Below are 42895 nucleotides of genomic sequence, written 5' to 3' on the forward strand. Positions count from 1 at the left end.
GGCCGCGGTGTTTTCCCACCCCCCCCCCCGCCCGGCCGGGCGCCCCCCGGGGCGGGGCGGCGCGGTCGGAGGGGGCCACCCGGGCCCCCCCGGGTGGGGGGAAGATCACCGCCGCCGCGCGGCGCACCGCGCGGCAATGCGTCACCGTACTCGCCCACCGGCTTCGCCTTTGGTTTCTCCGAGCCGGCGAGGGCGGTCGCCGAGTCCGGTCGCAATGCGGCGGCGAATACCCGCGGCGGGTCCAGGGGGGTCCGGCACATCGCACCGGCCCCTCGCCGCGAGCCCGGCACCTGCCGCGCCCCGGCCGTCCGGCACCCGCGGCGACCCCCGGCCCGGCGACGGACGGCGCCCGGCGGGAGCGTCCGGCCGCCCGCGCCCGCCCGCTGCCGCCGCCCTCCCGGCCGTCCGTCCGGGGGTCGCCGGGCCCGCCGGGGGTTGCCCCGGCCTTTTTGTTGCGCAAATAGCCAAAATCCCAATCACGGCGGGTAATCATGATCGTCGATCCGCAAGTAGGTTTCGATTTCATAGCGCTTCTCACCAGCACCGCTTTCAGGGCTTCCCCCCCTTCTCCACCCGTGCTACAAAACTGGTCTACACCACGTGTGGTGTAGACCAGTTCGCGGTTCGGCCCCTCTGTGCACCTACCCCCCGACCGACCCGCCCTGCCGTTAGGAACCCACCCCCATGAGTCAGTCTGCGCAGGCACCGGCGCCCGCCGCGGCTCCGGCCACGCCAAGCCCCACCAAGAAGTTCGGCCAGAACCTGCTGCAGGGTCTGCAGAAGATCGGCCGCAGCCTCCAGCTGCCCATCGCCGTTCTCCCCGCCGCCGGTCTGCTGCTGCGGCTCGGCCAGGACGACGTGTTCGGCAAGGACGGCCTCGGCTGGGACAAGGTCGCCGCGGTGTTCAACACCGCCGGTGGCGCCGTCTTCGACAACCTGCCGCTGCTGTTCGCGGTGGGCATCGCGATCGGCTTCGCCAAGAAGGCCGACGGCTCCACCGCGCTCGCGGCCCTCGTCGGCTTCCTGGTGTACAAGAACGTGCTGACCGCGTTCCCGGTCACCGAGGCCCAGGTCCTGCCCGGCAAGGACGCGGCCGCCACGTACCAGAACCCGGGCGTGCTCGGCGGCATCGTGATCGGTCTGCTCTCGGCCGTGCTGTGGCAGAAGTACCACCGCACCCGGCTGGTCGACTGGCTCGGCTTCTTCAACGGCCGCCGCCTGGTCCCGATCATCATGGCCTTCGTCGGCACCGCCGTCGGTGTGGTCTTCGCCCTGACCTGGGGCCCGATCGGCGACGCCATCAAGAGCCTGAACGACTCCCTGATCGGTGCCGGCGCGTTCGGTGCCGGTGCGTTCGGCCTGGTCAACCGCGGTCTGCTGCCGGTCGGCATGCACCAGTTCGTGAACTCCTACGCCTGGTTCCAGACCGGTGACTTCACCAAGCCCGACGGCACCGTCGTGCACGGCGACCTGACCCGCTTCTTCGCCGGTGACCCGACCGCCGGACAGTTCATGTCGGGCTTCTTCCCGATCATGATGTTCGCCCTGCCGGCCGCCGCGTTCGCCATCGCCCACACCGCCAAGCCGCACCGCCGCAAGGCCGTCACCGGCATGATGCTCTCGCTGGCGCTGACCTCCTTCGTGACCGGTGTCACCGAGCCGATCGAGTTCTCCTTCGTCTTCATCGCCCCGGTCCTGTACGTGATCCACGCGCTGCTGACCGCCGTCTCGATGGCCGTCACCTGGGCGCTCGGCGTGCACGACGGCTTCACCTTCTCCGGTGGTCTGATCGACTACCTGCTGGCGTGGAACAAGGCCACCGACCCGTGGATGATCATCCCGCTGGGTCTCGTGTTCGGGGCGCTGTACTACTTCCTGTTCCGCTTCGCGATCGTCAAGTTCAACCTCAAGACCCCCGGTCGCGAGGACGACGAGGAGATCGAGGACGTCACCAAGGCCTGACGCCGAGGAACGACCCGCACCACCCCACGGCCCGGCCCGCGGCCACCGCCCGGCCGGTGGGACGACGGTTGACGAACCGGCGACCGCGCTGGTCAACTGAGGCGGTGAACGCGCCGCGCATCCTGGTCAGCCGCTGCCACATCGACTTCGGTCGTGTGTGGTCGGCCGCGTGTTGCGCCTGACCCGTCCGTTCCCCCCGCCGCCGCCCGGCTGACCTCCCGCCGCGCCCCGGCCCCCGCTTCCCCGCCTCTCGTGTCGGCCCGTACCCGGGCCACCGCCACGTACCCAGCTGCGTCCCGTGCGCGAACCGAAGATGAAGCCGCGCACGCACGAGGAAAGTCAAGGCCACGCCATGCCGCGCCAGTTGCACCTGTCCGCCGCCGTCGACAGCCCCGGCCGCTTCGACGCCGGGCACTTCACCGCCCTCGCCCGCCACGCCGAGCGCGCCGCGCTCGACTTCGTCACCCTCGACGACTCCTACGCACCCGAGCCGCACCGGCTCGACGCCCTCGCCACCTTCGCCCGGCTCGCGCCGCTGACCCGGGGGCTCGGCCTGGTCCCGACCGTCACCACCACGCACACCGAGCCGTTCCACACCTCGATATCGGTCAACACCCTGGACTGGGTGAGCGAGGGCCGGGCCGGCTGGCTGATCGGGATCTCCGACACCGAGGCGCAGGCCCGGGCCTTCGGGCGCAAGGGCGTCGCCCCGGCCGACGAGCTCTGGGCGGAGGCGGCCGACGCCGCCGAGGTCGCCGCGCGGCTCTGGGACAGCTGGGAGGACGACGCGGAGATCCGCGACGTGGCCACCGGCCGGTTCATCGACCGGGACAAGCTGCACTACATCGACTTCACGGGCCCGCACTTCTCGGTCCGCGGCCCCTCCATCACCCCTCGGCCGCCCCAGGGCCGACCGGTGATCGCCGTCCCGGTCTCCGCCGCCGACCTCGCCCCGGACGCCCCCGCCGGCGGCCGGGCCCGGGTGGAGACGGCCGCCCGGTACGCGGACGTCGTCCTGCTGGACGCCCCCGGCCCGGCGGCCCGGCTGACCGCCGCCACCGAACTGCGGCTGCGGGCCGGCGAGGGCCTGCGGATCCTCGCCCGGCTCACCGCGGACCTCCCCGACGGCGCCTCGATCAGCGCGCTGATCAGGGAGGTCACCGAGGGCGGCGGCGGCGTCGACGGCTTCCACCTCGTCCCCGCCGACCCGGCCCGGGACCTCGCCGCGGTGGCCGACCACGTCGTCCCGGCCCTGCGCGAGCGCGGCCTGTTCCGCACCGGCTACACCGGCACCACCCTGCGCGACCACCTCGGCCTGGCCCGCCCGGCCAACCGGTACGCCCCCGCCACTCCCGCTCCCGCCGCTCCCACGGCGACCGCCGCCGCCCACGCCGAGGTGACCCGATGACGGACCGACCGCTGAAGCAGATCCACCTCGCCGCGCACTTCCCCGGCGTCAACAACACCACGGTCTGGACCGACCCGGCGTCCCGCAGCCAGGTCGAGTTCGCCTCCTTCCGCCACCTCGCGGAGACCGCCGAGCGCGGCCGGTTCGACTTCTTCTTCCTCGCCGAGGGCCTGCGGCTGCGCGAGGTCAACGGCCTGATCCACGACCTGGACGTGGTCGGCCGGCCCGAGTCGATCACCGTGCTCGGCGCGCTGGCCGCCGTCACCACCCACCTCGGCCTGGCCGCCACCGTCAACGCGACCTTCAACGAGCCGTACGAGCTGGCCCGCCGGTTCGCGTCGCTCGACCACCTCTCCGGCGGCCGGGCGGCCTGGAACGTGGTCACCTCCTCGGACGCCTTCACCGGCGAGAACTTCCGCCGCGGCGGCTTCCTCGACCGCGCCGACCGGTACACCCGAGCCGCCGAGTTCGTCCAGCTGGCACGGGAGTTCTGGGACGGCGGGCTGGTCCGGCACAGCGGCCCGCAGTTCGACGTCGAGGGCCGGCTGCCGCTGCCGCGCCCGCCGCAGGGCCACCCGGTGGTGATCCAGGCCGGGGACTCCGACGAGGGCCGGGAGTTCGCCGCCGCCACCGCCGACATCATCTTCAGCCGGCACTCGACCCTCACCGCCGGCCAGGCCTTCCACACCGACGTCAAGCGCCGGCTGGCCGCGTACGGGCGCAAGCCGGACGAGCTGAAGATCATGCCCGGGGTCACCTACGTCCTGGGCGACACCGACGAGGAGGCGACCGAGCGGGCCGCCGAGATCCGCCGCGCCCAGGTCGGACCGCGGACCGCCATCGCCTACCTGGAGCAGGTCTGGGGCATCGACCTGTCCGACCACGACCCGGACGGCCCGCTGCCCACCGCCGACCCGGTGGTCGACAGCACCGTCGTCCAGGGCCGGACCAGGATCGGGGACCCGCTGGAGATCGCCGCCCGGTGGCGCGCGGTCGCCGCCGAGAAGCGGCTCAGCAGCCGCGAGCTGGTGATCGAAGTGACCGGCCGGCAGTCCTTCATCGGCACCCCGGCGGCGGTCGCCGAGCAGCTCGACGCCTATGTGCAGAACGACGCGGCGGACGGCTTCATCCTCGTCCCGCACCTCACCCCGGGCGGCCTGGACGACTTCGTCGACCAGGTGGTGCCGCTGCTCCAGGAACGCGGGGTGTTCCGCACCGAGTACACCGGGACGACCCTGCGCGACCACCTCGGCCTGCCCGTCCCCGGGCGGCGCTGAGCGCCTCGGACGGGCGGGCACCCCGCCCGGAACGGCCTCAGATCCGGCCGAGGCGGGCCGCGTGGACGCCGGCCTGGAAGCGGCTCTCCGCGCCCAGGTCGGCGGTCAGCTCGGCGACCAGCCGGCGCACCGTCCGCTCGGAGACCTCCAGCTTCCGGGCGATCGCGGCATCCGTCAGCCCGGCCGCGAGCAGCCGCAGCACCACGTCATGACGGTCCGTCCTCCCCGCCGCCCCCGGATGCAGTTCCGGCGGGGTCGAGGCCGCCGACCAGAAGTACTCGAACAGCTCCGCGACCAGGGCGACCAGGGCCGGCTCGCGGACCACCACGGCGGTCTCCGCACGGCCCCGGACCCGGGGAGCGGCCGCGTCCGGCCCGTCCTCGGACACCTCGTCCGACAGGTCGCCCGGCGCGGGCAGGATCGCCAGCCGGGCGTCGACCACGATCAGCCGGAGCGGCAGCGAGTGCGCGACCCTGATCCGCGCCCCGGCCCCGGTCAGCTCCCGGACGTGCGCGAGCACGGCGGGCCGGCGCAGCACGGCGGCCGGGTAGACGGAGCGCAGGGCGGCGCCGCGGTCGAGGGCGAGGCGTTCGCGGGCCAGCTTGCCCGCCAGGGCCGGGCCGGAGAGGTCCTGGCCGGGCCGGAGGGAGAGAGCCCGGGTGCGGGCGCCGCGGGCCGCGTCCTCCAGCAGGGCGGCGATCCGGTCGGCGCCGCGGACGAGCTCGAGGGCGGCGCCGCCGGGCCGGCGGTGCTGGACCGGCAGGTAGCCGGTGTGCAGGCGGTCGACGGAGTCGCGGGCCCGGCCCAGGGCCTCGACGAGGGCGGTGACCTGGGTGTCCGCGTCGAGCAGCAGCTGGCGGACAGCGGTGTCGACGGAGACGGCGGCGTGTCCGGCCGCGCCGGTGCCGTCCGCCCCGGCGGCCGCGGTGGGCTGGAGCAGGCCGAGGGCGCGGAGTTCGGCGGTGGCGGCGGCCAGGCGGGGCTCGTCCCAGCCGAGGCCGAGGTCGGCGGCCGGACGGCCGGGTTCGGCGAGCAGCCGGGCGTAGAGCCGGGTGGCGTCGCGGTCGGGGCCGCCGGCGGGGTGGTCGGCCCGCGCCGCACTCTCCATGCGCTCCATCGGCGCAGCGTAGTGAGGCCGGGCGCGGGCGGGCCGGGGTTTCCGAGGAGCGAGACGGCGGGCCGGGGTTTCCGAGGGGCAGGGCGGCGGGCCGGGGTTTCCGAGGGGCGGGGCGGCGGGCCGGTTCCGCTCCCGGTCATGTCCGGTTGCGGCAGCGCCGGGAGGGCCCGGCCGCGGTCCGGCGGCGGCCAGGATGGGGCCATGGCTCTTCCCGAGGCTTCGACGATCTGGATGGACGGCGCGCTGGTGCCCTGGCAGCAGGCGCGGACGCATGTGCTGACGCACGGCCTGCACTACGGCACGGGGGTGCTGGAGGGCACCCGGGTGTTCGAGACGGCGGACGGTCCGGCGGTGTTCCGGCTGCCCGAGCACCTGCGCCGGCTGGACCGCAGTGCGCGGATGCTGCGGATGGAACTCCCCTACAGTGTGGAGGATTTGACCAAGGCGACGGTGGAGCTGGTCCGGGCGAACGGCCACCGGTCGTGCTATCTGCGGCACTTCGCGTTCCTGGGGTACGGCTCGATGGGCCTGGACATGCGCTTCTCGCCCACCACCACGGCGATCGCGAGTTGGCAGTGGCAGTCCCAACTGCCGGACAGCGGTGGTGGGATCAGGGTGAAGACGAGCAGTTGGCGGCGGAACGACCCGAACGCGGTGCCGCCCGCGGCGAAGGCGACCGGGCCGTATCTGAACTCGGTGCTGGCCCGCCGGGAGGCGAGCGACGCGGGGTACGACGAGGCGCTGCTGCTGGGGTCGGACGGTTCGGTGAGCGAGTGCACCGGCGAGAACGTGTTCCTGGTGCGTGACGGGGTGCTGCGGACGCCGCCGTCGAGCGCGGGCGCGTTGGAGGGGATCACCCAGGACACCGTGCTGGAGCTGGCCGCCGGTCTGGGGGTGCCGGTGCGGGTGGAGGGTCTGCTGCGCTCGGACCTGTACGCGGCGGACGAGGTGTTCCTGTGCGGGACGGCGGCCGGGGTGGTGCCGGTGCGGTCACTGGACGACCGCGAGCTGCCGTCCTCCCCCGGCCCGGTCACGGAGCGGCTGCGCGAGGCGTACGAGGCGGCGGTCTCCGGCGAGGACCCGCGCTACCGGCGCTGGCTGACGCCGGTGGGGTGAGCGTTCAGAGGTCGTAGACGGCGCCGGCTCTCGCGATGTCGACCGGTCCGGCGAAGGCGGCGGCGGCGTCCCGGCGGTTGTGTTCGGCGTCGGTCCACGGCGGGATGTGGGTGAGGACGAGCCGGCGGGCGCGGGCGGCGGTGGCGTGTTCGCCGGCCTCGCGGCCGTTGAGGTGGACGGCCCGGTAGGTGTCGCGGCCGTCGATGTAGGCGGCTTCGCAGAGGAAGAGGTCGCTGTCGCGGGCGAGTTCGACGAGGGCGGCGCTCTCGCCGGTGTCGCCGGAGTAGACGAGGGCGCGGCCGGCGTGTTCGAGCCGGAAGGCGAACGCGTCGACGGGGTGGTTGACCTGGGCGACCTCGATCCGGAACGGGCCGAGGTCGAAGGCGCCGGGGGTGAGGGTCCGGAAGTCGAAGACCCCCTTCATGCCGGGGTTCTCGGGCATGTCGTAGGCGCGGGCCATCCGCTCGGCGGTGCCGGCCGGGCCGTAGACGGGCAACGGGTCGGGGCAACCCTCGGCCCGGTAGTTGCGGGCGACCCAGTAGGCGCAGAGGTCGACGCAGTGGTCGGCGTGCAGGTGGCTGAGCAGGACGGCGTCGACCTCGTAGAGGCTGACGTACTTCTGCAGGGCGCCGAGCGCGCCGTTGCCGAGGTCGAGTACGACGCGGTAGCCGTCGGCCTCCACGAGGTAGCTGGAGCACGGCGAGTCGGCGGACGGGAAGCTCCCCGAGCACCCCACCACGGTCAGTTTCATCCGAGCCCCTCCGCCCCGACACGTTTCGGCTGCTGCTGGTCAATGGCAGTACCGGCCGGTGAACCGGCGGGTAGCACTGCGTTCGCGTGTCGAGAGTAAGGGCGGAGGGGCACTTTGCCCCCGTCTCCGTGCCGGGCTGTGGCTGGAATCACCAGAACGCCGGGGGCGGCTCGGTGCGGTGGTTCAGCGGTGGCCGGGGCGCCGGCGGGCCCAGGCCTTGATCGTGTCGGGGTGCCAGCGGGGGTGTCCGTTGCCGTCGACGGCATCGGGGTCGGGGAGCAGGCCGTGCCGGCGGTAGTTGCGGACGGTCTCCGGCTGGACGTTGATGTGGCGGGCGATCTCGGCGTACGACCACAGGTCGGTGCTGCGGCTCACGGGTCACCTCGGGGTGCAGGGGGGACGTGCGTGATCAGCTTTCCGGGCCCCGGGAGCGGCATCCGGCGCACAACGGACTCCGTGGTCATTCCGTGACGAACCGGGAGCAGGGAACGGATAAATGCCCGACTGTCACAGCCGTCGTGGTGGTGGGGCCGGCCGGGTGCCGGGTACGGTCTGGCGCATGACTGGCTTCTGGGTGCTGCTGGCCGTGGCGGGTGCCGCGCTGCTGGCCGTTGTCGTGTCGGTGCTGGTGCGGCGGGCGCGCGGCGGGCCCGCGCCGACCCGGCCGGCGCCGCGGCCGCGCCCGGCGAAGGGGCGCCCGGGCCCGGCGCCGCAGGAGATCTGGTGGGCGGAGGTGCCGTTCGAGGACGGCCCGGGGGCGAAGGACCGCCCCTGCCTGGTGCTGCGGGTCGGCGGCCGGACCGCGACCGTCGCGAAGATCACCAGCAAGCACCACGCGGAGCGGCCGGGCGTACTGGCGCTGCCGCCCGGCTCGGTGGGCGACCGCCAGGGGCGGACCAGCTGGCTGGAGACCGACGAGCTGCGCGAGGTGCCGCTCTCGGCCTTCCGCCGCCGGGCGGGTGTGGTCGACGGGCGGATCTGGGCCCGGGCCCGGCAGGCGGTCTCGGGCTAGGGGCGTCCGGCCGGGCCGGTCCGGGCCGGAGGGACGGGCCCGGAGCCTTCGTCAGGCCCGGGCCTTCGTCGGGCGCGGAGCCCTCGCGGGGCGCGGAGCCCTCGTCGGGGCCCCGGAGCCTTCGTCAGGCCCAGAGCTGGCCCTGCAGGGCCTCGACCGCGGCCTCGGTCGACTCGGCGGTGTAGATGCCGGTGGAGAGGTACTTCCAGCCGCCGTCCGCGACGACGAAGACGATGTCGGCGCGCTCCGCGGCGGTGGCGGCCTTGCGGCCGACGCCGATCGCGGCGTGCAGGATGGCGCCGGTGGAGACGCCCGCGAAGATGCCCTCCTGCTGGAGGAGTTCACGGGTGCGGCGGACGGCGTCGGCGGAGCCGACCGAGAAGCGGGTGGTGAGCACCTCGGCGTCGTACAGCTCGGGGACGAAGCCCTCGTCGAGGTTGCGCAGGCCGTAGACCAGGTCGTCGTAGCGGGGCTCGGCGGCGACGATCCGCACCCCGGGCACCTTCTCGCGCAGGAACCGGCCGACGCCCATCAGGGTGCCGGTGGTGCCCAGGCCGGCCACGAAGTGGGTGACGGAGGGCAGGTCCGCGAGGATCTCGGGGCCGGTGGTGGCGTAGTGGGCGCCGGCGTTGTCGGGGTTGCCGTACTGGTAGAGCATCACCCAGTCGGGGTGCTCGGCGGCGATCTCCTTGGCGATCCGCACCGCGGTGTTGGAGCCGCCGGCGGCCGGTGAGGGGATGATCTCCGCGCCCCACATGCGCAGCAGTTCGCGGCGCTCCTCGCTGGTGTTCTCCGGCATCACGCAGACCATCCGGTAGCCCTTGAGCTTGGCGGCCATGGCGAGCGAGATGCCGGTGTTGCCGCTGGTGGGTTCCAGGATGGTGCACCCGGGGGTGAGCAGCCCGGCGGCCTCGGCGCGCTCGATCATGTGCAGCGCGGGGCGGTCCTTGATGGAGCCGGTGGGGTTGCGGTCCTCCAGCTTGGCCCAGAGGGTCACCAGGCCGTCGGTGTTGCCGGGGACGGCGGCGGAGAGTCGGGGCAGGCGGACCAGCGGGGTGTTGCCGACGGCTTCGAGCGGGCTGTCGTAACGCAAGGGGTGCCTCCGGCAACGGCGGTGAGGGTCGGGTGCGGCGGTCCTCCCGCCCGCGCGGCCGGCGGGCGGGAGGGCCGGAGGTCAGCGGGCGCCGCCGGCCACGGCGGGCAGGATGGTGACGCTGTCGCCGTCGGCGAGGGCGGTGGAGATGCCCTCCAGGAAGCGGACGTCCTCGTCGTTGAGGTAGACGTTGACGAAGCGGCGCAGCTCGCCGCCGTCCAGCAGGCGGGCGGCGATGCCCGGGTGGCGGGCGTCGAGGTCCTGGAAGAGTTCCCCGAGGTTGCTGCCGGTGCCCTCGACGGCCTTGGCGCCGTCGGTGTAGGTGCGGAGGATGGTCGGGATGCGGACCTCGATGGCCATGGGTGCGCTCCTGTGCGAGTCGTGAGGTGGGTGGGCCGCAGCGGGCGCGGCAGGTCGGGTCCGGCCCGGTGCGCAGGGCGTGCGGCGGGCCTGGGCGGGCGGCTCAGCGCGAGCGCGCCGGCGTGCCGGGACAGATCGCGCTGGCGAGCCGGCACAGGTCGACGTGCAGGCGCGCCACGAGGCGGGTGCCCGGGGCCTGAGTGCTCACATCGACGGAACGCATGGGCTCATCGTATAGATTCCCGGGCTCGCTCCGACATGCCCGTCTCGGAATCCGGATGTTTCCGTTTCTGTGGCTGAGACGGCAGGGCCCGCCGCCGTCGCTCGGACGGTCGGCGGGCCGCGCCCAGGGGGGTGCCGGTCAGGGCTGGTAGGCCTCGACGACCTGGACGTCTTCCTCCGTGATCGCGCCGTCCACGATGCGGAACGATCGGAACTGGTACGGGTCGTCCGGGCCGTTGCCGTCGGCGGTGGAGACCAGGACGTAGTGGGCGAACGGCTCGGAGGCGTAGCTCACGTCGGTGCGCGAGGGGTAGGCCTCGGTGGCGGTGTGCGAGTGGTAGACGATCACGGGCTCCTCGTCCCGGTCGTCCATCTCGCGGTAGAGCTTCAGCAGGTCGCCCGAGTCGAACTCGTAGAAGGTGGGCGACCGGGCGGCGTTGAGCATCGGGACGAACCGCTCGGGCCGTCCGCTGCCGGCCGGTCCGGCGACCACGCCACAGGCCTCGTCCGGGTGGTCGGCGCGGGCGTGGGCGACGATGGCGTCGCGCAGTTCTCGGGTGATGGTCAGCATGCGGTCAGGATAGCCACGCCCCGGCGGGTGTCCGCCGGGGCGTCCGGGGCGTGGTCGGCGCCGGTCCGGGAGGCGGACGGCGGGCGGCTCAGTGGCCGCCGCCGTTGCCGTTGCGGGCGTGCAGGTGGTCGTGGGCGACGGCGTGGACGGCCTGCGGGCGGCGGCGCTTGAGCACCTGGTAGCCGACCACGAGCAGGACGGCCCAGCCGGGGAAGACGTACAGCGAGATGCGGTTGTCCTTGTCGAGCGCGATCAGGACGATCACCAGGGCGAGGAAGCCGAGGGCGGCCCAGCTGCTCCAGAGGCCGCCGGGCGCCTTGAAGCCGGGGGGCGGCAGGTGGCCGCCCTTCCAGGCCTTCCGGTAGCGGATCTGGGAGACCAGGATGACCGCCCAGGTCCAGAGGCCGCAGACGGTGGCCACCGAGGTGATGTACTCGAACGCCTTGGCCGGGACGAGGTAGTTGAGCACCACGCCGGCGCCCATCAGCAGCGAGGAGAGGGTGATCGCGACGGCGGGGCTGCGGTGGGAGTTGAGCTTGGTGAGCCGGCCCGGGGCCTGGCCGCGCAGGGCGAGGTCGCGCAGCATCCGGCCGGTGGAGTACATGCCGGAGTTGCAGGAGGAGAGCGCCGCGGTGAGCACCACGAAGTTGATGATGCCGGCCGCGGCGGGGATGCCGATCTTGCCGAAGGCGGCGACGAACGGGCTGACGCCGGGCTGGAATTCGGTCCACGGCACCAGCGACAGGATGATCACCAGGGCGCCGATGTAGAAGAGCGCGATCCGCCAGGGCAGCGTGTTGATGGCGCGCGGCAGGGTCTTCTGCGGGTTCTCGCTCTCGCCGGCGGTGACCCCGACGAGCTCCACCCCGAGGTAGGCGAACATGACGATCTGCAGGGTCATCACGGTGGCGCCGATCCCCTTGGGGAAGAAGCCGCCGTTGTCCCAGAGGTGGGTGATCGACGCGGTGTCACCGGCGTCGCTGAAGCCGAGGGTCAGCACGCCGATGCCGATCAGGATCATGCCGATGATGGCGGTGACCTTGACCATCGAGAACCAGAACTCGATCTCGCCGAACAGCTTCACCGAGATCAGGTTGGCCCCGTAGAGGATGACCAGGAAGGTGAGCGCGCTGAGCCACTGCGGGATGCCGGGCGCCCAGAACTTCACGTAGACGGCGGCGGCGGTGGTCTCGGCCATGCCGGTGACCACCCAGAACAGCCAGTACGTCCAGCCGGTCACGAAGCCGGCGAAGGGGCCGAGGAACTCCCGGGCGTACTCGGCGAAGCTGCCGGCGACCGGGCGGTAGGTGAGCAGCTCGCCGAGAGCCCGCATGATCACGAAGATCACCACGCCGGCCACGGCGTAGGAGAGGATCAGGCTCGGTCCGGACTTGGAGATCGCGGTGCCGGCGCCGAGGAAGAGCCCGGTGCCGATGGCGCCGCCGATGGCGATCATCTGGATCTGGCGACTGCCCAGACCCCGCTCGTAGCCCTCCTCGTCCGGTTTGGAGTCGACGACCTCGTCGTAGATCTGTTCGGCCATGGTGCACCGTCCTGGGTGGGTCTCGTGGGGTGGAGCAGTCGTACCACGCAGGTTCCGGATAGCGGTGTTCATCTGAGCGATATTTGAGCATGTCGTCATATGATTCCGCCCGTTTTGAGCGGAAAAGCCGTGACCCCCCGTCCAGCATGCGGACGGGGGGTCACGGCGGCCCGGCGGCGGGGCGGGATCAGTCCGCGATCGCCTCCAGCAGCGACTCCTGCAGCGCCCCCAGCCACAGGTAGGCCATCACCAGCGGCTTGCGCTCGTCGCTGTCCGGCAGGTCGTACAGGCCCTGCTCGTCCTCCTCCTCGACCTCCAGCCGCACCCCCAGGGTGAGCCGCAGGTCGTTGAGCGCGCCCAGCCAGCGCAGGCAGTCGGCGGCGGCCAGCTTGAGCACGCCGCCCTCGCCGCCGAGACCGTCCAGCGCGCGGACCACCTGCAGCGCGTCCTCGCGCTTGCGGGCCCGCAGGTCCAGCTCGGTGTAGCGGCGGAACTCCCGGGCGGCTTCCCTGGCCTCGGCGTCGTCCGGCTTCTCCGGGTCGCCGTAGGCGTCGGGGAAGAGCCGGGCCAGCGCCGGGTCGGCGGGGGCCTCGGTCGGCCCGTCGGCGAACAGCGCGGCGAGCGGGTCGTCGGAGTCCCCGCCCGGGCCCGGTCCGATCAGCTCCAGCATCTGCACCTCCAGCGAGCGCAGGATGGAGGCCTCCAGCTCGTCCAGCGCGATCGCCGCGCTCCCGCCGCCGGCACTCTCGAACAACCCAGCCATCTGTATCGGTCAGCCCGTCTTCGTCGTCTTCGGTGGGGTGCGGGGACGCGGTCCGCGGGTCAGTCGTGCTGCAGCGTGGCCCACAGTCCGTAGCCGTGCATGGCCTGCACGTCGCGCTCCATCTCCTCGCGGGACCCGCTGGAGACCACCGCCCGGCCCTTGCTGTGCACCTCCATCATCAGCTTCCGGGCCTTGTCCTTCGGGTAGCCGAAGTAGGCCTGGAACACGTACTGGACGTAGCTCATCAGGTTGACCGGGTCGTTGTGCACGATGGTCACCCAGGGCGTGTCCGGCTCCGCCACCGGCAGGCCTTCGACCTCCGGGCGCTCGATCTCCACGGGCGCGACACTCACCGCTGGGTCCTCCTCGCCGTTCTTCCCGCACATACCCCTTCAGCCCCCATGCTGCCATCCGGGGAACCTCCGGGCGATTCCGGCCCGGCGTCCGCGAAGACCCCCGACGAGAAATCGTCAATCTGACGCTAAGTGGTAGTAGCATCATCCCCATGGACGCCACTTCAGTGCGCGCGGCCGGTTCGACCGCGCTCCTCACCGACCGCTACGAGCTCACCATGTTGCAGGCCGCCCTGCGCAGCGGAGCCGCGCACCGCCGCTCCGTCTTCGAGGTGTTCACCCGCCGCCTGCCGGCCGGCCGCCGCTACGGCGTGATGGCCGGCACCGGGCGGGTGCTCGACGCCGTCGAGAACTTCCGCTTCACCAGCGCGCAGCTCGACTGGCTGGCCGGCCAGGGCGTGGTCGAGGAGGACACCCTGCGCTTCCTGGCCGACTACCGGTTCACCGGCGACATCCACGGCTACCCGGAGGGCGAGGTCTACTTCCCCGGTTCGCCGCTGCTCACCGTCGAGGGCAGCTTCGCCGAGGCGGTGATCCTGGAGACGGTGATCCTCTCGATCCTCAACCACGACTCGGCGATCGCGGCCGCCGCCGCCCGGATGACCGCGGCCGCCGGCGGCCGCCCGTGCATCGAGATGGGCGCCCGGCGCGCCCACGAGCAGGCCGCCGTGGCCGCCGCCCGCGCCGCGTACGTGGCCGGCTTCGCGGCCACCTCCGACCTGGAGGCCGGCTTCACCTACGACATCCCGACCACCGGCACCGCCGCCCACGCCTTCACCCTGGTGCACGACGACGAGCGGGGCGCGTTCCGGGCGCAGATCGCCTCGATGGGCCGGGGCACCACCCTGCTGGTCGACACCTTCGACCTGCGCGAGGCCGTGCGCACCGCCGTCGAGGTGGCCGGCCCCGAGCTCGGCGCGGTGCGGATCGACTCCGGCGACCTCACCCTGCTGGCCCACCGGGTCCGCCGTCAGCTGGACGAGCTCGGCGCCGAGAAGACCCGGATCATCGTCACCTCCGACCTGGACGAGTACGCGATCGCCGCGCTGGCCGCCGCCCCGGTCGACGGCTACGGCGTCGGCACCAGCCTGGTCACCGGCAGCGGCCACCCGACCTGCGCGATGGTCTACAAGCTGGTCGCCCGCGCCCAGGTGCCGGACGGACCGCTGCTGCCGGTCGCCAAGCGCTCGGCGGGCGCCAAGAGCAGTGTCGGCGGCCGCAAGTGGGCGGCCCGCCGCCCCGACCAGGACGGCGTCGCCGAGGCCGAGGTGGTCGGCACCGGGCCGATCCCGGCCGAGCTGGAACCGCACCTCCTTCAGGTACCGCTGGTGCGGGCCGGCGAGGTGGTCGGCCGGGAGCCGCTCGGCGCGGCGCGCGAGCGGCTCGTCCGGGCCCTGGCCGGGCTGCCGCTGTCGGCGACCCAGTTGTCCAAGGGCGACCCGGTGCTGCCGACCGAACTGATCGTCTGACCGCCGGTCGGCGCGGGCCGCACGACCGGCGGCGGAGGGCCCGGGCGCTCCCCGGGCCTTCCGCCACCGGGTGCCACTGCCTACAGTCGACCGTAGAGTTCCACCGGAAGCGCGGAGAACCAGCGCACCGCCCCCACCACACCACCGAGGATGCAAGCCATGCACCGGGCACTGATCGTCGTCGACGTGCAGAACGACTTCTGCGAGGGCGGCAGCCTGGCCGTCGCCGGCGGGGCCGAGGTGGCCGCCGCGATCACCGACCTGATCGCCGAGTCCCCCGCCGGCTACCAGCACGTCCTCGCGACCCGCGACAACCACATCGATCCGGGCGACCACTTCTCCGACCACCCGGACTACGTCAACAGCTGGCCGGTGCACTGCGTGGCGGGCACCGAGGGCGTCGGCTTCCACCCCAACTTCGCGCCCTCCGTCACCTCCGGCGCGATCGAGGCGGTCTTCGACAAGGGCGCCTACGCGGCGGCGTACAGCGGATTCGAGGGCGTCGACGAGAACAACCGCGGCCCGATCGAGTGGCTGCGCGAGCGTCAGGTCAGCGAGGTCGACGTGGTCGGGCTCGCCACCGACCACTGCGTCAAGGCCACCGCGCTGGACGCGGTCCGGGCGGGCTTCGCGACCCGGATCCTGCTCGACCTCACGGCCGGCGTGTCGCCGCGGACCACCGCCGCCGCGCTGGAGGAGCTGCGGGCGGCCGGCGTCGAACTGGTCGGGACGCCGACGGTTCGGGGCTGAGCCCCGGGGCGGCGCCGGCTCACCGCTCGGTGACCAGCAGCTCCACCACGTCGGTGCCGCCCTGGCGGAAGGCCTCGCGCAGCTCGGCGCCGACGGCCTCCGGCTCGTCGGCCAGCCGCGCACCGGAGAGGTAGACCACCCGGACCCCGAGGTACTCCATCCGGTGCTGGCCGGCGCGCACCCAGGCGGCCTCCCCCTCGCTGACGCAGCGCAGCTCGGAGTCGACCTCCACCGCCACCCCCGACCGCGGCCAGTAGAGGTCCGGGACGGCGATGTAGGTGCCGCCGCGCATCCGCAGCTCGGGACCGGTCAGCGGGGCGGGCAGCAGCCACTCGTCCAGCAGGGCGCCGACCCGTTCCAGCACCGCCTCCCGCTCGGCGGCCAGCAGCTCGTCCAGCGCGGCCCGCACCCGCAGGTCGGCGGCCAGCCCGGACTCGGTCAGCTCGGCGACCAACTCCCGGACGGTGCAGCGGATGCCGGGGCGCGCCACGGCCTCCCGCAGCACCGCGCGGACCGGCAGCGCGACGCCCTCGCCGAACGCCGGCGCGGCGCCGTCCGCCGTCCACTCGCGCAGCGCGTCGGCGACCGCCCGGGCGACCGGCGCGCAGGCCAGGCCGTGCACCGAGCTGGCGACCAACTCCCGCTCGGTGCGCCGGATCCGCACCCCGCCGGCGTCCTTCAGGCGGCGCTGGCGGGGCACCAGGACGTCCACCCCGGTGACGGCGGGCAGCCGGGGCACGGCGGCGAAGCCGTAGAGCGCCAGCGCGGCCGTCCCGGTGATCACCGCCCCCTCCCGGCGGCCCTCCTCGCGCCCGTTCTGCGCGGCGTAGAGCAGGGCCGCCCACATCCGCTGCTCCGGGGTCGGCTCGGCGGACTGCAGGAGGTAGACCCTGGGCAGCAGCCGCTGCCACGGGCCGCCGCGGCGGCAGTGCTCGGTGACCACCCGGGCCGGCACGCCCCGGGCGCGCAGCTGGCTGGCGGTGATGACGTTCTGCTGACGCTTCGCCAGTTCCTCCAGGGAGGGCGGCGGCGAGGGGATCCGGTAGCTCATGCCGACACCATCCCCAACCGCCCGCACCGACCATCGGCCACCTGACGCACTGTTACCCAACCGTCGCGAAACCGGGACCAGCCCGCACTAAAGTCCTCATACCCTCACTCATTCGGCGTAATAGGCGTTCATATACTTGTCATCATTGATCGATGCCGATCGACCACCAGGGTGTCTGACCGTGCGTGACCAAGGGCATACGATGAAGCGCGTCCGGACGTCACTCCCACTCCCCGGATTGCCTACTCTTGGTGCATGTCACGTGACGAGACCGCCGGCCTCCGCGCGGCCCAGCTCCGCCTTGGCCGCCTGCCCGGATACGTCCGCCGGCCGGACCCGGCCCGCCGCAGCGGCGAACAGGGCCATACGTACAAAAAGGGCTGGGAGGTTCGCTTCACCGCCCGCAGCGAGGCGGAGATAGCCGAGATCCGCGACCTGGTGGTCGCCGCCGGATTCGCCCCGGCCAGGCCCTTCTTCAAGGGCCACCAGCTGATCCAGCCCGTCTACGGGATGGCCGCCGTCCAGGCCTACCTGGCCGCGAGACAGGCGGCCGAGGACCAGGCCGCCCGCATCGCGGTCGGCCGCGAACGACGGACCGACGACCCCACCGGGCCGGACCCGGCCGCCAGCGCGAGCGCCGCCGGAGCCGCCGCGGCGGCGGCCGAACTGGCCCGGCGGCGGGCCGTCGAGGCGTTTCCCGCCCAGCTCGGACGGGCCGCCGCGGCGGACGGCCGGATCACCACGTCCGAGGCCGGGCGCACCGGCTGACGTTCGCTCGGACGAGCGACCCGCGTCACGCGCCCGCGCGCCGGGCGCCGGAGCGCCACCGACACGGACAGGGCGGCCGGAGGGGGCCGGACCGCCCGCCCCGCCGCCTCGACCGCACCGCTTCGACCCGATCCCGGTCCCGGTCCACCCGTCCCCACCGTCTCCGCCCAGCACCGCACAGCTCTGCACAGCACCGCACAGCCCCGCCCAGTACGCACAGCCCCACAGGGCTGCACCGGGGACTCCGTCAGGCCCCATCCGGCCCCACGCGACCCCTCCCGGCCGGCCGGCTCCCACCCGGCACCGCCCCCCGGCGGCGCGAGCGCACCACCCCTTCGCCGACCCGCCCCGGGGACCGTCCGAACACCTGCCCAGGCCCGCCACGCGCGCGACCGGTTGCGCGCGTGCGGCTTCACGCCGATGGCGTGGACGTGAGCCGCCGAACCGCCTACGGTGGCTCATCAACCGCCCCGCGACTCCCTCGCCCCACCCCGCTGACCGGCCACGACGCACTCAGATCCGCGCCTGCCGCACCACTGCGCCCCACTCCACCACCGGCCCCGCACCACCTTGCCGTCCGCTCGCCCGCATCCGGCCACCGCCGGAACCGGCCGAGCGGCGGTGCGTTCCGGGCATTCAATCCGATTGGTCACCCAGCGCACCGAGCGCCTACCGTAGAGTGAGCACAGATGATCGACCGTCAGAAGCCCATCTCACTTGCCGAGAAGCCGAGATGACCAACCGTCATGACAGCACCGCCGAGCCTCCCCCGGGGCTCGACGAACCGCCTGCCGTACCGCTGGAGTTCGCGGCCTTCTGCGAGCTGCACCGACCGCGGTACCTCAGCTACGCCCGGGTATGGCTGCCGGACCAGACCGAGGCGGCCGGCGCGGTCCAACAGGCCTTCGCCGAAATCGCCGTCCACTGGCGGGAGTTACTGGGCAGCTCCAACCCCACGGCGCACGCCTGGCAGATCCTGCGCGGCACGGTCGGCGAGCACACCCGCCGGCCCGGACCCGACCACCCGGCCGCCGACGACGACCTGGCGATCCTGCACTACGTGGTCGGCCTCGCCGCACCCGAGATCGCCGATGTCATCGGCACCGACACCGCCAGCGTGGCCGGCCGACTCCGCCGCACCATGCTGCGTGAGGCCTCCGGCTGGTGACCCCGGCCGAGCCCTCGCGCCGGGCCGCCGCGCCGCGTACCGGCGCCCGGACCCGCGACCGGTGGATCAGACCCGCTCGCCCGTCACGTCGTAGAGGTGGTGGACCGGGTCGTGGACCAGGTAGCGGGCGAACGACTCCACCGTGAAGCGCGCGCCGTCGCTGCGGTTGCCGGTGCGCCGCCACTGCTCGTCCGTGACCCGCTCGAAGGCGTCCGCCAGGATCCGCGCCGCCGCGGCCAGATCCGCCGCGACGGCGTCCGGCCGCTGCTCCCCGTAGCGTTCGGCGACGGCCGTCTCGTCCTGGTCCCAGTTCGGGAAGTCCGGGCCCTCCCGGTCGAGCATGAGGTTCAGCCGGACGTGGAACAGTCGGAAGACGTCCCGCACGTGGCAGGCGTACTCCAGGCCCGACCAGGTCTCCGGGCGGGGCCGCCGGCGCAGCGCCTCACCGTCACCGGCCAGGACCGCCACCCAGGCCTCCGCGTTGGCCCGGATCAGCCCGGGGACGGCCTCGCGGGCCACGGCCCCGGAGTCCAGGCCGCAGTCCGGGCAGGCCCGCTCCAGGACCCAGGTCCAGTCCTTGGTGTCCGGGACGACGGCGTCGGGGGTGCCGACGGTTCCGGGGGCGGCGGCCGGAGCCTTCGGGGCGGGGGCGTTCTCAGGGCTGGTCATGCGTCCAGGATGGCCGCGGGGAACGGCCCGCCACCAGCGGCCCGACCGCCAGCGACCGCCGACATCCTGCCAGCGCCGCACGGCCGCGCCGCCCCGCTCAGCCGTCCCGCCCGGCTCAGCCGTTCCGCCCGGCCTCGTCCCGCTCGTACGCCTCCCGCGCCTCCAGCAGGCCGGCCAGGTTCCGGCGGCTCCAGTCGCAGAGCGCGTCCATCGGCTCCAGCAGCGTGCGGCCGAGCGGCGTCAGCGCGTACTCCACCCGGGGCGGGTTCTCGTCGTACTCGGTGCGGCTCACCGCGCCGTCCTGCTCCATCGCGCGCAAGGACTCGGCCAGCACCTTCGAGGTGATGCCGACCAGCGGCACCCGCAGCTCGGAGAAGCGGCGCGGGCCGCCCTCCAGACAGCGCATGATCCTCCAGGACCACTTCCGGCCGCCCAGCACCGGGATCGTCGGCACCGGGCAGTCCGGGTCGAAGAAGTCCGGGGACAGCGGTTCGAGTACGGGCCGGGTCATGCCCCGAAGGTAGCCGACGCGGCGTCCGGCCGGCCCCGCGCCGGTACCGTTGAAGTAACCGGCACCCCCCCGGTCTACCGTCCCGGCAACGGCGGGCGACAGCGCCCCCGGCGAGCGGACGGAGACCGCCATGAGCAGCACCGGCGAGCAGGTCGGAACAGACGTCGTCGTGTTCGGCGCGGGCGGGCAGGTCGGGCGCGCCGTGGTCGCCGAGGCCCGGCGGCGCGGGCTGACCGTCACCGCCGCCGTGCGCGACCCCGAGCGCCACCGCGACCTCGCGGACACCGGCGCCGCCCTGGTCCGCTGCGACGTCACCGACGAGGCCGCCGTCGCCGCCTCGGCCCTCGGGCACACCGCCGCCGTCAGCACCGTGTACACCCCCGACGTGCCCTCCGTCCGGTTCTACCGGGCCGCCACCGACGCCCTGGTGGCCGGCCTCGCCACGGCCGGGGTCCACCGCCTGGTCCACGTGGGAGTCGCCACCACGCTGGAGACCGCGCCCGGCACCGCCGTCCACGACGACCCCGCGTTCCCCGAGGCCTACCGCGCCTTCTCGCTCGGCCACTCCGGCGCACTGGACCGGCTGCGGGCGTCCGCCCCCGCGCTGGACTGGGTCGTCGTCACCCCGCCCCTCGACCTCGACCGCACCGCGCCCGGTACCGGCCGCTACCGGGTCGGCGGCCCGCGGGTCCTCGGCGAGCGGATCGCCCAGGCCGACCTCGCGGTGGCCGTCGTCGACGAGGCCGCCGCACCGGCGCACCACCGTGAGCAGATCGCCGTCGCGGCGTAGCCGGGGCCGCACGACGGGGTGGCGTCGCGACCGGGTGGCGGGGCGGCCGGGCGTCGGGGCGGCGGGGCGTCGCGCGGCGAAACCCCCTGGTCGGGCGGGGGTTCCCGGGTCCATGCTGGGCACCATGCTCATCCGCGAAGCCACCCCCGCCGACTGGCCGGCCATCTGGGCCTTCCTCCGCGAGATCGTCGCCGCCGGCGAGACCTACAGCTGGGACCGCGACACCACCGAGGACCGGGCCCGCGCGCTCTGGTGCAAACCCGCCCCCGGCCGCACCTTCGTCGCCGTCGACGAGGACGGCACCGTCCTGGGCACCGCCGAGAGCCACCCCAACCAGGCCGGCGGCGGCGCCCACGTCGCCAACGCGGGCTTCATGGTCGACCCCCGCCACTCCGGCCGGGGCGTCGCCCGCGCCCTCGGCGCCCACGTCCTCGACCAGGCCCGCGCCGACGGCTACCGCGCGATGCAGTTCAACGCCGTCGTGGAGACCAACACCCGGGCGGTGGCCCTCTGGGAGTCCCTGGGCTTCGAGATCCTCACCACCGTCCCCGAAGCCTTCCACCACCCCCGGAAGGGCTACGTCGGCCTGCACATCATGCACCGCCGGCTCTGAGGACGGCGCCCGCGCACACCCGGCTCACCACTGCGGCGGGTACGGATAGGGGCTCGCCGCGACGGCCCGCCGCCGCTTCCGCGCCCGCGCCGCCAACCCCGCCGCCACCCCGGCGACCACCAGCACCAGCAGCCCCCCGGCCCCGAGCAGCGTGTACGTGACCCCCGCGTTCCCGCCCGCCCCCGCCACCGGCGCCGCCACCGGCGCCGCCATCGGCGGCCCGGAGGCACCGTCGCCGGGCACCGCCCCGGAATCCGGCGGAGCCCCCTGCGACTCCGCCCGCCCGAGCAACGGATTGGCCCTGGGCCCGCCGTCCACCGCGGGATTCGCCTCCAGCGCCCTGGCCGGATCGACGATCCCGTACCCGTAATGCGCGTTCGGCACCGCCGAGCCGTCCCCCGGCGCCGTCGCACTCTTGATCATCCGATTGATGACCTGCCCCGCCGAGAGCCCGGGATACTTCGACCTGATCAGCGCGGCGGTGGCCGAGACGTAGGCGGTGGCGTCGGAGGTGCCGTTGCCGATGCCATAGCTCGACGCGGACTTGGCCGTGGCCTGATAGACCTCGACCCCCGGCGCGGCCAGGGTGACCTCGGGCCCTGAGGTGGACCTCTCCCAGACCCGTCCTCCGTCGTCGACGGCTCCGACCGCGACGACCCCGGGAAACGCGGCCGGGTACGAGACTGCCTTCAGATCCCCTCCGGTATTCCCGGCGGCGGCTACCAGCAGGACGTCCTTGGAAGCGGCATAGCCGATGGCCTCGCGCACCTCGGAGTCGAATCGGGACGCTCCGCCGATGGACATATTGACCACCTTCGCGCCGTGGTCCACCGCGAACCGAACGGCCGACGCAAGGCTGTTCTGTTGAAGCCCTGTCGCTTCGCCGTTCGCCGTCAGTCTGACGGGGAGGACTTTCGCCTTGGGCGCCAGCCCCATGATTCCGTCCTGGGCGCCGTGCCCGTGCCCCACGATCAGACTCGCCATCGACGTTCCATGGCCGTCGCTGTCGACACGCCCGTCCGAGTTCGCCCCGGAGAAGTCGGCGCCGGGGAGGACCTGCCCTGCCAAGTCCTGGTGTTCCTGGCTGACTCCACTGTCCAGCAGCCCGACAATCACGCCTTCGCCCTGGCTGACTGGCCAGACCTTCTTCTCGGCTTCGAAGGTCTTCAGAGCCCACTGCTTGTCGCGGATCTGATCTGCCGCTGCCGGCGTGGCGCAGGTGGCCCAGAGCAAGCCCCCAGCGGCGATAGCCGCTGCACTGCGCGCCAGTCGGTTGCTCGTCAAATCTGGTCACTCCACTCAGCGATGTGCCCCGCAGATCACCGATCTGCGGGACACCGGATCAGATCAACCCGCCCTCCCCGAGGACAGGCTCATTCCACCACGTTCGGATTGGTCGGTTTGTCCGACGCCCAGGTCTCCTCGTCCTCCACCAGATAGTCCGGGCGCTTGGAGCTCTTCTCCTCGTTCTTCTTGCGCTGCCTGGCCTCGCCGACCGGCACTCCCGGTGCCACGCCGCTCGTACCTCCGACCCCCAGGTCGGCCTTCGCCCGGGCTCGGGCGCCCAGGCCCGAGCCGCCCTCGGTGAATGCGTACCTACCGCCCCCGCCGGTGCTGGAACGGCCGCCCTCACCGATGACACCGCCGGTACGCCCCGGTGTCCTGCTGCCGCCCGTGGTCGCACCTGCGCCACGGCCACCGGCTCCGCTCCCGCTCCCGCTCCCGAACACCCCACCGGCGCCGACGGCTCGACCGCTACGGTTCACAGACTTCTCAGCGGCGCTCGGCCGGCCCATCGGGTCCTTACCCAAGCCGGCACCGTTGCCCTGGGCGCTTCCGGAGGCACTCTTCGCACCCGCGGTCGTCCCGCCCGGGTCGACGGACGGCCCGCCTCCGGGGACGGCCCCGGTGGGCCTCGGAAGCCTTCCTGGCCCGCTACCCGGATTGCCACCGGACGACTGTGTTCCGGCTGTCACGACGTTGTTGCTGGTGGCGTTGTTGGGAGCGTTCACCACCGCGGCATCGATACCCACTCCCGGGCCGTAGTTCGTCGTTCCGGGGGGCTTGGGAAGCGTCTGCGCGGTACCGCCCTTGATCCCCGCATCGGTGGGCGCGGGAGGAGCGGCCGAGACGGGGCGCTTGACCGGGGGCGGCTCGGACGTCCTCCGAGGCTGGGCCTGCTGCTCCCCGACCTGGGTCGGAGTCATCGTGGGACCGCCGAGGCCGGTGCCCGCCATCATCGCGCTGGCGACGGCTGCCGAGCCGCTCGAATCGTCCTGAGGACCGATGTCGCGATTGTCACCCAGCTTTCCGAGCGGCTGGTAAGGCGGTGGTGGCTTCAGCATCGGGGTGGCGACGCGGTAGTGCATGGCGAGGGTCTGCATCACCGCGGCGGCTTCGAGTTTGCGCTGTTCGGCGATGGCCGTCCTGCTGTCCTCGTCGTCGTCGCCGAAGAGGGACGAGACGGTGTCGCCGATGCCGTCCTTGACCTGGTCCCAGCCGCTGGGTTCCTCGGGCATGTCGTGCTTGGCCTTGGCGATGGCCTCGGACATCGCCTTGAGGGTGTTGGCGGCGTCGTTGGCGTAGGAGGCCGCGTTGTTGATGGTGGCGGCGAGGTTGAGCATGCGGGTGTGGAAGGCGTCGCTGGTGGTGCCTTCCCAGCTGACGGCGGCCTCGGTGCTGGCCCGGGTGAGGGTGGCGCGGATGGCTTTGAGGGTGTCGGCGGCGCGGCGCCAGGGGTCGCCGGCGGCCATCACCTCTCCGGGGTTGAGGGCCTGGGCCATCTTCCGGAGTTCGGCGTGGCTGTAGTCGTTGAAGTTGGTGTACGTCATCGGCGGCCGCCTCCGTTCCCGCGGGGCTGTGCCCGGTCGGCGCTCATCGTTCGGACTTCCCGCCGTCGTGCCGGGGCGGCGCCACCGTGCGGGTGTAGGCGGCGGTGCTGGTGGCGGACGGTGCCGCCACCGACCAGCCGTCGTCGCCGAGTTTCAGCTTGCCGGCGGTGCGGTGTTCCTGCTCCTGGTAGTTGGTGGCGGTGAGTTCGGCCTTCTTCTGGGCCTCGTCGACGGCCTCCTGGAGCTGGTTGAGCACGTCGCGCAGGCCGTCGCGCATCGTCTGGTACCGGCCGTGCAGTTCGGTGGCCTCGGCGAAGGTGCCGAAGGAGGTCTTGCCGACGGCGCTCTGTCCGTGGGTGCGGGTGCCGTCGGCATGGCGTTCGAACTCGGCCAGCAGGAGCCGCACCTGGGCGGCGAAGGCCCGTAGTTGCTCGACTTCGACGCGGTAGCCGCCGCCGGCCCCGCCCGTCGATCCGGTCCCCGTTGACACGTCCGGCGCCTCCCCCGTGCGTCCGCCCCGCGCTGTCGTGCACAGCTCCGGGAGACACATGTCTAACACATGGGCGGGGCAAGCTGAACGGTGCTCGCGGCGAAGCGGCCGACGTCCTGGCGGACCGTCAGTTCACGGATGTTCCACGCTGTCGAGCCGTGAGGGCGCGGCGGCAGAGCGAGTCGGCGCGGCGGGTGGTCTCGGGCAGCCGGTAGTGCGGGGCGAGGGCCAGGGTGGTGGCGACCGCCTCGGACAGGCCGATCCGGTGGCCGACGGAGACGAACACCGGTTTGACGCCGGCTCTGGTCCGGACGGCGCGGCCGACCTCCTCCCCGGTGGCCGGGTCGGTGAGCGGGGTCCAGGCGCCGCGGGCGGCCCCGGGCTCGTGGTGGTCGAAGACGAACGGGGTCTTGGCGACGCCGAGTGTGCGCAGGCCGGTGAGCACGCCGAGGTGGCTGGCCAGGCCGAGGCGGCGCGGGTGGGCGAGGCCGTAGCCGTCGCAGACCACGGTGCCGGGGGTGCGGCGGAGGGCGGCCAGGGCGTCCAGCACGGCCGGGAGTTCACGGAAGGCGAGCAGGCCGGGTACGTAGGGGAAGGCGATCCGGCCGACGGCGGTCGACTCGTCGACGACGGCCAGGGTGGCGCGGTCCAGGACCACGGCGGCGGCGACCACGAGGTCCCGTTCGTCGTCGTAGGCGACGTCCACACCGGCGATCAGCGTGTCGTCGGCCTCGGTGCCGGCCCCCGGGCCGGGGCCGTACGGCTGGACGAGCGGTCGCAGCCGTTCCTGTTCGGCGAGCGCCTCGGCCTCGGTGGCGGGCCAGTCGGCGGGGATGGGCACGGAGGGTCTCCCCCTGGGGCGTCGGGTGTCAAGGAATGTGTCCCGGTCACCGTACCGAGTGGGGCGGACGACCCCGCAGTGAGCCTGTGCGCCCCCCGTGCCCCGGATCCGGCGGCTTAGGCTGCACTTACCGAACTGCCGTACTGGGTAGGAGTTGTGGAGAGGCTTCCAGCACCGGCACCGCTCCACCCCGCTTCCCGCCCGTTCCCCCGACGTGCGAAGGACCGATCGCCATGCCGCGCCCGACCCCCGCTCAGTTCTGCCTCGGCACCTGCACCGTCGTCGCCGCCGCCGTGGCGCTGCTGGCCGTCTCGGGCGCCACGGGCGTCCTGGAGATCGCCGTGCTGGTGGGCTTCGCACTCGCCCTCGGGACGCTGGTGACGCTGCTGTCGCTGTCCACCGCCGCGCAGCGCCGCACCACCGCCACGGCCGGCGCGACCGCCACGCCCGGCGCGGCACCCCTCCAAGCCGATGCTCCGGCCCCGGCCGGGCACGCGTACGCCCGGCAGCGCTGAGGCGGCACCACCGGGCGGTCCGGACGCGCGGGCGGGATCAGACCGTGGAGACCACCACGGTCTTCGCGGCCTTGTCGTGGAGGCACTGGCGGTACGGCTTGTCGAAGACGCCGAACAGCCCGTCGATCAGCCACCAGAGCGCCGCGCAGCAGATGACCGCAGGGAGGATGAAGACGGCGGCCCTGGTCCAGGCGGCGGCCGGGGGCGGCGTGCTGCCGTCGATCAGCATCGCGACCCTGATCTTCATGGCCTTCTTGCCGAGGGTCTGGCCGTCCCGGCTGAGCATCACGCCGTCGTAGATCAGGTAGAGGCCGCAGGCCAGCCAGAACGCGCCGGCCTCGCCCGAGCGGTCGCTGAGCGTGGCGAAGGGCAGCACCAGGATGATCGCCACGATCTGCACCAGGACGTAGTCGATCACCTGCGCGAGGATCCGGTTCGGCCAGGTGCCGAGCGGCGGCATCCCAGGCACGGGCCCGGCGCCGGGCGTGCCGTGCCCCGCGGGCCCGTACCCGGGCGGCGGCTGGTCGGACGGCGGCCCGCCGTACGGGTCCTGCCCGTACGGCGGTTGCCCGTACGGCGAACCGCCGGGGGTGCCCCCGTAGTCGCCCCCGTACGCGCCGGGCCGGTCGCCGTAGGGACTGCCGGGCGGCGGGGTCGAGGACGGCGGCGGGTTTCCGGACGGGTCCGACGGCGCACCTTCCGGCGTGCCGCCACCCGGGGACGGGGGCTGCTTGTCGAAGGAGGGCTGACCGCCCCCCTCCGGCTCGGAGCCTGAGGGGTTCTGGGTGCTCATTCACCGAGTAGAACATTGCAGATTGGCTAAGTTTCGGATATTTAGTCCGTTTCGCCCGGCAACCTCCGGCGGACCGCAGTCAGCCCCGGACCACCCGGGTGCCCGCCATCCGGTCGTGCCACCCGCGCCGGGCGGGGCGGTCGAACAGCGGCCAGACCAGGCCGAGCAGCAGCACCGCCGAGGCGTTCCGGGCCAGCCAGCGGGCCAGCGACCGGGCGAGGCTCAGCCGGCCGCGGGCGGCCGACGGGGCCGCGTCGACCACCCGGATCCGGACCAGGCGCTTGCCGAAGGTCTGCCCGGTGCGGGCGGTCGGCAGGACTTCGTAGAGCACCCCGACGAAGGCGAGGACGGCGAACAGGACGGCCACCTTGCCCAGCACCACCCCGTCCACCAGCCAGACGTCCACCTGGCGGCGGGTCAGCGCGCTGGCCATCCTGGCCTGGTCGAGCTTCTGCTGGACGTGGGACACCACGGAGTTGCCGAGCGGGATGGCGGTCGCGGTGGCGACCACGGCGAGGACGGCGGTGTCCACCAGCCGGGCGGCCAGCCGGCGTCCGAGCCCTGCGGGCAGCGGGGCGGGGGGGCGACGGCGAGCCGGCCGGGGCGCGGCGGCCCCGGCCTTCGCCCGGTCGGCGAGCGCGCCCGGAGCGGGGGCTCCGACCGGCCCCGCGACCGGGGCGGCGGACGAGGTGGTGAGGGTGCGGGGGACCGTGACGGCGGGCACCACCGCGACGGCCGACTCGGCCGCGGCTTCCGGCTCCGACCCCGGCACCGGCTCGGGCTCGGGCTCCGGCTGCGACTCCGACACCGGCTCCGGCTCCGGCTCCGAGGCAGGCGCAGGCACCGACGCGGGCACCGGCACCGCCCCGGGGGCACGCCCGGCCACCGGCGCGGCACCGGGTTCCGCCCGCTCGCCGGATGCCACGCCGGACGGCCGCGCCGCGCCCACCGCCCGATCCTCCGCCGGCCCGTCCGCGCCGGAGGCGGGCTCCGCCCCCGGCAGCACGCCCCAGGAGACCCAGCGCGGTGCACCGCCGGTCTCCATCAGGCCACGCTGCGCCCGTGGGTCGACCTGCCAGCCGACGGCCCCCGGCTCGCCCGCACGCTGCTCCTCGACCTCCTCGGCCTCCTCGACGGCGCCGCCGCGGATCTCCCCGGCGCGCGCCGCCTCCTCACCGGCGACCGGTTGCGCCACCGCCGGACGCAGCGCCGCATGGGCCGCCAGATGCGGCCCGACGCTGAACGACGCCCCACCCGCCGTCTGGTCCAGATACACCGGCCCGGTCTCCCCGGACACCCCGGCGATCGCCGGCACCGCGGGCGAGGGCACCGCACGCGAAGGCGCGACGGACGAAGGTGCGACCGACGAAGGCGCGACGGACGGAGGTGCAGCGGAAGACGGCGCCGCGGACGACGGCGGACGGGCCTCCGGCGACGCCGGCGGCGGCACGAAGCGCGCCCCCGCCCCGGGCCCGGCCCCCGCACCGCCCCCCGCGCCACCCGCCACGCCGCCGCGGCGGGCCGCGAACCGGGGCGGCTGCAGCACCTCGCCCGCGGCCGGGGCCGGGCGGCTGGTGCCCGGCACCCACGCGGTCCCGCCCCAGTAGCGGACGAAGCCGGGCACCGAGGGGTCGGGGTAGTACCCCGGGGTGGGGCCGACGGCCGTCTCCGCGCCGCCGGCGAAGGGCCGGTCCGTCATGGGGTCTTCTTTCTGGCAGGGCCGTTGCGGCGCACCCGGCGGGCGGACCACGCGACGGCGACTCGGGCGGCGGAGGTCGCTTCGCCCGTCGGCGCGCGCGAGGACGCCGCCTCATTGGCGGACAGTCGCGGGGCAGTCACAAAGGGTAGTACCTCGGCGGCGCGAAGGTGGCAAGTTGCGCGATCGCCGGACAGGCCGGGTCCGCCCGGGATAAGGAGGACGGCGCGCGTCAGCGGACCCGCGCCCGCTCCCCCCACGGTCTCCACGGCCCGCCCACGCCCGCGGGAACTCCGCCAAGAAATCTCGGAAACATGTGTAAGAGCGCCCGCGACCCGCGCTCTCCAAGGTCACAGGGCCCGGAACCGGGCACGAACCGGAGTCAGAGAGGAACCCGATCATGGAGCGCGCGACGAGCGTGGTCGAGCACGAGCTGGAACTGAACCTGGTGCTCTCCCCCGAGCACAGCGTCCCCGTCCCGGCCCGGCTGTCCTACGGCAGCCACGACCCCTACGCGGTGCACATCACCTTCCACCTGGACACCGGCTCGCCGGTCACCTGGGTGTTCGCCCGCGAGCTGCTGGTGGAGGGCACCTTCCGGCCGTGCGGCCAGGGGGACGTGCGGATCTGGCCGACCCGCTCGGGCCGGCGCAGCGTGCTCTGCATGGCCCTGAGTTCGCCCGCCGGGGATGCCCTGCTGGAGGCCCCGCTGCCGGTGGTGGCCGCCTGGCTGGAGCGGGCGCACCGGCTGGTGCCGCCGGGCAGCGAACTGGCCGCGCTGGACATGGACGGGTCGCTCGCCGAGCTGCTCGCGTGAGCGACCGCGCCGCACGGCGCCGCCCCACCCCGGCCGCCCCGGCACCGGGCACTCCCGGGCGGGACAGCCCAGGACGCGGAACCCCAGGACGCGGAACCCCAGGACGCGGAACCCCCGGACGCGGAACCCCCGGACGCGGGACCCCCGCCCACGGCGGCTCCGGGCGGAGCGCCCCCGGGCCGGTGGGCCCGGGAGTCCCCGGCGACTCAGCGGGCCGCGGGGGCCTGCTGACGGTCGTGCGCGGGGCCCGGACGGCCGCCGCCGCTGCGCTGCCCGGGCAGCGGGACGAGCGGGGCGCCGGCGGCCCGCCGCCGCGCCCTTATCCGTAGCACCGCGGCCAGCAGGAAGCAGATCCCGACGAGCGGGTAGACCGAGGCCGGGATCTGGCTGACCGCCGACAGGTGCAGGTCGAGGTCGCCGTGGTGCGGTACGACCCACATCCCGAACGAGAAGAAGGCGATCAGCGTCGCCCCGAAGGCCGCGCGCCAGCGCAGTCGGCGGACGGCGGCCGGGCGGGCCTGCTCGACCGCGGCCTCGCAGGCGAGCAGGGCGAGCACGGGCACGCACCAGATCCAGTGGTGGGTCCAGCTGATCGGCGAGATCAGGACCGCGGTGACGGCGGCGCAGCAGACGCCCCACGCCTCGGCGCGCGGCAGCCAGCGGGAGCTGGAGGCCGCCCAGGCGGCGATGGCGAGGCCGAGCACCGCGATCACGGCGCCGGCCAGCGTCGCGACGGTCCCGGGCTCGGCGGTGTGCAGCAGCCGGGCGACGGCGCCGCGTACCGACTGGTTGTCGACGATCTCGGTCTTGCCGACCCGCGAGGAGTCGTACAGGTACTTGGTCCAGAAGCCCCAGGTGGCGTCGGGCAGGACGAGCGCGCCGAGCAGGAAGGTCCCGAGGAAGGTGAATCCGGCCACGAAGGCGGCCCGGATCCGGCCGGTGAGCAGCAGGTAGACGGCGAAGAGGCCGGGGGTGAGCTTGATGCCCGCGGCGATGCCGATCGCGACGCCCTTGCTGCGGCGGCCGTCGGGGCGGGTGAGGTCCCAGAGGATCAGGCAGGCCAGCGCGAGGTTGATCTGGCCGTAGCGCAGCGTGGTGAAGACCGGTTCGAGCCAGACGCCGCCGCCGGTGACCAGGATCACGCCGAGCGGGCGCAGTTCGCGGCGCGGCCAGCCGACCAGCTTGAACGACAGGTGGGTGAGCAGCGCGAGCAGCCCGAGGTTGCCGAGCGTGATCGCCACCCGCAGGAACGGCACCGGGAACCAGGTCGTCGGCACGAACAGCATCGCGGCGAACGGCGGGTAGGTGGCGGGCAGGTTCCACTCGGTGACCCGCAGCGCGTAGAGGTCGGTCCCGTCGGCGACGGCGCCGCCCTCCGCCCGGTAGACGATCATGTCGACCATCGAGGTGTGGACGAAGTGCCGCACCACGGCGTAGACCACCAGGGACAGCAGCGCCACGGCGGAGACGGCCAGCAGCGGGCGGCGCGGTGCCTCCCGCAGGGCCCGCACGGGCGCGCCGAGGGCGTCCTTGAGGCGGTCCGACAGGGGTCCGGGCGCCGGGTCCGGTGCCGTCGGCACCACGCTGCGCTCGTCTTGCACCGCTGTCACTGTTCGCTCCGTCCACCGTTCGGCCAACCAGCGACGATACCGGATGCCCGGCGACCGGGCCCGGTCGAGCCGACTACCGAGGGTGACCGCCCGGGTGGAAGTGCACCCCGGCCGGCCGTACTCCGTTGCGGGCGGAGCACGGCCGGCCGGGGTCCCGGGGAGGGATCGCGGGGCTCAGCCGGCGTAGGCGCCGAGGGCCCGGGTGAAGTCCAGCGGCTGCTGGACGATGCTGCTGCAGCTCGCGTCGGCGTACGCCTTGGCACCGCCCGCGCACGCCTTGTCGCGGGTGCCGGACCACATCGCCAGCCAGGCCAGGTGCTTGGTCCCGGCGAACTCGGCGAGCTGCTTGGCGTCGGCGACCGTGAAGACCTCGCTGGCCACGTCGTTGACCCCGATCATCGGGGTGACCGCGACCTTGCGCCAGGCGGCCGCGTCGTCCAGCCCGAGCACGCTCTTGACCTGGGCCTGGGTGGCGGTGGCCGCGGCGATGGCGTACTTGCCCATCTGTCCCTGCGGGTTCGGGGCGACGCCGTCCCCGAAGTCCATCGCCATGATGTTGACCGCGCCGATCGCGACGCCGTTGCGCTTGGCGTCGGCCACCAGGTCGACGCCCTCCTGGGTCAGGCCGGAGGGCAGCGCGGGGAGGGTGAAGGAGACGTCCAGGGCCTTGCCCTTGGCGGCCGCGTTCTTCTGCAGCTGGGCGACGGCCTGGGCACGGCGGGTGTTGGCGGCGGTGTTGGCGATCGCGCCGCCCTCGACGTCGAAGTCGACCTTGGTCAGCCCGAAGGCGTCGACGGTCTTCTGGTACACGGCGGTCAGGTCGGCCGTGGTGGCGCAGGCGAGGGCCAGCTCGCTGCCGTTGGCGCCGCCGAAGGAGACCCGGACGTCGCCGCCGATCGCCCGCAGCGCGCCGATCTGGGCGGCCACCGCGTCGGCGGACAGCTCGCTGACGCCGCCCCACTTCGGGGTGCAGCCGCCGCCGGAGACCACGAAGGCGAGGGTGAAGTTCTTCACGCCGGTGGCCTTCGCGGTGGCGACCAGGTCGTACGGCGGGTACAGCGAGGTGTCCACGTACGGCGCGAAGCCGGCGCCGGTGGCCGGGGCGGGCGTGCCGGTCGCGGTGGCGGTGGGCGCGGGGGTGGCGCTGGTGGTCGGCGCCGGGGTGGTCGGCCTGGTCGTGGCGGTGGGGCTCGGGGACGCGGTGGTGGGCCGGGCGGTGGCGGTGGCCGTCGCGGTGGGCGTCACGACGGGCGAGCCGGTCGGGGTCGGCGAGGTGCCGGGGGTGCCCGTCGGGCGGCCCGAGGGGGTCGGCACGGTGTCGCCGGCCTTGCAGGAGGCGTTGTTGATCAGGCAGTTGCCGGGCTCCGCCTGCGCGGCGCCGGCGCCCTGGGCGACGAAGCCGACCACCAGGCTCCGGCCGGGCTCCAGCCGCTTGCTCCAGGCCTCGGGCTTGACGGTGACGTGCTGCCCGTCGGCGCTGAAGGTGGCGTTCCAGAGCGAGTCGATCTTCGCTCCGGCCGGCAGGTCGAAGGACAGCGTCCAGTCCTCGATCGCGCTGTCGGCCGGGTTGGTGACCAGGTACTGGCCGGTGTAGCCGGCGTCCCAGGCGCTGGTGCGGGTGTAGACGGCGCCGAGCGAGGCGGCGCTGGCCGAGGAGGCGAGGGCCACGACCGCGCCCGCGACCAGCGCGGCGGCGACGGCCGAGGAGGCGAGGACGACTCCCTTGCGGCTGCGTCGGCGGCGGCCCCGGCGGCGTTCGGGCTGGGTCGTCATGGGCGTACCTCCGTAGGGGGCGCCTCCCGCCCGGAGGGCGCGGGGGACGGCTGGGCCGGACGGGGTCGCGGCGGCCGGGCGCGGGTGGATGGACCCGTCGCGGGCGGCGTGCCCCGGCTCGGTCGGGTGACCGGCGCGGATGACGCTAGTGGGGCGGGAGGGCCGGAACGGGCCTGCTGAGCGAGGGGTACAGCTCTCTTAGGGCCCGCTTAAGGAAGAGGGGGGACACCGGTGCGCGGCACCGGCGCGCGGGGCCGCCCGGCGCCGGGGACCACTCAGCGCTGGAACAGCGTGCCGCGGCTGCGCCGGCGGCTGGCGCGGGCGGGGGCGCCGTCGGGGCGGGCCTGCAGCCGCAGCCGGATCTCGGCGCCGCCGAGCCCCGCGGAGCGACCGAGCGCGAGGTCGCCGCCGGTGACCTCGGCGAGCTTGCGGGCGATGTCCAGGCCGAGGCCGGTGGAGCCCTCGCCGCCGTCGCCCTGCCCGCGCTCCAGGGCAGCCTCGGGGTCGGTGAAGCCCGGTCCGGCGTCGCCGACCAGCACGATCACCGAGCTGTCGGTGGCGAGCACGTCGACCGAGAACGCGGTGCCGACGGCGGTGTGGCGGAAGACGTTGCCGAGCAGGGCGTCGACGGCGGCGGCGAGGTCGCCGCGCTGGACGGACACGCCGGCGGGTTGGTCGGCACCGGCCAGCTGCCAGCGGCGCCCCTCGTCCTCGGCGAGCGCGGACCAGAAGCCGACCCGCTCCCGGATCACCTCGGCGGCGTCGCAGCCGACGGTGACGGCGGGCGCGTCCTCGGGCGCCCGCCGGGCCGAACGGATGATCTGATCGACCTCGCGCTCCAGTTGGGAGACTGCGTGCCGGGTGGCGTCGGCCGCGTCGCCCTCGCCCAGCGAGGCGGCGTTGAGCCGCAGCACGGTGAGCGGGGTGCGCAGCCGGTGCGACAGGTCGGCGGCCAACTCCCTTTCGGCGGCGAGCAACTGGACGACCCGGTCGGCCATCGTGTTGAACGCGTGGGCGGCCTCGCGCAGTTCCTCCGGGCTCCCGGCGGTCTGCCGGTCGTCGACGGGCACCCGGACGGCGAGGTTGCCGCCGCCGAGCGAGCGGGCCGCGGCGGCCAGCCGGCGGGCCGAGCCGACGATCCGGGTGCCCATCCGGTCGGCCACCAGCACCGAGATGGCGACCAGGGCGAGCGCGACCGCGGACAGCACCAGCCAGGCGGTGGAGACCCCGCGGGTGAGGTCGCCGTCGGCCACGAACACCTCGACCACGGCCGTCCGGCCGGTGTCGACGGCCACCGGCTGCAGGAGGGCGAAGCCGCCGGGCACCTCGACGGTGAACGAGCGGCCCTGACCGCCGGCGGTGCCGACGTCGGCGGCCAGCGCACGGGCCTCGCCGATGGTCGCCCCGCCGTCCGGCCCGATCATCGGCGCCCCGGCGGAGGACGGTTCGGAGGACGGTTCGGAGGTCAACGAGGAGGGCAGCGATGACGGCAGCGGGTTCGGCGGCGCCGAGGGCGGCGAGGGCGAGTCCGCGGCCGGCACCGGGCCCGGGGCCGGCAGATGGACCGCCATCCGCCCCTGCGCACCGGCGTCGGTACTGGCCACCGCACGGGCGATGGCGCCCTGGTCGGTGGTGATGGCGAGGGCCGGGCCGAGCGCCGCCGCCTGCCGTTCGGCCGCGGTGAACGCCCGGTCCCGCGCGGTCTGTTGGACCATCAGCCCGAGCGGGATGAGGAAGGCCAGCGCGACCATGGTGGTCCCGGCCACCGCGGCCTTGATCAGGGCCCAGCGCAACGAGTGCCCGAACCGCCTCACGCCCGGCCCTCCGTGGGGGCGGGGCCGGGCCCCGCCGGGTGCCCGGTCGCCTCCAGCCGGACGCCGACGCCGCGCACGGTGTGCAGGTAGCGGGGGTTGGAGGCGGTCTCGCCGAGCTTGCGGCGCAGCCAGGAGAGGTGGACGTCGATGGTCTGGTCGCCGCCGTAGGTCTGGCGCCACACCTCGGCCAGGATCTCCTTGCGCGGCACGACCACGCCGGGGCGGGCGGCGAGGAAGGCCAGCAGGTCGAACTCGCGGCGGGTCAGGTCGAGCGCCCGGCCGTCCAGGGTGGCCTCGCGGCGCTGGAGGTCGATGGCGAGCCCGCCGACCCGGAGCACCTGGGTGACCGGGGCCGTCCCGCCGCCGAGGCGGCGCAGTACGGCGGCCATCCGGGCGCTGAGGTGTTCCCCGGAGAAAGGTTTCACCAGGTAGTCGTCGGCACCGTCGTTGAGCAGCCGGACGATCTCGGCCTCGTCGTCCCGGGCGGTGGAGATGATCACCGGCACGTTGGTCAGGCCACGGATCATCTTGAGCGCCTCGCTGCCGTCCAGATCGGGCAGGCCGAGATCGAGGATCACCAGGTCGCAGCCGACCTGGGCCACCTCGCGCAACGCCTCAAGTGCCGTGCCCACACTGCGGACCGCATGACCGGTGTCGGCCAGATGCCGGATGAGGGCGGAGCGTACGAAGGGGTCGTCCTCGACCACGAGCACTGTTGCCATGGGGCTGCACGGTACGCCATCGGCGTGCGGTGGTCTGTACCTCGGGGTGGGTCCGGGAGGGGCCGCCGGACGGCTCCGGACCGATTCGCTCCGTCCCCTGGTGTTTTGTGCAAGTTGCCTGCTGAATAGCAGGGCTGCCCACCTGCGGCGGCCCCGAATACGGCAGGATGTGCGCACGATGCGGAACGGACTGGTACAGCTCGGCGCCTGGGCGGCGGCCACCGGGGCGGCGGTGGCGCTGTCCTGGTTCGGCGTGCACGCGGTGCTGACCGGCGCCGCGTTCGAGCAGCCGACGGCGCTGCCGCTGCCGTCCCCGGCCGCCGGCGGAGCACGCTCCCCGGTCGCGTCGGCGCCGGTTCCGACGCCGCCCCAGGAGCCGTCCGCGCCCCGGCCGGAGAGCTCCGGCCCGACGCCCGCGCCGGCCTCGTCGACCGCCCAGCGCAGTGCGGCGGCGCCCGGTACCCCGCCGGCGTCACGCCGTCCCGCGCCCACCACCGCCACGACGACCGCGGCCGCCGCCCCGACCGCCACGTCCACCGTGCGCAGTTACCCCGTCCCCGGCGGCAAGGTGGCCCTGGACATCCGGCCGGACAACGCCTCGCTGGTCTCCGCCACCCCGGACCCGGGCTGGCAGATGCAGGTCTGGAACGGCCCGCAGTGGATGCGGGTGGACTTCACCAAGGGCGACCAGGCCAACTCGGTCTTCGTCGCCTGGAACGGCCACCCGCCGACGGTGGAGACGGTCGTCCGCTGACCGCCGTCCGCCCGGCGGTCCCCCGGGCGGTCACCACCGGTCGAAGGGGACGTACCCGGGCAGGTACGGGCCCCGGTAGCGGGAGCGGTCGACCAGGGTGTGCCGGGTGCCGCCGGGCACCCCGATCGCGGCCAGCACCACCACCCCGTACCGGTCGTGCGCCTCGTAGGGCTCGGCGAGCGAGCTGGCGCCCCGGTCCACCGCGTAGTCGTAGGCGTAGTGGACGTCCGGTACGCCGACGGCGAGGTCGAGCACCCCGTCGCCGTGCCGGGCCAGGTGGCCGGCCAGCTCCCGGCCGCGCGGCCCGATCACCTGGACCAGCGAGGTCAGCACGAACCTGGTCCCGGGTGCGCGCAGCACGTAGGAGACGGTCTCCGGCTCGCCGGTGTCGGGCCCGGCGTAGGCGGTACAGCGCAGGCCGAGCGCCGTGGCGTAGCGGCGTGCCGCACGCTCCGCGTCGGCGACGGCGAAGACCACCGCGTCGGCGTGCCCCATCGGGACGAGGTCGGGCTCCTCCAGGCCCGCGGTGAACAGCAGGGGTTCGGCGGCGGTGTCGGTCATGACGGCCCTCCCGGTGGGCGTGCGCAACCACGGTCTGCCCCGCGGGCCGGTGTGGGGACCGGCTCACGGGGTTGTGGCTGGAGGGTGGCGCCGGGCCGACCGGCGCGCAACTGTTCCGTTTCCTCCTGGTCAAGGTGTGCGCCGGGGCGGGAGAATCGGCCGCACCGCTGTACAGAATGCCCACCGGAGGACGGAGCCCCGCGATGCCCCCCGCCCACTCCCCGAGTTCCCCGAACTCCACCGAATCGCCCAACTCCACTCCTGGGCAAGCGTCTTCGGCCGCCGCGCCGGGTACCGCCAACGACGCGATCGACGTCCTGGACGGCCGGCTGATCCGGCTGCTGGCGGAGGAGCCGCGGATCGGCGTGCTGGAGTGCTCGCGCCGCCTCCAGGTGGCCCGGGGCACCGTCCAGGCGCGGCTCGACCGGCTCCAGGCCAAGGGGGTGATCGGCGGCTTCGGGCCCGAGGTGGACCCGGCCGCGCTCGGCTACCCGGTGACGGCCTTCGCCACGCTGGAGATCTCCCAGGGCCAGGGCGCCGACGTGCGGGCCCACCTGGCGGCGGTGCCGGAGGTCCTGGAGCTGCACACGATCACCGGGCACGGAGACATGATGGTGCGGATCGTGGCCCGGTCCAACGCCGATCTGCAGCGCGTGATCGACCGGGTGGTGGGGTTCGACGGGATCGTCCGCTCCTCGACGGCCATCGCGCTGGAGAACCCGGTGCCGTACCGGATCCTGCCGCTGGTGGACCAGGCCGCGGCCGAGTAGCCCGTCCGGTCCGGCTCCGGCGGTGCCCGCCGGGACCTCAGCAGGTGGGGACGGTCCCGCCGCCGCGCAGCGCGTCCAGCGCGGAGATCGACTCGCTCAGCGTGCCCACCGGCACCAGCCGCAGACCGTCGGGCAGGTTGACCTTGGCGTCCGCGCACTCGTCCTTGGGCAGCAGGAACACCGTCGCGCCGTCCCGGGCCGCCGCCTGGGTCTTCAGCGGCACGCCGCCGACCGGGCCGATGACGCCCTGGTCGTCGATGGTGCCGGTCCCCGCGACCGTCAGCCCGCCGGTGAGGTCGCCGCCCTTGCCGTCGCCGGCCAGCTTGTCGACGATGCCCAGCGCCAGCATCTGGCCCGCGCTCGGGCCGCCGATGTCACCGAGGTCGACCTTCACCTTCACCTGCGCGGGCGAGAGGTGGAGGTAGGAGAGCGCGGCCGCGGTGGCGCTGTCCTGCGACTCGGTCATCTGCTGGGCCGTCACCTCCTGCGCCTTGGCCGGATCGCCCTGCGGGTAGACCGTCTCGGTCGGACGGACCGCCTCGTCCTGGTCGAACCAGGCCCGCAGCGACCGCCAGAAGGTGGTGCGGTCTCCCGGATTGGTCGCGGAGATGGTCACCATCCGCAGCTCCCCGTCGGTGGTGCGCACCGGCGCTCCGGTGACGGTCAGCACCGGCTTGTCCTGGTAGCTGCCGAGGGTGTCCGCGGTGACCCCCGGCCAGGTGAGCGTGTACGGCAGCGGGACGAAGGCCGCCACGCCGAACAGCGCGGCGACCAGCACCCCGCACAGCGCCAGCGCGCGGGTGCGGGGGGCGGTCAGGGCCTTGGGCAGCTTGGTGTCGGACACAGAGGCATCCAAACACACCCGGCGCTATCGCAGGGCGTCGGCGACCTCGGTCGCCGCCTCCACCACCCGGGGGCCGACCCGCTCGGGGACGAGCCCGTTCAGCATCACCACGCCGACGCTGCCCTCGATCCCGCTCAGCCCGACCAGTGCGGCGGCCGCGCCGCTCGCACCCGACTGCTCCTCCGCACGGGTGATGACGAAACCGGACTCCGGACGGCGCTGGCTGGGGAAGCCGCGCGCCTCGAGGATCGCCCGCCCGGCGGCGCTCTCCCCCAGCGGGTGGCGCAGCCCGGTCCGGTAGGCGACGTGGAAGTCCGTCCAGCTGGGCTCGACCACGGCGACGGCCAGCGCCTCGTTGCCGTCGACCAGGGTGAGGTGGGCGGTGGCGCCGAGGTCCTCGGCCAGGCTGCGCAGGGCCGGCAGCGCCGCCTCGCGCAGCAGCGGGTGCACCCGGTGGGCCAGCCGCAGCACGCCCAGGCCCACCCGGGCCCGGCCGCCGATGTCGCGGCGGACCAGCCCGTGCTGCTCCAGCGTGGCCAGCAGCCGGTAGACGACGGTCCGGTTGACCGCGAGACGGGCGGCGAGCTCGGTGACGGTGAGCCCGCGTTCCGAGTCGGCGAGGAGTTTGAGGACCCGGACGCCCCGGTCCAGGGTCTGGGAGGTCTCTGCAGTCACGACGCGCATGTCCTTTCCGCGGCGGCCGCCGGAGCGGCGGCGCCGGTCCGGGACTCAGGTGTCGCGCGCAGGTGGGTGGCCGCGCTCGGGCCGCGGTGTGTCGTCCTTGACGTCCTGGCGGTCCTGCAGCGCCCGTCCCGACGGGGGTTACCCGACGGGGGAGCGTGTGGGAAAGGTAGTGAAGGAATTGTCGCGGCGGAAGTGGTTGTCCAAAATTCGGGCATGATCGATTTCGTCACGCATGACGAACCGGGACAAAGGCCTACATTTCACTGCCCTGGACTGGGCACAAGTTCGACCACAGTCCGAAGTTCGGACAGCCCCCGTCGCGGCAGGGGCCGCTCACCGGGCGCGGCTCGGAGCAGATCGCGGGCTCGGAGCAGATCACGGGCTCGGAGCAGATCGCGGCTCAGAGCAGGTTGCGCAGCACCGTCCAGGCCACCGCGGTGCCCAGCACCACCGCCGTGCCGCCCCGGCCGAGCGTCGGCCGCCAGCTCCGGCCGGCCAGGCCGTGCCGCAGCCAGGTGAGGTAGAGCAGCGCGACCAGCGGCAGCGAGAGCAACAGCGCCGCGTTGTCGTGCCAGGCCGCCGCGAGGTCGCCGTGCAGCAGGTCGTACGTCATCCGGGTGCCGCCGCAGCCGGGGCAGTCCAGTCCGGTGACCTTGTGCCAGGGGCAGAACGGCAGCAGCTGCCCGGGCAGGTGCGGGTCGCGCGACCACAGGTAGGCGCAGCCGGCCAGGCCGCCGCCGAGCACCGCCAGCGGCGGTCCCGCGGTGCGCAGCCGGGCCGGAAGGGGCAGCCGGGCGAGGAGCGGCGGCCGGGGGGCGGGGCCGTCGGCCCCGGGCACGGCGAAGCCGCCCCGGCCGGAGCCGGGGCGGCGCGCCGCGAATGGCCTGGGCAAGATCAGCTGCGCAGCAGACGGCCCTGGGCGTCCGTGCGGTCGTTGCTGGTGAGGAACAGGATGCCGTCGATCAGCGACCAGACACCGAGACCACCGCAGGTCAGCAGCTGGGCGATGCCCAGGCCGATGTGGCCGGTGTAGAAGCGGCCGACGCCCAGGCTGCCGAGCAGGATCGTCAGGATGCCGGCGACGACCTTGGACTTGTCGGAGAGCTCGGGCTGGGCGTGGGGCGGGTACGACACGTTCGGTGTGCTCCTTGTGACGGCATGTTCGAGCTCGCGACGGGACGGTCGCTGCCTCGACTGGTGAGGTTGCCGGCCCGGCTCACCGGGGGCTGCGGCCACCGTCCGGACGGGGCGGGGCGCAGCCACGACAGACCCGGAGGCGGCGCGGCACGCGGAACACTAGCCGATCATCACACCGGCTGTCTCCACAGATTCTTCGCGTTCGCCTGACCGTCACATGACCTTCGGGCGTTGCCGGACAATTCGCCGACGTCCGTTACTTCGCCCACTCCCGGATCCGCTCGATCCGGGCCTTCAGCTGATTGACCGTCGCCTGCGCGGTGAGCGGACCGCCGCACTGGCGCCGCAGCTCGTTGTGGATGGTGCCGTGCGGCTGGCTCGTCCGGTGGTGCCAGGCCGCCACCAGCGCGTTCAACTCCTTGCGCAGCTCGCGCAGTTCCTGGTGGGTGACCACCGGCCGCTGCTCGGCCGGCAGCTCCAGCAGGTCGGCCTCCTCGGCGGGCTTGGCCTTGCTGCGCTGGATCTGGCGGTGCTGGCGCTTCTGCAGCAGCATCTGCACCTGGTCCGGCTCCAGCAGGCCCGGGATGCCGAGGTACTCCTCCTCCTCCTCGCTGCCCGGGTGCGCCTGCATGCCGAATTCCATGGCGTTGTACAGCACCCGGTCGAAGACCGCGTCGGAGCCGATCGCCTCGTAGGAGAACTCCTCGCCGCCCGCGCCGTCCGGCCCGTCGTTGGCCCGCTCGGCCTCGGCGAGCAGCCGGTCCTCCTCGTCGAAGAGGCCCTCGCCCTCCTTCTTCGGCCGGTCCAGCACGTGGTCGCGCTGGAGCTCCATCTCGTTGGCGAAGCCCAGCAGCGTCGGGATGGTCGGCAGGAAGACGGACGCGGTCTCGCCGCGCTTGCGGGCCCGCACGAAGCGGCCGACGGCCTGCGCGAAGAACAGCGGGGTGGAGATCGAGGTGGCGTACACCCCCACGGCCAGCCGCGGCACGTCGACGCCCTCGGACACCATCCGGACCGCGACCATCCAGCGCGCGTCGCCCGCCGAGAAGTCGGAGATCCGCTGGGACGCCTCCGCCTCGTCGGAGAGCACCACGGTGGCCTTCTCGCCGCTGATCTCCCGGAGGATCTTGGCGTAGGCGCGGGCGGTGTTCTGGTCGGTGGCGATCACCAGGCCGCCGGCGTCCGGGATCGCCTTGCGGACCTCGCTCAGCCGCCGGTCGGCGGCCTGGAGCACGCTGGGGATCCACTCGCCCTGCGGCGCCAGCGCGGTGCGCCAGGCCTGGGCGATCAGGTCCTTGGTCATCGGCTCGCCGAGCCGCGCCTCCAGCTCGTCGCCGGACTTGGTGCGCCAGCGCATGTTGCCGCTGTAGCTCAGGAAGATCACCGGACGCACGACGTGGTCGGCGAGCGCGTGCCCGTAGCCGTAGGTGTAGTCGGCGACCGACTTGCGGATGCCGTCGGCGCCCGCCTCGTACTGGACGAACGGGATCGGGTTGGTGTCCGAACGGAACGGCGTACCGGTCAGCGCCAGCCGGCGGGAGGCCGGCTCGAAGGCCTCGAAGCAGGCCTCGCCCCAGGACTTCGAGTCACCGGCGTGGTGGATCTCGTCCATGATGACCAGCGTCTTGCGGGCCTCGGTCCGGTTGCGGTGCAGCATCGGGTTGACCCCCACGCCCGCGTAGGTGACCACGATGCCGTGGTACTCGCGGGAGAGCGGGCCCGAGGAGTAGGCCGGATCGAGCTTGATGCCTATCCGGGCGGCGGCCTCGGCCCACTGCTTCTTCAGGTGCTCGGTCGGCGCGACGACGGTGATCTGCTGCACCAGGTGGTTGTGCAGCAGGTAGGAGGCCAGCGTCAGGGCGAAGGTGGTCTTACCGGCGCCCGGGGTCGCGACCGCGAGGAAGTCGCGCGGCTGGTTCTCGATGTACCTGTCCAGCGCACCCTGCTGCCAGGCCCGGAGCTTGCCGGCGGTGCCCCAGGGGGCCCGGCCGGGGAAGGCCGGCGACAGGTGGTGCGAAGCGGCCGACGCGCCTTGGCCGGCGGCCCGGGCGGGCGCGTGCGGCTCCTGCGCGTCGGAGAAGAGGGGCATCGAGGAGGCGGCGGCAGTACTCACGGTCTCCGAGGGGGATCATCGCAGGTCAGAGGCCGTTTAGCGGCCCCCGCCCGCGGTCGGGCGGCAATCGGACAACCGGTCCAGCGTACCGGTCCGGCGCCGTTCGAGCGGCCAGGCTCGACCCCCGGTACGCCCGGACGGCCGGAAACCGATGTGACCCGGATCACGGAAATCACCCACCGGAACCGCGTAAGCGCGACCGCCCCGCCCGACTCTCTCCAGTGAGGCCGCCCCACCCTCCACAGCCGCCACCCCGGCCTCATGCCACCGCGAAGACCTCACTCCCCCAGAAAGGGCGCGCCGTGCACACCAGCGTCGAAGAGACCGTCCAGGCCCGTCTGATCCTCTCCGCCCACCGGTCGGTCCGGCTGCGGGTCACCCTCGGCTACCGCCGGGAGGACCCGCTCGCCGTCCGGATGGGCTTCCCCGCCGAGTTCTCGCTGGACGAACCGGGCGACGGCGCCGGGCCGGGCTCCGGCCGGGACGCCAGCCGGGACGCCGGCCCGGACATCGAGTGGGTCTTCGCCCGGCAGCTGCTGTCGGCCGGCCTGGAGCTGGCCGCCGGCGACGGCGACGTCCACGTCCGGCCCGCCCCCGGCCGGCGCACCATGGTCGAGCTTCGCGCGGCCGAGGGCACCGCGCTGGTCCGGTTCGACACCGCCGACCTGCGGCGCTTCCTCTGGCACAGCCGGCTGGTCGTCCCCGAGGGCGAGGAGCACCGCCACCTGGACGCTGACCGCGCCCTGGCCGAGCTCCTGGGCTGACCGGCGCCGGCGGGGACGGTGGCGGCCCC

General features: G+C 74.1%; 45 protein-coding genes and 1 pseudogene. 16 read left to right on the forward strand and 30 right to left on the reverse strand.

Annotated features, from left to right (window positions below; all coding sequences use genetic code 11):
- Positions 1 to 684 precede the first annotated feature (684 nt).
- The 3 genes from ACFWA9_RS19560 to ACFWA9_RS19570 all read left to right on the forward strand — a co-directional run bounded on the left by ACFWA9_RS19560 (position 685) and on the right by ACFWA9_RS19570 (position 4647).
- Positions 685 to 1962 (forward strand): PTS transporter subunit EIIC, encoded by a 1278-nt coding sequence (locus tag ACFWA9_RS19560; protein WP_329487827.1) that lies wholly within the window; start codon positions 685 to 687, stop codon positions 1960 to 1962.
- A 352-nt stretch (positions 1963 to 2314) separates the two neighbouring features.
- Entirely contained in the window at positions 2315 to 3370 is a 1056-nt protein-coding gene (locus ACFWA9_RS19565; protein WP_380388497.1) for an LLM class flavin-dependent oxidoreductase, read from the forward strand.
- Positions 3367 to 4647, forward strand: a complete 1281-nt coding sequence (locus ACFWA9_RS19570; protein WP_380388499.1) for an LLM class flavin-dependent oxidoreductase — start codon at positions 3367 to 3369, stop codon at positions 4645 to 4647. Before ACFWA9_RS19565 ends, ACFWA9_RS19570 begins: the two co-directional genes overlap by 4 nt.
- Positions 4648 to 4684: 37 nt before the next feature.
- Here the strand turns inward: ACFWA9_RS19570 and ACFWA9_RS19575 are convergent, their stop codons facing one another.
- Positions 4685 to 5764: a LuxR C-terminal-related transcriptional regulator gene (locus ACFWA9_RS19575; RefSeq protein ID WP_380388501.1), complete on the reverse strand. Its 1080-nt coding sequence runs from the start codon at positions 5762 to 5764 to the stop codon at positions 4685 to 4687.
- Between the two features lie 201 nt (positions 5765 to 5965).
- Here ACFWA9_RS19575 and ACFWA9_RS19580 point away from each other — a divergent pair, with 201 nt between their 5' ends.
- Complete coding sequence (locus ACFWA9_RS19580; RefSeq protein ID WP_380388503.1) at positions 5966 to 6880, forward strand: branched-chain amino acid transaminase; 915 nt, start codon at positions 5966 to 5968, stop codon at positions 6878 to 6880.
- A gap of 4 nt (positions 6881 to 6884) precedes the next feature.
- Here ACFWA9_RS19580 and ACFWA9_RS19585 read toward each other — a convergent pair whose 3' ends face one another.
- Entirely contained in the window at positions 6885 to 7631 is a 747-nt protein-coding gene (locus tag ACFWA9_RS19585) for an MBL fold metallo-hydrolase (protein ID WP_352293196.1), read from the reverse strand.
- Positions 7632 to 7814: 183 nt separating this feature from the next.
- Positions 7815 to 8006 (reverse strand): MerR family transcriptional regulator, encoded by a 192-nt coding sequence (locus tag ACFWA9_RS19590; RefSeq protein WP_329487833.1) that lies wholly within the window; start codon positions 8004 to 8006, stop codon positions 7815 to 7817.
- Between the two features lie 184 nt (positions 8007 to 8190).
- On the opposite strand from ACFWA9_RS19590, the gene ACFWA9_RS19595 reads away from it, so the two are divergent.
- Positions 8191 to 8643, forward strand: coding sequence for a type II toxin-antitoxin system PemK/MazF family toxin (locus ACFWA9_RS19595; protein WP_329487834.1), 453 nt, complete (start codon positions 8191 to 8193; stop codon positions 8641 to 8643).
- Positions 8644 to 8767: 124 nt separating this feature from the next.
- On the opposite strand, the gene ACFWA9_RS19600 is transcribed toward ACFWA9_RS19595, so the two are convergent.
- From ACFWA9_RS19600 to clpS, 7 genes are all read right to left on the reverse strand, one after another.
- Positions 8768 to 9736 carry a cysteine synthase gene (locus tag ACFWA9_RS19600; RefSeq protein ID WP_329487836.1) on the reverse strand — a complete coding sequence of 323 codons (969 nt, stop codon included), beginning with the start codon at positions 9734 to 9736 and terminating at the stop codon, positions 8768 to 8770.
- Between the two features lie 81 nt (positions 9737 to 9817).
- Complete coding sequence (locus ACFWA9_RS19605; protein ID WP_030394231.1) at positions 9818 to 10096, reverse strand: MoaD/ThiS family protein; 279 nt, start codon at positions 10094 to 10096, stop codon at positions 9818 to 9820.
- 103 nt (positions 10097 to 10199) lie between these two features.
- Entirely contained in the window at positions 10200 to 10319 is a 120-nt protein-coding gene (locus ACFWA9_RS19610) for a putative leader peptide (RefSeq protein ID WP_327677307.1), read from the reverse strand.
- A 138-nt stretch (positions 10320 to 10457) separates the two neighbouring features.
- Positions 10458 to 10889: a M67 family metallopeptidase gene (locus tag ACFWA9_RS19615; protein WP_329487837.1), complete on the reverse strand. Its 432-nt coding sequence runs from the start codon at positions 10887 to 10889 to the stop codon at positions 10458 to 10460.
- 88 nt (positions 10890 to 10977) lie between these two features.
- Positions 10978 to 12432, reverse strand: coding sequence for an amino acid permease (locus ACFWA9_RS19620; RefSeq protein ID WP_329487838.1), 1455 nt, complete (start codon positions 12430 to 12432; stop codon positions 10978 to 10980).
- Positions 12433 to 12619: 187 nt separating this feature from the next.
- On the reverse strand, positions 12620 to 13195 hold the full coding sequence (locus ACFWA9_RS19625; RefSeq protein ID WP_329487839.1) for a DUF2017 domain-containing protein: 576 nt from the start codon (positions 13193 to 13195) through the stop codon (positions 12620 to 12622).
- 59 nt (positions 13196 to 13254) lie between these two features.
- Positions 13255 to 13548 (reverse strand): ATP-dependent Clp protease adapter ClpS, encoded by a 294-nt coding sequence (gene clpS, locus ACFWA9_RS19630; protein WP_329487840.1) that lies wholly within the window; start codon positions 13546 to 13548, stop codon positions 13255 to 13257.
- Positions 13549 to 13700: 152 nt separating this feature from the next.
- On the opposite strand from clpS, the gene ACFWA9_RS19635 reads away from it, so the two are divergent.
- Both ACFWA9_RS19635 and ACFWA9_RS19640 read left to right on the forward strand, forming a co-directional pair.
- The gene (locus tag ACFWA9_RS19635) at positions 13701 to 15017 is read left to right on the forward strand and encodes a nicotinate phosphoribosyltransferase (protein WP_352293200.1); all 1317 of its coding nucleotides are present in this window, start codon (positions 13701 to 13703) and stop codon (positions 15015 to 15017) included.
- Between the two features lie 159 nt (positions 15018 to 15176).
- Positions 15177 to 15767 (forward strand): isochorismatase family protein, encoded by a 591-nt coding sequence (locus tag ACFWA9_RS19640; RefSeq protein ID WP_329487842.1) that lies wholly within the window; start codon positions 15177 to 15179, stop codon positions 15765 to 15767.
- 19 nt (positions 15768 to 15786) lie between these two features.
- Here the strand turns inward: ACFWA9_RS19640 and ACFWA9_RS19645 are convergent, their stop codons facing one another.
- Positions 15787 to 16818 (reverse strand): hypothetical protein, encoded by a 1032-nt coding sequence (locus ACFWA9_RS19645; protein WP_352293201.1) that lies wholly within the window; start codon positions 16816 to 16818, stop codon positions 15787 to 15789.
- 255 nt (positions 16819 to 17073) lie between these two features.
- Between ACFWA9_RS19645 and ACFWA9_RS19650 the strand changes: the two genes are divergently transcribed.
- Positions 17074 to 17586: a hypothetical protein gene (locus tag ACFWA9_RS19650; protein ID WP_352293203.1), complete on the forward strand. Its 513-nt coding sequence runs from the start codon at positions 17074 to 17076 to the stop codon at positions 17584 to 17586.
- A gap of 733 nt (positions 17587 to 18319) precedes the next feature.
- Entirely contained in the window at positions 18320 to 18754 is a 435-nt protein-coding gene (locus tag ACFWA9_RS19655; protein ID WP_380388509.1) for an RNA polymerase sigma factor, read from the forward strand.
- Between the two features lie 66 nt (positions 18755 to 18820).
- On the opposite strand, the gene ACFWA9_RS19660 is transcribed toward ACFWA9_RS19655, so the two are convergent.
- Together ACFWA9_RS19660 and ACFWA9_RS19665 are read right to left on the reverse strand one after the other, a co-directional pair.
- Positions 18821 to 19423: a DinB family protein gene (locus ACFWA9_RS19660; RefSeq protein WP_380388511.1), complete on the reverse strand. Its 603-nt coding sequence runs from the start codon at positions 19421 to 19423 to the stop codon at positions 18821 to 18823.
- 115 nt (positions 19424 to 19538) lie between these two features.
- Complete coding sequence (locus ACFWA9_RS19665; protein WP_380388513.1) at positions 19539 to 19934, reverse strand: winged helix-turn-helix transcriptional regulator; 396 nt, start codon at positions 19932 to 19934, stop codon at positions 19539 to 19541.
- Between the two features lie 130 nt (positions 19935 to 20064).
- On the opposite strand from ACFWA9_RS19665, the gene ACFWA9_RS19670 reads away from it, so the two are divergent.
- A complete protein-coding gene (locus tag ACFWA9_RS19670) occupies positions 20065 to 20724 on the forward strand; it encodes an NAD(P)-dependent oxidoreductase (protein ID WP_380388515.1) in 660 nt (219 codons plus the stop codon).
- 124 nt (positions 20725 to 20848) lie between these two features.
- On the forward strand, positions 20849 to 21337 hold the full coding sequence (locus tag ACFWA9_RS19675) for a GNAT family N-acetyltransferase (RefSeq protein WP_329487847.1): 489 nt from the start codon (positions 20849 to 20851) through the stop codon (positions 21335 to 21337).
- A gap of 24 nt (positions 21338 to 21361) precedes the next feature.
- On the opposite strand, the gene mycP is transcribed toward ACFWA9_RS19675, so the two are convergent.
- From mycP to ACFWA9_RS19695, 4 genes are all read right to left on the reverse strand, one after another.
- Positions 21362 to 22621, reverse strand: a complete 1260-nt coding sequence (gene mycP, locus ACFWA9_RS19680) for a type VII secretion-associated serine protease mycosin (protein WP_380388517.1) — start codon at positions 22619 to 22621, stop codon at positions 21362 to 21364.
- Between the two features lie 89 nt (positions 22622 to 22710).
- A complete protein-coding gene (locus ACFWA9_RS19685) occupies positions 22711 to 24120 on the reverse strand; it encodes a hypothetical protein (protein ID WP_380388519.1) in 1410 nt (469 codons plus the stop codon).
- Positions 24121 to 24211: 91 nt separating this feature from the next.
- Positions 24212 to 24658, reverse strand: a complete 447-nt coding sequence (locus tag ACFWA9_RS19690; protein WP_329487850.1) for a hypothetical protein — start codon at positions 24656 to 24658, stop codon at positions 24212 to 24214.
- 127 nt (positions 24659 to 24785) lie between these two features.
- On the reverse strand, positions 24786 to 25499 hold the full coding sequence (locus ACFWA9_RS19695) for an endonuclease V (protein ID WP_380388521.1): 714 nt from the start codon (positions 25497 to 25499) through the stop codon (positions 24786 to 24788).
- A 233-nt stretch (positions 25500 to 25732) separates the two neighbouring features.
- Between ACFWA9_RS19695 and ACFWA9_RS19700 the strand changes: the two genes are divergently transcribed.
- Positions 25733 to 26014, forward strand: a complete 282-nt coding sequence (locus tag ACFWA9_RS19700) for a hypothetical protein (RefSeq protein WP_380388523.1) — start codon at positions 25733 to 25735, stop codon at positions 26012 to 26014.
- A 37-nt stretch (positions 26015 to 26051) separates the two neighbouring features.
- On the opposite strand, the gene ACFWA9_RS19705 is transcribed toward ACFWA9_RS19700, so the two are convergent.
- The 3 genes and pseudogenes from ACFWA9_RS19705 to ACFWA9_RS19715 all read right to left on the reverse strand — a co-directional run.
- Positions 26052 to 26807, reverse strand: a complete 756-nt coding sequence (locus ACFWA9_RS19705; RefSeq protein WP_380388525.1) for an RDD family protein — start codon at positions 26805 to 26807, stop codon at positions 26052 to 26054.
- Positions 26808 to 26886: 79 nt separating this feature from the next.
- Entirely contained in the window at positions 26887 to 28083 is a 1197-nt protein-coding gene (locus tag ACFWA9_RS19710) for an RDD family protein (protein ID WP_380388535.1), read from the reverse strand.
- 321 nt (positions 28084 to 28404) lie between these two features.
- A pseudogene (locus ACFWA9_RS19715) lies at positions 28405 to 28506 on the reverse strand (hypothetical protein); the annotation flags it as partial.
- A 397-nt stretch (positions 28507 to 28903) separates the two neighbouring features.
- Between ACFWA9_RS19715 and ACFWA9_RS19720 the strand changes: the two are divergent.
- Positions 28904 to 29320, forward strand: a complete 417-nt coding sequence (locus tag ACFWA9_RS19720; RefSeq protein ID WP_352293229.1) for an SsgA family sporulation/cell division regulator — start codon at positions 28904 to 28906, stop codon at positions 29318 to 29320.
- Positions 29321 to 29526: 206 nt separating this feature from the next.
- On the opposite strand, the gene ACFWA9_RS19725 is transcribed toward ACFWA9_RS19720, so the two are convergent.
- The 4 genes from ACFWA9_RS19725 to ACFWA9_RS19740 form a co-directional block, all read right to left on the reverse strand.
- Positions 29527 to 30930 carry a glycosyltransferase 87 family protein gene (locus tag ACFWA9_RS19725; RefSeq protein WP_352293231.1) on the reverse strand — a complete coding sequence of 468 codons (1404 nt, stop codon included), beginning with the start codon at positions 30928 to 30930 and terminating at the stop codon, positions 29527 to 29529.
- Between the two features lie 174 nt (positions 30931 to 31104).
- Positions 31105 to 32703 (reverse strand): cellulose binding domain-containing protein, encoded by a 1599-nt coding sequence (locus tag ACFWA9_RS19730; RefSeq protein ID WP_380388527.1) that lies wholly within the window; start codon positions 32701 to 32703, stop codon positions 31105 to 31107.
- A gap of 275 nt (positions 32704 to 32978) precedes the next feature.
- Positions 32979 to 34496 carry an ATP-binding protein gene (locus ACFWA9_RS19735; protein ID WP_380388537.1) on the reverse strand — a complete coding sequence of 506 codons (1518 nt, stop codon included), beginning with the start codon at positions 34494 to 34496 and terminating at the stop codon, positions 32979 to 32981.
- 17 nt (positions 34497 to 34513) lie between these two features.
- Positions 34514 to 35239, reverse strand: coding sequence for a response regulator transcription factor (locus tag ACFWA9_RS19740; RefSeq protein WP_329487858.1), 726 nt, complete (start codon positions 35237 to 35239; stop codon positions 34514 to 34516).
- A gap of 178 nt (positions 35240 to 35417) precedes the next feature.
- Here ACFWA9_RS19740 and ACFWA9_RS19745 point away from each other — a divergent pair, with 178 nt between their 5' ends.
- Positions 35418 to 35993 carry a hypothetical protein gene (locus ACFWA9_RS19745; protein ID WP_352293234.1) on the forward strand — a complete coding sequence of 192 codons (576 nt, stop codon included), beginning with the start codon at positions 35418 to 35420 and terminating at the stop codon, positions 35991 to 35993.
- A 30-nt stretch (positions 35994 to 36023) separates the two neighbouring features.
- On the opposite strand, the gene ACFWA9_RS19750 is transcribed toward ACFWA9_RS19745, so the two are convergent.
- The gene (locus ACFWA9_RS19750; protein WP_329487860.1) at positions 36024 to 36554 is read right to left on the reverse strand and encodes a VOC family protein; all 531 of its coding nucleotides are present in this window, start codon (positions 36552 to 36554) and stop codon (positions 36024 to 36026) included.
- 203 nt (positions 36555 to 36757) lie between these two features.
- On the opposite strand from ACFWA9_RS19750, the gene ACFWA9_RS19755 reads away from it, so the two are divergent.
- Positions 36758 to 37324, forward strand: a complete 567-nt coding sequence (locus ACFWA9_RS19755; RefSeq protein WP_329487861.1) for an Lrp/AsnC family transcriptional regulator — start codon at positions 36758 to 36760, stop codon at positions 37322 to 37324.
- A gap of 37 nt (positions 37325 to 37361) precedes the next feature.
- Here the strand turns inward: ACFWA9_RS19755 and ACFWA9_RS19760 are convergent, their stop codons facing one another.
- The 5 genes from ACFWA9_RS19760 to ACFWA9_RS19780 form a co-directional block, all read right to left on the reverse strand.
- Positions 37362 to 38168, reverse strand: coding sequence for a S16 family serine protease (locus ACFWA9_RS19760; protein WP_380388530.1), 807 nt, complete (start codon positions 38166 to 38168; stop codon positions 37362 to 37364).
- 24 nt (positions 38169 to 38192) lie between these two features.
- On the reverse strand, positions 38193 to 38843 hold the full coding sequence (locus tag ACFWA9_RS19765) for a helix-turn-helix domain-containing protein (RefSeq protein WP_329487863.1): 651 nt from the start codon (positions 38841 to 38843) through the stop codon (positions 38193 to 38195).
- 409 nt (positions 38844 to 39252) lie between these two features.
- Entirely contained in the window at positions 39253 to 39642 is a 390-nt protein-coding gene (locus tag ACFWA9_RS19770) for a DUF2752 domain-containing protein (RefSeq protein ID WP_380388539.1), read from the reverse strand.
- 104 nt (positions 39643 to 39746) lie between these two features.
- A complete protein-coding gene (locus tag ACFWA9_RS19775; protein WP_380388532.1) occupies positions 39747 to 39986 on the reverse strand; it encodes a TM2 domain-containing protein in 240 nt (79 codons plus the stop codon).
- A 259-nt stretch (positions 39987 to 40245) separates the two neighbouring features.
- On the reverse strand, positions 40246 to 42078 hold the full coding sequence (locus ACFWA9_RS19780) for a DEAD/DEAH box helicase (protein ID WP_352293248.1): 1833 nt from the start codon (positions 42076 to 42078) through the stop codon (positions 40246 to 40248).
- A gap of 326 nt (positions 42079 to 42404) precedes the next feature.
- Between ACFWA9_RS19780 and ACFWA9_RS19785 the strand changes: the two genes are divergently transcribed.
- Positions 42405 to 42866 (forward strand): SsgA family sporulation/cell division regulator, encoded by a 462-nt coding sequence (locus ACFWA9_RS19785; protein ID WP_380388533.1) that lies wholly within the window; start codon positions 42405 to 42407, stop codon positions 42864 to 42866.
- Positions 42867 to 42895: the final 29 nt, after the last annotated feature.

This window comes from Kitasatospora sp. NPDC059973 (assembly GCF_042737525.1).
Lineage (GTDB): Bacteria > Actinomycetota > Actinomycetes > Streptomycetales > Streptomycetaceae > Kitasatospora.

What these genes read in the sequence shown, in the direction of transcription:
- ACFWA9_RS19565 (WP_380388497.1), top strand. Translation starts at nt 2,315, where the DNA reads ATGCCGCGCCAGTTGCACCTGTCCGCCGCCGTCGACAGCCCCGGCCGC.
- ACFWA9_RS19670 (WP_380388515.1), top strand. Translation starts at nt 20,065, where the DNA reads ATGAGCAGCACCGGCGAGCAGGTCGGAACAGACGTCGTCGTGTTCGGC.
- ACFWA9_RS19750 (WP_329487860.1), bottom strand. Translation starts at nt 36,554, where the DNA reads ATGACCGACACCGCCGCCGAACCCCTGCTGTTCACCGCGGGCCTGGAG.
- ACFWA9_RS19585 (WP_352293196.1), bottom strand. Translation starts at nt 7,631, where the DNA reads ATGAAACTGACCGTGGTGGGGTGCTCGGGGAGCTTCCCGTCCGCCGAC.
- ACFWA9_RS19700 (WP_380388523.1), top strand. Translation starts at nt 25,733, where the DNA reads ATGCCGCGCCCGACCCCCGCTCAGTTCTGCCTCGGCACCTGCACCGTC.
- ACFWA9_RS19620 (WP_329487838.1), bottom strand. Translation starts at nt 12,432, where the DNA reads ATGGCCGAACAGATCTACGACGAGGTCGTCGACTCCAAACCGGACGAG.
- ACFWA9_RS19635 (WP_352293200.1), top strand. Translation starts at nt 13,701, where the DNA reads ATGGACGCCACTTCAGTGCGCGCGGCCGGTTCGACCGCGCTCCTCACC.
- ACFWA9_RS19660 (WP_380388511.1), bottom strand. Translation starts at nt 19,423, where the DNA reads ATGACCAGCCCTGAGAACGCCCCCGCCCCGAAGGCTCCGGCCGCCGCC.
- ACFWA9_RS19755 (WP_329487861.1), top strand. Translation starts at nt 36,758, where the DNA reads ATGCCCCCCGCCCACTCCCCGAGTTCCCCGAACTCCACCGAATCGCCC.
- ACFWA9_RS19730 (WP_380388527.1), bottom strand. Translation starts at nt 32,703, where the DNA reads ATGACGACCCAGCCCGAACGCCGCCGGGGCCGCCGCCGACGCAGCCGC.
- ACFWA9_RS19685 (WP_380388519.1), bottom strand. Translation starts at nt 24,120, where the DNA reads ATGGCCCAGGCCCTCAACCCCGGAGAGGTGATGGCCGCCGGCGACCCC.
- ACFWA9_RS19640 (WP_329487842.1), top strand. Translation starts at nt 15,177, where the DNA reads ATGCACCGGGCACTGATCGTCGTCGACGTGCAGAACGACTTCTGCGAG.
- ACFWA9_RS19675 (WP_329487847.1), top strand. Translation starts at nt 20,849, where the DNA reads ATGCTCATCCGCGAAGCCACCCCCGCCGACTGGCCGGCCATCTGGGCC.
- ACFWA9_RS19575 (WP_380388501.1), bottom strand. Translation starts at nt 5,764, where the DNA reads ATGGAGCGCATGGAGAGTGCGGCGCGGGCCGACCACCCCGCCGGCGGC.
- ACFWA9_RS19560 (WP_329487827.1), top strand. Translation starts at nt 685, where the DNA reads ATGAGTCAGTCTGCGCAGGCACCGGCGCCCGCCGCGGCTCCGGCCACG.
- ACFWA9_RS19705 (WP_380388525.1), bottom strand. Translation starts at nt 26,807, where the DNA reads ATGAGCACCCAGAACCCCTCAGGCTCCGAGCCGGAGGGGGGCGGTCAG.
- ACFWA9_RS19745 (WP_352293234.1), top strand. Translation starts at nt 35,418, where the DNA reads ATGCGGAACGGACTGGTACAGCTCGGCGCCTGGGCGGCGGCCACCGGG.
- ACFWA9_RS19615 (WP_329487837.1), bottom strand. Translation starts at nt 10,889, where the DNA reads ATGCTGACCATCACCCGAGAACTGCGCGACGCCATCGTCGCCCACGCC.
- ACFWA9_RS19665 (WP_380388513.1), bottom strand. Translation starts at nt 19,934, where the DNA reads ATGACCCGGCCCGTACTCGAACCGCTGTCCCCGGACTTCTTCGACCCG.
- ACFWA9_RS19595 (WP_329487834.1), top strand. Translation starts at nt 8,191, where the DNA reads ATGACTGGCTTCTGGGTGCTGCTGGCCGTGGCGGGTGCCGCGCTGCTG.
- ACFWA9_RS19625 (WP_329487839.1), bottom strand. Translation starts at nt 13,195, where the DNA reads ATGGCTGGGTTGTTCGAGAGTGCCGGCGGCGGGAGCGCGGCGATCGCG.
- ACFWA9_RS19570 (WP_380388499.1), top strand. Translation starts at nt 3,367, where the DNA reads ATGACGGACCGACCGCTGAAGCAGATCCACCTCGCCGCGCACTTCCCC.
- ACFWA9_RS19780 (WP_352293248.1), bottom strand. Translation starts at nt 42,078, where the DNA reads ATGCCCCTCTTCTCCGACGCGCAGGAGCCGCACGCGCCCGCCCGGGCC.
- ACFWA9_RS19580 (WP_380388503.1), top strand. Translation starts at nt 5,966, where the DNA reads ATGGCTCTTCCCGAGGCTTCGACGATCTGGATGGACGGCGCGCTGGTG.
- ACFWA9_RS19740 (WP_329487858.1), bottom strand. Translation starts at nt 35,239, where the DNA reads ATGGCAACAGTGCTCGTGGTCGAGGACGACCCCTTCGTACGCTCCGCC.
- ACFWA9_RS19655 (WP_380388509.1), top strand. Translation starts at nt 18,320, where the DNA reads ATGACCAACCGTCATGACAGCACCGCCGAGCCTCCCCCGGGGCTCGAC.
- ACFWA9_RS19610 (WP_327677307.1), bottom strand. Translation starts at nt 10,319, where the DNA reads ATGCGTTCCGTCGATGTGAGCACTCAGGCCCCGGGCACCCGCCTCGTG.
- ACFWA9_RS19645 (WP_352293201.1), bottom strand. Translation starts at nt 16,818, where the DNA reads ATGAGCTACCGGATCCCCTCGCCGCCGCCCTCCCTGGAGGAACTGGCG.
- ACFWA9_RS19605 (WP_030394231.1), bottom strand. Translation starts at nt 10,096, where the DNA reads ATGGCCATCGAGGTCCGCATCCCGACCATCCTCCGCACCTACACCGAC.
- ACFWA9_RS19720 (WP_352293229.1), top strand. Translation starts at nt 28,904, where the DNA reads ATGGAGCGCGCGACGAGCGTGGTCGAGCACGAGCTGGAACTGAACCTG.
- ACFWA9_RS19650 (WP_352293203.1), top strand. Translation starts at nt 17,074, where the DNA reads ATGTCACGTGACGAGACCGCCGGCCTCCGCGCGGCCCAGCTCCGCCTT.